This is a genomic window from Lutibacter sp. HS1-25, assembly GCF_004121075.1.
In the GTDB taxonomy this organism is placed as follows: domain Bacteria; phylum Bacteroidota; class Bacteroidia; order Flavobacteriales; family Flavobacteriaceae; genus Lutibacter.
The window spans coordinates 1-57,671 of the sequence record NZ_RHLN01000022.1 but is presented as its reverse complement, the minus strand read 5'-3'; the positions used below and the strand labels follow the sequence as shown (position 1 = coordinate 57,671).

Annotated in this window: 55 protein-coding genes (1 of these 55 running past the window's edge); 21 read left to right on the top strand and 34 right to left on the bottom strand. The window is 29.5% G+C overall.

The genetic code is table 11. The annotated features are described in order from the left end of the window. Positions 1-867 carry the 3' portion of an ATP-binding protein gene (locus EC396_RS09515; RefSeq protein WP_129366474.1) on the top strand. Its footprint begins 276 nt before the window's first position, so the window shows 867 of its 1,143 coding nt (coding positions 277-1,143); its start codon lies beyond the left edge, outside the window; it ends in the stop codon at positions 865-867. A 19-nt stretch (positions 868-886) separates the two neighbouring features. On the opposite strand, the gene EC396_RS09510 is transcribed toward EC396_RS09515, so the two are convergent. From EC396_RS09510 to EC396_RS09470, 9 genes are all read right to left on the bottom strand, one after another. Next, positions 887-2,668, bottom strand: coding sequence for a Na/Pi cotransporter family protein (locus EC396_RS09510; protein ID WP_129366473.1), 1,782 nt, complete (start codon positions 2,666-2,668; stop codon positions 887-889). Between the two features lie 93 nt (positions 2,669-2,761). Then, positions 2,762-3,409 (bottom strand): HAD family hydrolase, encoded by a 648-nt coding sequence (locus EC396_RS09505; protein ID WP_129366472.1) that lies wholly within the window; start codon positions 3,407-3,409, stop codon positions 2,762-2,764. 39 nt (positions 3,410-3,448) lie between these two features. Further along, on the bottom strand, positions 3,449-3,895 hold the full coding sequence (locus EC396_RS09500) for a YhcH/YjgK/YiaL family protein (protein WP_129366471.1): 447 nt from the start codon (positions 3,893-3,895) through the stop codon (positions 3,449-3,451). 81 nt (positions 3,896-3,976) lie between these two features. Further along, positions 3,977-5,653 (bottom strand): hypothetical protein, encoded by a 1,677-nt coding sequence (locus EC396_RS09495; RefSeq protein ID WP_129366470.1) that lies wholly within the window; start codon positions 5,651-5,653, stop codon positions 3,977-3,979. Between the two features lie 238 nt (positions 5,654-5,891). Then, positions 5,892-8,144 carry an inorganic phosphate transporter gene (locus tag EC396_RS09490; RefSeq protein WP_129366469.1) on the bottom strand — a complete coding sequence of 751 codons (2,253 nt, stop codon included), beginning with the start codon at positions 8,142-8,144 and terminating at the stop codon, positions 5,892-5,894. A 175-nt stretch (positions 8,145-8,319) separates the two neighbouring features. Next, on the bottom strand, positions 8,320-10,701 hold the full coding sequence (locus tag EC396_RS09485) for a ribonucleoside-diphosphate reductase subunit alpha (RefSeq protein ID WP_129366468.1): 2,382 nt from the start codon (positions 10,699-10,701) through the stop codon (positions 8,320-8,322). An 80-nt stretch (positions 10,702-10,781) separates the two neighbouring features. Next, complete coding sequence (locus EC396_RS09480) at positions 10,782-11,132, bottom strand: four helix bundle protein (RefSeq protein WP_129366467.1); 351 nt, start codon at positions 11,130-11,132, stop codon at positions 10,782-10,784. Positions 11,133-11,187: 55 nt separating this feature from the next. Then, positions 11,188-12,162 (bottom strand): ribonucleotide-diphosphate reductase subunit beta, encoded by a 975-nt coding sequence (locus EC396_RS09475; protein ID WP_129366466.1) that lies wholly within the window; start codon positions 12,160-12,162, stop codon positions 11,188-11,190. A 311-nt stretch (positions 12,163-12,473) separates the two neighbouring features. After that, a complete protein-coding gene (locus tag EC396_RS09470) occupies positions 12,474-13,040 on the bottom strand; it encodes a DUF3109 family protein (RefSeq protein WP_129366465.1) in 567 nt (188 codons plus the stop codon). Positions 13,041-13,127: 87 nt separating this feature from the next. On the opposite strand from EC396_RS09470, the gene EC396_RS09465 reads away from it, so the two are divergent. Next, positions 13,128-13,712, top strand: coding sequence for a MarC family protein (locus EC396_RS09465; protein WP_129366464.1), 585 nt, complete (start codon positions 13,128-13,130; stop codon positions 13,710-13,712). Between the two features lie 11 nt (positions 13,713-13,723). Then, positions 13,724-14,338 carry an FAD-dependent oxidoreductase gene (locus EC396_RS09460; protein ID WP_129366463.1) on the top strand — a complete coding sequence of 205 codons (615 nt, stop codon included), beginning with the start codon at positions 13,724-13,726 and terminating at the stop codon, positions 14,336-14,338. A 44-nt stretch (positions 14,339-14,382) separates the two neighbouring features. Here EC396_RS09460 and EC396_RS17860 read toward each other — a convergent pair whose 3' ends face one another. From EC396_RS17860 to dinB, 6 genes are all read right to left on the bottom strand, one after another. Continuing rightward, positions 14,383-14,559 carry a hypothetical protein gene (locus EC396_RS17860; RefSeq protein WP_164975235.1) on the bottom strand — a complete coding sequence of 59 codons (177 nt, stop codon included), beginning with the start codon at positions 14,557-14,559 and terminating at the stop codon, positions 14,383-14,385. Positions 14,560-14,610: 51 nt separating this feature from the next. Next, a complete protein-coding gene (locus tag EC396_RS09455) occupies positions 14,611-15,048 on the bottom strand; it encodes a hypothetical protein (RefSeq protein WP_129366462.1) in 438 nt (145 codons plus the stop codon). Beyond that, positions 15,041-15,595, bottom strand: a complete 555-nt coding sequence (locus EC396_RS09450; RefSeq protein WP_129366461.1) for a SprT-like domain-containing protein — start codon at positions 15,593-15,595, stop codon at positions 15,041-15,043. The genes EC396_RS09455 and EC396_RS09450 overlap by 8 nt, the downstream gene beginning before the upstream one ends. A gap of 129 nt (positions 15,596-15,724) precedes the next feature. Continuing rightward, positions 15,725-16,279 carry a hypothetical protein gene (locus tag EC396_RS09445; protein WP_129366460.1) on the bottom strand — a complete coding sequence of 185 codons (555 nt, stop codon included), beginning with the start codon at positions 16,277-16,279 and terminating at the stop codon, positions 15,725-15,727. Further along, positions 16,194-16,493: a hypothetical protein gene (locus EC396_RS09440; protein ID WP_129366459.1), complete on the bottom strand. Its 300-nt coding sequence runs from the start codon at positions 16,491-16,493 to the stop codon at positions 16,194-16,196. The genes EC396_RS09445 and EC396_RS09440 overlap by 86 nt, the downstream gene beginning before the upstream one ends. 136 nt (positions 16,494-16,629) lie before the next feature. Further along, positions 16,630-17,724, bottom strand: coding sequence for a DNA polymerase IV (gene dinB, locus EC396_RS09435; RefSeq protein ID WP_129366458.1), 1,095 nt, complete (start codon positions 17,722-17,724; stop codon positions 16,630-16,632). Positions 17,725-17,865: 141 nt separating this feature from the next. Between dinB and EC396_RS09430 the strand changes: the two genes are divergently transcribed. After that, positions 17,866-18,270, top strand: a complete 405-nt coding sequence (locus tag EC396_RS09430; RefSeq protein ID WP_129366457.1) for a hypothetical protein — start codon at positions 17,866-17,868, stop codon at positions 18,268-18,270. A 68-nt stretch (positions 18,271-18,338) separates the two neighbouring features. Here the strand turns inward: EC396_RS09430 and gdhA are convergent, their stop codons facing one another. Both gdhA and EC396_RS09420 read right to left on the bottom strand, forming a co-directional pair. Further along, positions 18,339-19,676, bottom strand: coding sequence for an NADP-specific glutamate dehydrogenase (gene gdhA, locus EC396_RS09425; protein ID WP_129366456.1), 1,338 nt, complete (start codon positions 19,674-19,676; stop codon positions 18,339-18,341). A gap of 176 nt (positions 19,677-19,852) precedes the next feature. Continuing rightward, a complete protein-coding gene (locus EC396_RS09420) occupies positions 19,853-22,882 on the bottom strand; it encodes a PEP/pyruvate-binding domain-containing protein (protein WP_129366455.1) in 3,030 nt (1,009 codons plus the stop codon). A 207-nt stretch (positions 22,883-23,089) separates the two neighbouring features. Between EC396_RS09420 and pheS the strand changes: the two genes are divergently transcribed. The 3 genes from pheS to EC396_RS09405 all read left to right on the top strand — a co-directional run bounded on the left by pheS (position 23,090) and on the right by EC396_RS09405 (position 25,110). Next, positions 23,090-24,109 carry a phenylalanine--tRNA ligase subunit alpha gene (pheS, locus tag EC396_RS09415; RefSeq protein WP_129366454.1) on the top strand — a complete coding sequence of 340 codons (1,020 nt, stop codon included), beginning with the start codon at positions 23,090-23,092 and terminating at the stop codon, positions 24,107-24,109. 95 nt (positions 24,110-24,204) lie between these two features. After that, the gene (locus tag EC396_RS09410) at positions 24,205-24,630 is read left to right on the top strand and encodes an HIT family protein (RefSeq protein WP_129366453.1); all 426 of its coding nucleotides are present in this window, start codon (positions 24,205-24,207) and stop codon (positions 24,628-24,630) included. A gap of 78 nt (positions 24,631-24,708) precedes the next feature. Then, the gene (locus EC396_RS09405; protein WP_129366452.1) at positions 24,709-25,110 is read left to right on the top strand and encodes a hypothetical protein; all 402 of its coding nucleotides are present in this window, start codon (positions 24,709-24,711) and stop codon (positions 25,108-25,110) included. Between the two features lie 2 nt (positions 25,111-25,112). Here the strand turns inward: EC396_RS09405 and EC396_RS09400 are convergent, their stop codons facing one another. After that, positions 25,113-29,210 (bottom strand): PAS domain S-box protein, encoded by a 4,098-nt coding sequence (locus EC396_RS09400; protein ID WP_129366451.1) that lies wholly within the window; start codon positions 29,208-29,210, stop codon positions 25,113-25,115. Positions 29,211-29,457: 247 nt separating this feature from the next. On the opposite strand from EC396_RS09400, the gene EC396_RS09395 reads away from it, so the two are divergent. Then, on the top strand, positions 29,458-30,513 hold the full coding sequence (locus tag EC396_RS09395) for a lactonase family protein (RefSeq protein ID WP_129366450.1): 1,056 nt from the start codon (positions 29,458-29,460) through the stop codon (positions 30,511-30,513). A gap of 61 nt (positions 30,514-30,574) precedes the next feature. Here the strand turns inward: EC396_RS09395 and hemG are convergent, their stop codons facing one another. From hemG to EC396_RS09380, 3 genes are all read right to left on the bottom strand, one after another. After that, positions 30,575-31,102: a menaquinone-dependent protoporphyrinogen IX dehydrogenase gene (gene hemG / locus EC396_RS09390; RefSeq protein WP_129366449.1), complete on the bottom strand. Its 528-nt coding sequence runs from the start codon at positions 31,100-31,102 to the stop codon at positions 30,575-30,577. A gap of 302 nt (positions 31,103-31,404) precedes the next feature. Further along, positions 31,405-31,596, bottom strand: a complete 192-nt coding sequence (locus tag EC396_RS09385; RefSeq protein WP_129366448.1) for a cold-shock protein — start codon at positions 31,594-31,596, stop codon at positions 31,405-31,407. 94 nt (positions 31,597-31,690) lie between these two features. Continuing rightward, on the bottom strand, positions 31,691-32,686 hold the full coding sequence (locus EC396_RS09380; RefSeq protein ID WP_129366447.1) for an NAD(P)H-dependent glycerol-3-phosphate dehydrogenase: 996 nt from the start codon (positions 32,684-32,686) through the stop codon (positions 31,691-31,693). A gap of 206 nt (positions 32,687-32,892) precedes the next feature. On the opposite strand from EC396_RS09380, the gene EC396_RS09375 reads away from it, so the two are divergent. From EC396_RS09375 to dut, 4 genes are all read left to right on the top strand, one after another. After that, entirely contained in the window at positions 32,893-33,399 is a 507-nt protein-coding gene (locus EC396_RS09375; RefSeq protein WP_129366446.1) for a hypothetical protein, read from the top strand. Positions 33,400-33,539: 140 nt separating this feature from the next. Next, complete coding sequence (locus tag EC396_RS09370; protein WP_129366445.1) at positions 33,540-34,994, top strand: polysaccharide biosynthesis C-terminal domain-containing protein; 1,455 nt, start codon at positions 33,540-33,542, stop codon at positions 34,992-34,994. Position 34,995: 1 nt separating this feature from the next. Next, a complete protein-coding gene (locus EC396_RS09365) occupies positions 34,996-35,838 on the top strand; it encodes an alpha/beta hydrolase (RefSeq protein WP_129366444.1) in 843 nt (280 codons plus the stop codon). Positions 35,839-35,845: 7 nt separating this feature from the next. Further along, complete coding sequence (dut, locus tag EC396_RS09360) at positions 35,846-36,277, top strand: dUTP diphosphatase (protein ID WP_129366443.1); 432 nt, start codon at positions 35,846-35,848, stop codon at positions 36,275-36,277. 535 nt (positions 36,278-36,812) lie between these two features. Here the strand turns inward: dut and EC396_RS09355 are convergent. From EC396_RS09355 to EC396_RS09305, 11 genes are all read right to left on the bottom strand, one after another. After that, a complete protein-coding gene (locus tag EC396_RS09355; RefSeq protein ID WP_129366442.1) occupies positions 36,813-37,754 on the bottom strand; it encodes an ABC transporter ATP-binding protein in 942 nt (313 codons plus the stop codon). Further along, entirely contained in the window at positions 37,755-38,714 is a 960-nt protein-coding gene (locus EC396_RS09350; RefSeq protein WP_129366441.1) for a succinylglutamate desuccinylase/aspartoacylase family protein, read from the bottom strand. Then, the gene (gene rimK, locus EC396_RS09345) at positions 38,704-39,579 is read right to left on the bottom strand and encodes a 30S ribosomal protein S6--L-glutamate ligase (protein ID WP_129366440.1); all 876 of its coding nucleotides are present in this window, start codon (positions 39,577-39,579) and stop codon (positions 38,704-38,706) included. The genes EC396_RS09350 and rimK overlap by 11 nt, the downstream gene beginning before the upstream one ends. Continuing rightward, positions 39,576-40,025 (bottom strand): RimK/LysX family protein, encoded by a 450-nt coding sequence (locus EC396_RS09340; RefSeq protein ID WP_240665677.1) that lies wholly within the window; start codon positions 40,023-40,025, stop codon positions 39,576-39,578. The genes rimK and EC396_RS09340 overlap by 4 nt, the downstream gene beginning before the upstream one ends. Before the next feature lie 196 nt (positions 40,026-40,221). After that, a complete protein-coding gene (locus EC396_RS09335; RefSeq protein ID WP_129366439.1) occupies positions 40,222-40,644 on the bottom strand; it encodes a hypothetical protein in 423 nt (140 codons plus the stop codon). A gap of 3 nt (positions 40,645-40,647) precedes the next feature. Next, entirely contained in the window at positions 40,648-41,658 is a 1,011-nt protein-coding gene (gene recA / locus EC396_RS09330) for a recombinase RecA (RefSeq protein WP_129366438.1), read from the bottom strand. A 242-nt stretch (positions 41,659-41,900) separates the two neighbouring features. After that, complete coding sequence (locus EC396_RS09325) at positions 41,901-42,692, bottom strand: carbonic anhydrase (RefSeq protein ID WP_129366437.1); 792 nt, start codon at positions 42,690-42,692, stop codon at positions 41,901-41,903. 66 nt (positions 42,693-42,758) lie between these two features. Then, on the bottom strand, positions 42,759-43,454 hold the full coding sequence (locus EC396_RS09320; RefSeq protein ID WP_129366436.1) for an ABC transporter ATP-binding protein: 696 nt from the start codon (positions 43,452-43,454) through the stop codon (positions 42,759-42,761). 49 nt (positions 43,455-43,503) lie between these two features. Continuing rightward, positions 43,504-44,973 (bottom strand): DUF5687 family protein, encoded by a 1,470-nt coding sequence (locus tag EC396_RS09315; RefSeq protein WP_129366435.1) that lies wholly within the window; start codon positions 44,971-44,973, stop codon positions 43,504-43,506. Between the two features lie 218 nt (positions 44,974-45,191). Further along, positions 45,192-45,851, bottom strand: coding sequence for a hypothetical protein (locus tag EC396_RS09310; RefSeq protein WP_129366434.1), 660 nt, complete (start codon positions 45,849-45,851; stop codon positions 45,192-45,194). Positions 45,852-45,876: 25 nt separating this feature from the next. Next, entirely contained in the window at positions 45,877-46,209 is a 333-nt protein-coding gene (locus tag EC396_RS09305; RefSeq protein ID WP_129366433.1) for a PadR family transcriptional regulator, read from the bottom strand. A gap of 161 nt (positions 46,210-46,370) precedes the next feature. Between EC396_RS09305 and EC396_RS09300 the strand changes: the two genes are divergently transcribed. The 4 genes from EC396_RS09300 (at position 46,371) to EC396_RS09285 (ending at position 49,661) form a co-directional block, all read left to right on the top strand. Then, complete coding sequence (locus EC396_RS09300) at positions 46,371-47,426, top strand: ferredoxin--NADP reductase (protein WP_129366432.1); 1,056 nt, start codon at positions 46,371-46,373, stop codon at positions 47,424-47,426. Positions 47,427-47,460: 34 nt separating this feature from the next. Then, entirely contained in the window at positions 47,461-48,138 is a 678-nt protein-coding gene (locus EC396_RS09295; RefSeq protein WP_129366431.1) for a LysE family translocator, read from the top strand. 37 nt (positions 48,139-48,175) lie between these two features. After that, on the top strand, positions 48,176-48,955 hold the full coding sequence (locus EC396_RS09290) for a dTDP-glucose 4,6-dehydratase (protein WP_129366430.1): 780 nt from the start codon (positions 48,176-48,178) through the stop codon (positions 48,953-48,955). Positions 48,956-49,091: 136 nt separating this feature from the next. Beyond that, on the top strand, positions 49,092-49,661 hold the full coding sequence (locus EC396_RS09285; RefSeq protein ID WP_129366429.1) for a heme-binding beta-barrel domain-containing protein: 570 nt from the start codon (positions 49,092-49,094) through the stop codon (positions 49,659-49,661). Between the two features lie 14 nt (positions 49,662-49,675). Here EC396_RS09285 and EC396_RS09280 read toward each other — a convergent pair whose 3' ends face one another. Continuing rightward, a complete protein-coding gene (locus tag EC396_RS09280; protein ID WP_129366428.1) occupies positions 49,676-51,130 on the bottom strand; it encodes an ATP-binding protein in 1,455 nt (484 codons plus the stop codon). Positions 51,131-51,203: 73 nt separating this feature from the next. Then, positions 51,204-51,659 carry a 3-oxoacyl-ACP synthase gene (locus tag EC396_RS09275; RefSeq protein WP_129366427.1) on the bottom strand — a complete coding sequence of 152 codons (456 nt, stop codon included), beginning with the start codon at positions 51,657-51,659 and terminating at the stop codon, positions 51,204-51,206. Positions 51,660-51,722: 63 nt separating this feature from the next. Here EC396_RS09275 and EC396_RS09270 point away from each other — a divergent pair, with 63 nt between their 5' ends. The 5 genes from EC396_RS09270 to EC396_RS09250 all read left to right on the top strand — a co-directional run bounded on the left by EC396_RS09270 (position 51,723) and on the right by EC396_RS09250 (position 56,121). Next, positions 51,723-52,652, top strand: a complete 930-nt coding sequence (locus EC396_RS09270) for a TIGR01212 family radical SAM protein (protein WP_129366426.1) — start codon at positions 51,723-51,725, stop codon at positions 52,650-52,652. A 65-nt stretch (positions 52,653-52,717) separates the two neighbouring features. Next, a complete protein-coding gene (locus EC396_RS09265; RefSeq protein ID WP_129366425.1) occupies positions 52,718-53,452 on the top strand; it encodes a sulfite exporter TauE/SafE family protein in 735 nt (244 codons plus the stop codon). Between the two features lie 132 nt (positions 53,453-53,584). Continuing rightward, positions 53,585-54,148, top strand: coding sequence for a TetR/AcrR family transcriptional regulator (locus EC396_RS09260; protein WP_129366424.1), 564 nt, complete (start codon positions 53,585-53,587; stop codon positions 54,146-54,148). 61 nt (positions 54,149-54,209) lie between these two features. Then, on the top strand, positions 54,210-54,998 hold the full coding sequence (locus tag EC396_RS09255) for an SDR family oxidoreductase (protein ID WP_129366423.1): 789 nt from the start codon (positions 54,210-54,212) through the stop codon (positions 54,996-54,998). After that, positions 54,991-56,121, top strand: coding sequence for an MBL fold metallo-hydrolase (locus EC396_RS09250; RefSeq protein WP_164975234.1), 1,131 nt, complete (start codon positions 54,991-54,993; stop codon positions 56,119-56,121). The genes EC396_RS09255 and EC396_RS09250 overlap by 8 nt, the downstream gene beginning before the upstream one ends. The last annotated feature ends 1,550 nt before the right edge of the window (positions 56,122-57,671 follow it).

The window sequence follows — 57,671 nt, the reverse complement described above, 5'->3', positions numbered from 1 at the left end:
CAGTACGAAAACATTTCTTTTCCCACACTTCAAAGGCATAAAGTAATAGGGCTTATAACCATTGAACCCATAAACAGTGTAACATCTCTTAAAAAAGGAATTTGGAAATATGTAAAAGGCAAAGTTTTTTTTAGAAGAGGCAGCAATTCAATGTCTACTTTGGGCAAATATGAATTGAAAAGTACAAACAAAGATTTGGTTGAAGCCTTAGAAAAAAATGCAAGCAATAATATTGAAATGACCTTAGATGGTGTTTTTGATTTTATGAAACAACACAAAGCTGAATACCACCCAACTTACAAGGTTTTTAACGAGCAGTTTGTATTGTGCTGGGCAGGAAAAAAGAAAAAAGTTGGTGGTAAAATATTTTATTCAAGGGTAGATATTGAATTGATTAACGAGCAAGTACGTTTATTTTATTCTTCTTTAGATGAAGTTAAAATTGAATTCAACAATAATTCATTTAGAATAACCGAATATGTTTTTTTAAAAATTAAAGAACACTTTGATTATTATCCGCTCGAAAAAACAGTTTTTCATTTTAAAGAAAACGGAAAGCTAGATATTGCCACAGAATTTTTATTTCAACCCCCAAAATTTGACAAATACATATTACACCACGTTTTTAACAATTGCAATGTAATACTTGATAAATTAAAAAAGAAAGCACCATTGACTGAAATTGAACGCATTGATTTACAAGAATTACCAACCAATTATATGATTTGTGCTTTAAATGAAATTCCGAATTCTTATAACAAATTGTTGGAAACCAAAATATATTTAAAAGAATTAGACGATAAATCTACCTACATTAAATACAAAGAAGCTATTAGAGTACTTCGAAAAGTAAAACACAATCAATAAAAAATTTACAAATTGTTTATTATTTAACAGTTGTTTCTTTTAAAAACCCATTATTTTCAAAAAGGTCATCTTTGTTTTCGTACAAAATTTCAGCAACATCAATTAACAATTTAACAAGGTCATTTACGTTAAAATAGTCGTTAAATAACGATGAAGCCATTTCGGCAGTAATTAAATTTTTACGAATTAACTTGTCTATTACATTGTTATTTTTTTTAACATTTTCCTTCGCTTCCTTTTTTAATTCGGCCAATTTATGTGCATACTTTTCGTCATCTTGGGTTCTAAATAAGTAAATAACACGAAGCACTTTAACCACCATTTTTCTAAAAGCATCATACTCTGCAATTAAATATTTATTGTCCTGATTTAAAGCAAAAGTTACATTTTTATTAAGCTCTTTAACGTCTTTTACAATTTCAACCATTTTACGATTGGCAATTTTGATATCGGTAATTTTATTGTTCAATTTTTCGTTAAGATCCTGACTTTTTTGGGCTGTTGAAGCATATTTTAAAATTTCGCTATAAATAGATTTTACTTTTTTATAATACAATTCTTCAACATCAATTTCCATAGCTTCATGAGACTTTGCAATTACTTTTTTAATTTTTTGATCAGATTTTATATCATCTCTATGAATATGCAAACCGTGGGTAACAATTTCAAAAATAGTATGTTTGTAAAGGTGCTTCGTTTCTTCAGTTAAAGCATAAATTGTAGCACTTGGAAACTTTAAAACAGCTTCGTTTAAAAACTTTGGTTTATCAATATCTGTTTGCTCTTTTTCTTTAAAAAATTTAATTAAAAGCACTTCTAATTTTTTGATAAAAGGAATCATTAACAGCACTCCAAAAACATTAAATACTGTATGAAACAAAGCCAATTTTAAGGTATAATCTGTTTGTGAAATTCCAAAAACAGTTGACAAATAATTTACAACATTGCCAATGTATTTTAAAAATACAATGGCAAAAATAGCAGTGGTTAAATTAAAAATAACGTGCGCTGCTGCCAATCTTTTTCCTGCAATATTAGAACCTATTGCCCCTAAAATTGCAGTTATAGTAGTACCAATATTAGCCCCAATTGCAAGGGCTAAAGCATTTTCATATTCAATTTGACCTGCAGCCAAAGCTGTAAGCACCAAAGCCATAGTTGCAGCACTAGATTGTAAAATGGTGGTTAAAACAATTCCCAAACCCGTATAAACAAGTATCCCTAAAAAACCTGGTATTGCATACTTGGTTAAGTCAATACTTTCACTAAAAACATCAAATCCGTCTTTCATAAAGAAAATACCTAGGAAAAAGAATCCTAAACCAGCCAATACATTTCCAAGGCCTTTTAAAGCTTCCTTTTTTTGAAATGAAAAAATGAGTCCAAATACCAACATAGGCATTGCCAAAGTAGCAATGTTAATTTTTAACCCAAAAGCTGCGACCAACCATGAGGTTGCGGTTGAACCTATATTTGCTCCAAAAATCAATCCTATACCGCCCGATAAGCTTATTAAACCTGCACTAATAAACGAAATGGTAATAACCGAAACTAGCGAGCTTGAGTTTAAAATTGCCGTTACAATAGCGCCAACGGTAATACTTTTATATAATTTGTTTGTTACTTTTTTTAGAATATTTCTTAAAAACCCTTTTGTAAAAACCTTAAAACCTTGCTCAAGCAAAATCATACCAAATAACAAAATGGCGATCCCTGCTGCAATGGTTTTAAAATTTGGATTTAGCAATAGCGCATAGCCTAGTAGCACCAAAAAAAGGATAAACGAAATTTTTCTAAACATAGTCTTTAAATTAGATACTCGTAAACTTACATATAAATGGTAAAATAAAAAAGCTCCTTAAAAAAGGAGCTTTTAAGCAAATTATTTTAAGAATTATAAAATTTGAATCAAATCTGAAGGATTGCTCAATAGATATTTTGCACCATTTGAAATCAATTCTTCTTTTGAACCAAAGCCCCATAATACACCAACTGCAAACATATTTGCATTGGTTGCTGTTTGCATATCAATTCCAGAATCTCCTATGTAAATTATTTCTTCAGGTTTTATGTTTAAGTCTTTACTTATTTCTATAGCACCAAAAGGATTTGGTTTTTTAAGTGCTTCAATAGTTAAACCCCTTACAGGATCAAAATAATTAGGCAGTAAAGAAGCTATAATTTTTTTTGTAAACTCATCAGACTTATTTGACAATACACTTAGTTTAAAATTGCGTGCAATTAGGTTGTCAAGCAATGCTACAATTCCTTCATATGGTTTTGTTTTACAAGTACAATTATCGCGATATACTTCAATCATTTTATTGAAACAAGTATCAATATGTTTTTCGTTATTGTTATTTATTGGTAGTGCTTTACTTACAAGACTTCTAATTCCGCTACCTATAAAATTTATATATGCTTCATAACTATGCGTAGGGTAATTATAGCTTTCAAGAACCACATTCATAGAATCTGCAATGTCTTGAAGCGAATTAACCAGTGTGCCATCTAAATCAAATATAACTGCTTTAAACTTCATTTTTTTATTTTTTTATTAATATAAGCAACAAGTAGTTTTTTATACCTTAATTTTTATTACTACTTTTTTTACTTTAGAAACCTGATTTAAACATATTCCTGGCATATGTAAATCGTGTGGAAAAAATATCATAAACATTCCAGCGTCAAACCTAACAAAATCTGAATCTATTTCATAGAAATCACAATCATTGTCTGTATTAACCTCAACAGGTACTTCATTTGTCAATGTTTTAAGTCCTACATATTCGGTTCCAGATATCATATATTGAAGATCAATATATTTATGATGTCCTTCAATTTTACTTTCGCTTTTGTCTTTGGTTTCGTATTCCATTACAATTGCAAAAATTTCATCACTGTCAATTTCATATTTTCCTAAATCAGTTTGTGATAAATCTGTGTTTTTGATATAATCAAAGGCTTTTTCAATTTTTGCACTTAAACATTTGTAGATTTCCTGATTTTCAATGCTATCTTTTATCATTGTATTTTAATTATTATTAATGGGTTTATATATGGTTTTTGCAACTGTAAAATTACAGATTTTACATAGGTGGCAAGTTGTTTATTGTAAATTATCAACTATTATTTCTTTTAACAAAATTGTATTGTCATTTACATCTCTAATTTTTAAATAGTATTCACCAATAGGTAAACGCAAATCTATTTGCTTACTTGTTATGTTTATTATTTTATTTAAAATAGGAACACTCGCTGATTTATATTTGGCGTATTCTTCTTTATAAAAAACAGACACTAAGATTTCTTCATTTAAATAGGTATTCAATTCCTTTTCAACTATTGAAAAATCTGCCATTGTTTCTTCATCAAAAACCGCATCAAGGCTTGAGTTGATATCATTAATTAAAAGATAATCTACGTTGGTATTTAATTTTTTATCACCTTCAAACAAATCAATATTAAATAATGCCAATTCGCTTTTAGCATTGCCAAATAAATGGGTTTGATCTACTGTAAGTGGATTTATACCCGTAAACTCTTTAAAATAGGAAGCCATTCTTCTACCTCTTCCTGAACTATCTTCATAAATATGATCAAGACCTGCGTAAACAACTATTTTTGCATTGGAATCATTATCCAATATCTTTTTAATATTGTTAGCTTGAACAACTTCTCGATCTCCTACACCTTCATATTCGTAACCAATTAATTTATAACCCAAACGCAATGCTTCCCGAATATAGTTCCCAAAATAAGGCTCTCTTGTATAATAACCAGTATTTTTAGTTGGGTAGTTTTTAGCACCTTCTATTTTGGTATTTTTATCACTAATTAATAAGGAATCTTGACCTTGTGAAAGTGCTTCAATGGCTAAATAGGTATAGCCATTTTCTTTTAGTGGGGCTAATAACTTGGTTGCTAAAATTCGGTGATTTGGATACCAATGATTTTCATTCAACATAAAAATCTGCTCATTTTTTGATAGCTCTTTTAACTTTTGAATTACAGCACTTTCACCCAACGTAATACCCTCTTCAATAGCCATTAAGCTGTCTATTTTTGGTTGAAAATAAGCCCTTCTTTTAACTTCAAAATCGTCTAAAAGTGCTTTTAGTTCTTTGTTTGAAGCATCATGAGAAAGTACTGTGGCGAGGTATTGAAATTTATCCCAATCGGATCTATCGGTTGATTTGATAGGTGCTGTCTCAAACTTATTTTTAACAAGAAGATAGTTATCAATATCCTTGTGTTCATTAAAAATATTAGCATAAGTCAATTGAGATTTTGCTAATGTATCGAACCTTACATTACTAATAATATTTTCTGCATCTAATATTAAAGGCACATTTGTTTTTTGAGTTTTAACTGATTTTAAGTAGAGAAAAACATTTTTATTGTCTAAACTTTTTTTTATTAGAATACGGTTTTTAAGTGTATCTTTTAACAAAACAGTTGTTTTTACGCTATCAGTAATCTGCTTATTTTGGGTGTTATAAAAAAGAAGTAAGTCATAATAAGGAGAAATATAAGTTGTACCATATACTAATAAATCCTTGCACTTTAATTCTTTTATCCCACGAATTTTCATTTTTATCTCTTTTCTTTTTATCGGATGATACTTTATATCTCCAAATAATTCAGTAGAAATATTCAACGTGTCGTTTATAAAAGTAGCACCGTTAAAATAATTATATTTTACATAAGGGTTTACTGATTTACAAGATGTTAAAAAAATAAATAATGCAAATGTTACAAACAAGTACATTACACTGTTTTGCATTTTGGTCATAATTGAGGTTGAATTAATAAATCTTTTTCATTAAATATTTGCTAAAAGATAGCGTAGCTGTGTTTTTAAGATGCAATTTTTTGAAGTTTAAATTTAGTATTTTTTTACTAAACAAAAACGCCAAATTATTGAATTTAATAATTTGGCGTTTTTACTTAATTTATGAATACTGCCTAACGACCTATCAACTACAATAAACTGCAACTGAATACCGTACACTTAATAGGCATTATTTTTTACTATCATTAATCTGAAATTCTTGATACAATTGTAACAAACTCATTAAAGCTGCAATTAAATCTTTGGTTTCCAGTAAAATTCCAAAATACAAGGTTGAATTTTTAGGACTAGATTCTTCGGTTCTAACGCGTGCAATTTGCTTGTCTATAGATTCTGAAACATGGTCAAAAATCTCTTGTTTAGCATCTATAATTTCATTTAAATTACTAAAATTTCTATCGGTAAAATCCTTTTCAATTTGACCAAATAATTTTTTTAATTTTTCATTAATTTCTTTTAAATCGCTTATAGAAGAAGCTTTTAAATTTTTGTGATTGTTATTAACGTGTTTGTAACTTGTGGTAGAAATATACTCAATAGATTGTGTAATATCTTGCAAATAACCCAACACTAAAATATAAAATCTACTTGCTTTAACAGAAGCTTCGTCGAGCGATTTGATAAAGTAAAAAACATCTTCTTTTAGTTCATTTACTTCAACATTTAATTTTTTAACGTGTTTGTCTGTTTTAGATAATTTATTTAAATCGTGTGCTGCTAAATCTTCTACCACATTGGTAAATAATTTGTTTACACGCTTTACAACTTCAGCAATATGATCAGAACTTTCAGTAATAACTTCATTAATAGTTATTAATTCAGCACGTTCCATATAACGTTTTTCTTTTTTCTCTTTCGCTTTTTTGGTATGTCTAACCGAACTTCTTCCTAATAAAAACAATACAAGTATCAATAAAATTGCAACCGAAACAATGCCACCTAAATAAATAATATAAGCAAAAACAGCTGCCACTACAAAAGCAGATAATGCGGTTAAAAACCAGCCTCCAATTACATTAAAAACACCAGCAACTCTATAAACGGCGCTTTCTCTTCCCCAAGCTCTATCGGCTAATGAGGTACCCATAGCAACCATAAATGTAACATAGGTTGTTGATAAGGGTAATTTTAATGAAGTACCTATAGAAATTAAAATACCAGCAACAAATAAATTTACCGATGCACGTACCATATCAAAAGCAGGCAGTTCGTACGATTTGTCTTTTGGAAGACTTACAACTGGTTTTTGAAATTTAGTATCTACCCATTTTAAAGTGCTTGATGGAATTATTTTTGAAACACCATCACTTACCAAAATAGCACCTCTTACAACGGTTCTAGACACTACATTTGGTTGAAATTTCTCGTGCCCATCACCTTGCCTAGATAAATTAATACCTGTTTCTATAACCGATTTTGCTTTTTTTGAAAACCACAATGTTACCACCATAATCATTCCTGCAATAAATAACAACCACGGATTTGAAGGTACTTTTTGCGCCAAAACACCCATAGAAAATTCGCTGGCAGCAACTCCAGAAATGGTCCATTCTTGATATGAATTCCAGGCTGCAATTAGTACACCTACAAAATTTACCAAATCGTTTCCTGCAAAAGCCATTGCCAATGAAAAAGTACCAATTACAATAATAACTTTTAAAATATTTACTTTAAACAACGCAATTAAAACTTGCGATAAAAGGGTCCAAAAAACAAAACCATAAATTATAATTTCATAAGTTCTGCCTTCAATTAAATGTTTTATACTTCCATAAAAAGGGGTTCCTTTTAGTCCTTTTACAAAAATAAAATACGTAATTGCAGTAATGGCAAAACCACCAAATAAAGCATTTACGTAACTTTTTCGTTTTTCAAAATGAAAAGAATAGATTAACCTTGATATAAATTGAACCAATGCTCCTATGGTAAAAGCGATAAAAACAGAGAGTAAAATACCCGAAATAATTAACAAGGCTTTTTCTGAATTGATGTATTTTCCTAAACTTGCTAATGTTTCGCTATCGTTATTTGAAATTTTAATCAGCGCCATTGCAACGGCTGCTCCTAACAATTCAAATACAATAGAAACCGTTGTTGAAGTTGGCATTCCTAAGGAGTTAAAAATATCTAATAACAAGATATCTGTTATCATAACTGCCATAAAAATGTACATGATTTCATCGAAATAAAATTCACTTGGATTGAAAATTCCTTTTCTGGCAACTTCCATCATTCCACTTGATGTTATAGCGCCAATAGCAACACCCGCACTGGCTATAATCAAAATCCATTTTATTGGAATTGCCTTTGAACCTATTGCCGAATTTAAAAAGTTTACCGCATCATTACTAACTCCTACTACCAAATCAATAATTGCTAAAACTGTTAAAGCAACAAGCATTAAAATGTAAATATCTCCCATAATTTTATTTATTAAATTCCCAAAAACAGCCTTTTTTTTAGTTAATGATTGGTCATGTTTTTAGAATTAATAGCCCCAAAAATACGAATAAATATAAGACTTTCTCCTAAAAAAAGAGTCCTAACATTGATTTAACAATGCTAGGACTCTTTTCTCGGGTCGATTTAAGTATTCCTTACGAACCACACATCTCGCAATCGTCTGGATTATTTTGCGAAGCGATTAGCATGGCTTTTAACGCTTCTGGAGTTAAAGGTGCATCTTCAATTTTCTTTTCTTTAGAAACTGTAAATTGAATTGCATTTACCGCACTTTTTGTTCTTAAATAATACATTCCTGTTTTTAAACCGCTTTTCCAAGCGTAAAAATGCATAGAGGTTAATTTAGCATAATTGGCGTCTTGCATAAACAAGTTTAACGATTGTGATTGATCTATAAAATATCCACGTTGGCGCGACATATCTATAATATCTTTCATACTCATTTCCCACACTGTTTTATACAAATCTTTTAATTCCTGCGGAATAATATCTATGTGTTGAATAGAACCGTTGGCACGCATAATGCTTTCTTTCATTTCGTTGTTCCATAAATTCAATTCAACCAAATCTTCTAATAAATGTTTGTTAACTACAATAAATTCGCCACTTAATACTCTACGTGTATAAATGTTAGAGGTATAAGGTTCAAAAGCTTCATTATTTCCTAAAATTTGTGAGGTGGATGCTGTTGGCATTGGCGCTACTAATAATGAATTTCTTACCCCATTTTTTACAACTTCTTTGCGCAAAGAACTCCAATCCCAACGTCCACTTAAATCGTCTTCTGAAACACCCCACATATTAAACTGAAATTCGCCCTGAGACATTGGCGAGCCTTTAAATGTTGAATATGGTTCTTTTGCTTTTGCCATTTCCATTGATGAAGTTACCGCCGCAAAATAAATAGTTTCAAATATTTCTTGGTTTAACTTTTTAGCTTCATCACTGGTAAAAGGCATACGCAACATAATAAAAGCATCAGCCAAACCTTGAATTCCCAAACCAATTGGCCTGTGACGCAAGTTTGAATTTTCAGCTTCTTTTACCGGATAATAATTACGATCAATTACCGTATCTAAATTTCGGGTTATTTTTTTAGTTACTTTAAATAGTTTTTTATGGTTGAAAAACTTCTTACCATCTTTATTTTCTTCAACAAACATAGGAATGGCAATAGATGCCAAGTTACAAACAGCCACCTCGTCTTTGGCTGTGTATTCCATAATTTCGGTACACAAGTTTGATGAGCGAATGGTTCCTAAATTTTTTTGATTTGATTTGCGATTGGCAGCATCTTTATACAACATATAAGGATTTCCTGTTTCAATTTGCGCCTCTAAAATCTTTTCCCACAACTCACGTGCTTTGATGGTTTTTCTTCCTTTTCCTGCCTTTTCATAACTTGTATAAAGTGCTTCAAATTCTTCACCATAAACATTGTATAAATTTGGACATTCATTAGGACACATCAAAGTCCAGTCTCCATTTTCTTCCACACGTTTCATAAACAAATCTGAAATCCACATAGCGTAAAACAAATCACGCGCACGCATTTCTTCAGCACCTGTGTTTTTACGCAAGTCTAAAAAGTTAAAAACATCGGCGTGCCAAGGTTCCATATAAATGGCAAAAGAACCTTTGCGTTTTCCTCCACCTTGATCTACATAACGTGCAGTATCATTATACACTTTTAGCATTGGAATAATTCCGTTTGAAGTACCGTTTGTACCCCTAATATAAGAACCCGTTGCACGTACATTGTGAATAGACAAACCAATACCACCAGCCGATTGCGAAATTTTTGCAGTTTGTTTTAAAGTATCATAAATCCCGTCTATGCTATCTTCCTGAATTTGCAATAAAAAGCATGAAGACATTTGAGGTTTTGGTGTACCCGAATTGAATAAAGTTGGTGTGGCGTGTGTAAATATTTTTTTAGACATTAATTCGTACGTCTCAATAGCTTCTTCAATATCATTTAAATGAATACCAATGGCAACACGCATTAACATATGCTGCGGACGCTCGGCAATTTCACCATTTAATTTCAACAAGTACGAACGCTCTAAGGTTTTAAATCCAAAATAATCGTATCCAAAATCGCGGTTATAAATTATGGTTGAATCTAATGTTGCAGCATTTTCCATAATGACTTTATAAACCTCATCAGATAACAATGGTGCTTTTTGACCCGTACGCGGATTTATATAATTGTATAAATCCGTCATTACATCACTAAAAGTTTTTTTGGTATTTTTATGCAAGTTAGAAACAGCAATACGTGCGGCAAGCTTTGCATAATCTGGATGCTGAACAGTCATAGTTGCAGCAGTTTCAGCGGCTAAATTATCCAACTCAGACGTTGTAACACCATCATACAAACCTTCAATTACACGCATAGCAACCTTTACTGGATCTACCAATTGATTAAGGCCATAACACATTTTTCTTACCCTGGATGTGATTTTATCAAACATCACAGGCTCTTTTCTTCCGTCTCTTTTTAGTACAAACATAAGTTAATTTACGATTTTAGATTTATGATTTACGATTGGGGCACATCGCTATAAATTTCTGATTCTCTCTATTTTTTGATTTAAGATCTACTTCTCAATGTATTAATCGAAGCAACAATAATTGAAACTAATTCATTCGCTTCTTTTATTAAATTTTTAATTTGATTTTGATTTTCAGAATTAATTGCTTCAAACAATTCTAAAAAATACATACTTTCATCAGCTTCTTCTTCAACAATTTTTAGCTTATTAATAAAATCTGCTGTTGATTTTGCCCTACAAGCAGCTCTATAATTTGCACCAACCGAACTTGAACATCTTATTAATTGTCTACAATAAGCATCGTATTCTCTTGTTTTTGGGAATCTTGAACATAGATTCCAACAATCTAATGCAAACTGTTTAGTTCGTTTTTTTAAAATCTTTTCCATAAAAATACTTGTAGTTATTTCTAATTCGTAAATCTTAAATCAGAAATCGTACATCTTAAAAATCTGCATCAAAGCTAATTTCTCCTGTTCCTGTGCCGCTTTTTACACCCGCTTTTTGGTATTCAGAAACACGTTTTTCGAAGAAATTTGTTTTACCTTCTAATGAAATCATTTCCATAAAATCGAACGGATTTGAAACGTTGTAAACTGAATCACAACCAAATTCCATTAACAATCTGTCGGTAACAAATTCTAAATATTGTGTCATTAATTTTGCATTCATACCAATTAAACTTACTGGTAATGACTCTGTTATAAATTTACGCTCAATATCTAAAGCATCCACAATAATTTCAGTAATACGTGCTTTTGGCACTTTATTTACAATGTGATTGTTGTGTAAATGCACTGCAAAATCGCAATGTAAACCTTCATCACGAGAAATTAATTCGTTAGAAAATGTTAAACCTGGTAACAATCCGCGTTTTTTCATCCAAAAAATAGCACAAAAACTTCCTGAAAAGAAAATACCTTCAACAGCTGCAAAAGCAATTAAACGCTCTGCAAAACTTGGACTTTCAATCCATTTTAAAGCCCAATCAGCCTTTAATTTAATGGCCGGAAAAACTTCAATAGCTTTAAATAATTCGTTTTTTTCAACTTCATTTTTTACATAAGTATCAATTAACAATGAGTACACTTCAGAATGAATGTTTTCCATCATTATTTGAAAACCGTAGAAGAATTTAGCTTCAGAATACTGAACTTCACTCACAAAATTTTCGGCTAAATTTTCATTCACAATACCATCAGAAGCAGCAAAAAATGCTAAAATATGTTTTATAAAATAACGCTCTTCATCGTTTAATTTTTTCTCCCAATCAATTACATCTTGATGCAAATCAATTTCTTCAGCAGTCCAAATACTTGCTTCTTGTTTTTTATACCACTCCCAAATATCTTGGTGTTGAATAGGGAAAATAACAAATCGATCTTTATTTTCTTGTAAAATAGGTTCTATAAACGACATTAATTGCGAGTTTTTTTAGTTAGTTTTTCGTAAAATTTTGGTTGAAACGAGAAAAACAAAGATTGAAAAAAATTGGAGATAAAAAAAGGTCACTTATTCACAATTGCCTATAAGTTCTTAACATTTTTTCGAATCCTAAACAAACGATTAATTAGTCTTAAATATTGAATTTCAACACATTACAAATGTTAAAAATTGCTCGCAAGTTGGTTTTATTGCGTATTTTTGCAGCAACTTAAAATCAAAAAAAAGCACAAAATATGGTGCTTTTAATATTAAAATTTTTAAAAAAAGATTTAAAATCCTTTGGTTTATTTTTTATAATTTTCAGCTACAGTTTCTAATTCTGCATACCAATTTTTACCAAATTTGCGAATTAAAGCTTCTTTTACAAATTTATAAACTGGTACTTGTAATTCTTTTCCCAAAGCACAAGCATCGTCACAAATTGGCCATTTATGGTAATTTACTGCTGAAAATTCGCTGTAATCCATAATTCGCACAGGATATAAATGACAAGAAATTGGTTTTTTCCACTTTATTTTTCCTTGGTTGTAAGCTTCTTCAATACCACATTTCGCCGTATTTTTTTCATCAAAAATCACATAAGCACAATCTTTTTCGTCAATTAAAGTGGTTTCGTATTCACCTTCATTGGTTACAAAAAGTCCTTGATCTTCAATAGCCGCAATACCTTCGGGTCTTAAAAATGGTTTTACAAGTGGATAAATATCCAACAATATTTGAAGTTCGTTTTCTTCTAATGGAGCTCCTGCTTCTCCATCAATACAGCATTTACCTTTACAGGCATTTAAATTACAGACAAATTCCTTTTCTATAATATCTTCTGAAACTATGGTTTTTCCTAATTGAAACATGCAGCAAAATTAAACTATTTTATAGTACTTTTGATAAAAAATAATTAACGTTTGGTTAAATTTACAATCGGTTAAAAAAAACTTCAAATGGAAATAAATTTTAAAGAAATTGTAACTGCTGTAATGATCCTTTTTGCAGTAATTGATATTATTGGAAACATTCCTATTATTATTGATTTACGTACAAAAGTTGGCCATATCCATTCAGAAAAAGCATCTATTATTGCTGGTTTAATTATGATTGCTTTTTTATTTTTAGGAAAAAGTATTTTAAATTTAATTGGTATTGATGTAAATTCTTTTGCTGTTGCAGGTGCTTTTATCCTGTTTTTTTTGGCTTTGGAAATGATTTTAGGAATTTCGTTGTATAAGGAAGAGGAAACCAGCCCAATGACAGCTTCTGTTTTTCCATTGGCATTTCCATTAATTGCCGGACCAGGAAGTTTAACAACTATTTTATCACTAAGAGCTGAGTATGCAACTATTAACATTGTAATTGCCATTGTTATAAACATGGTTTTTATGTACATAGTTTTAAGAACATCTTCAAAAATTGAACACATTCTTGGTAAAACAGGTATCAATATTTTAAGAAAAGTATTTGGTGTTATATTGTTGGCAATTGCCGTTAAATTATTTGCATCAAATATTCAGGGATTGTTTCATAAATAATTTTAAAAAAAATGAATTCTTTTAACACATTAATTATTGGAGGCAGCGCAGCAGGTTTGTCTTGCGCTTTAATTTTGGGGTCAGCTATTATAAAACCGTTTGCAAAAGATAAAAAAGTAGGAATTATTACACATCAAAAAGCTTCTGCTTTGCAAAATGCCGAATTAAACAATGTATTGGGTTTTAAAAAAGGAACCAAAGGCGCTGATATTTTAACTGAAGGCGTTGCACAATTAACCGAACTTTATCCGCATATTGTACAAATACCCAATGAAATGGTGGTTGAAATTCAGCAAAATGAAAACAATATTACTGTTATTAGCAATAAAAATACCTATACCTCTAAAAATATTGTAATTGCTACAACGCCATCCAACTTATTTAACATTAAAGGTTTGATGCAATTTGTACAACCACACACATCAATGCCTGTTGAAAAGGAAAAAATAATGCTTAAAAATACCAATCACAAAGTAACCGAAGGCATTTATGTTGCCGGTGTAATTGCAGGTTGGAGAAGTCAGTTTGCCATTGCTGCCGGAAGTGGCGCTGCTGTTGCTACCGATATTTTAACCGAATGGAATAACGGAAATCACGCCATGGTGCACGATGTTGTTGTGGGGTAAATTACAAATGTTGATTGATTTAAGAAAGACTTCACTTTCTTAAATCAAAACTCCAGTTTCAGTTGTACTTTAATTGGTTTTTCTGGTTTTTGTTTTGAATGAATATTCAAATTTGTGACTGAAATTCCTAACAAACGAACGGAGTTTAAAACAGCAACATAAGTACAAGTTTTATAATTTGTACTTATGTTGCTGTTTTTTACATATGTTGTTGTTTGCATTTTAACCTAAGATTCTTGTTGATTTTTTTCACTTTATAAAGTGAATTTTGGTTAATTGATTATGTAACCTCCAGATATATCTTGCATTATTCTCACTGGGATAATTTCAATTTGTTTACTTGTTTCATTTTTAATTATAAGAAACATATTAACTTTTTTAGGATTATTCTTATCACTTTCAAAAGGTTCGCTGTAAAATTTTTCAAACAACTCTTCTGTTGAAATTATATTTAATTTATTTAAGAACCCTATATTTTTAGTTTTTGAAGGAATATCGTCTTTTTTTAAAAAAAGGATTGTTTTATCTCCATCACAAACAACAAAAAACATTTTTTTATAAGAATCTTTAACATTAGTGCAATTTGAAAAATCACTATCAAAAATGACATACATTTCAGTTCTTTTTTGATTTAAATAAACTGCTGTTAAAACAACAATAATCAATAAAACAGAGGCTAAAATATATTTAAACCGTTTAATTTTATTCACAAATTTTTTCATTAGTTCTTGCTATTGTTTTAATTTGTTCTAATAATGTATAATCAATAGTCGGTAAATCATAAACACCTTGAGACGCTAAAATTACATAATCATCAAAATATGGAAAAATTGTAGGGTCATAATTATATAAAACAGTTGCCATTCTATTAATAAATCTATCTTCCATAATATTATGACCATAATCTACTAAGTTATTCAATTCAAGATACTTTTGATACAATTCTTCAAATGTTCCATTTGAATTATAAAAGTGTTTTTTTAATGAAGCATGTGCAATCTCATGTATAATTATCGCTGCATATTCAATTGAGGACAAAGTATTTAAAAGTTTAGAGTTAATATGAATTTCATATTGATTTGGATTAATTTTATCCCAATATGTATTCCCACCAACATTAATAAGCAAATTATCTGACATTATAAATGTAAGATCATCATCACCAATATTTCCTTCACCAAATTCAATAAAAAGCTCTGTTATTAAATTATGAGTATTTCCTATTCCAGACTTAATAAGATTTTCATAAGCACACAATGCTTTACCAGTAAGTTCATTAATAATTTTATCAGGTTTAGGAATACAACCTCCATCAGGACCTGGAATATACCCAGAACCACAACCATTGTTTTCTGGACTAGTTCCCCCACTTCCTCCTTGTCCACTTTAATCATCAGGATTTGAATCAGCATAATTTGGGGGATTTATACCTCCTGTTCCAGAGGCATAGCAAGTTACTATTCCCATTGCTTTAAAAGTACCATCACTTTGCCATTCACCATAAAGAAGACAAGTATATTCTGTATTTTTATCGTAATCTTTTCTTAAAATTTTATTCTCATTATTGAGCTGTACTAACTTACTTAATTTAAATTTATTTCTTTCAACAATAATATTCTTATTATCTATCACAGTGATTAATCCGTCAAAATTTTTAGGCATCTTAAAATAATTTAATTCAGAAGACCTGTTATTAAAACCTTTTAAACTATTAAATTGTAAAATATTAACAATAAAACTTTCGTATTCACCAACGTCTTTTTTTGAAGGTATCAATAACAATTTATTAAATGTTTTTAACTCTTGATAATCTTTATGACCAACATTTATATCCTCATTTAGTATTAAAGGAACTTCAATAGCTACATTTCCATTTTTTTTTTGATACAAAAGCATATTCCCAATCAATTGTCTTGGTAACTTCCAGCATATTAAACTCATTCAATTCACTATTTTGCTCAAACCATAGTTTTGCTTTATTAATTTCATTAGCATCTTTGCCTGATTTTTTTTTGGATAACTCTTCTTTAGAAATTTCTGTACTTGAACTTTCTAAAGGAAATTCATTTTCTTTTTGGCAATTCCATAGCATTAGCGAAATACCTATTAAAAGTATTCCTGTTTTAAAATAATTTTTCATTTGTCTCTTTTTCATATTTTTAAATTTACAATTTAACCACAATACTACAACATATCTATAAATCAATTTTACGGTAAAACCGTAAAATAAGTAAGGTTACATCATACCTAATTAGGTAAATTAAAAAACAAAAAAATAGTGATTTCGCAAATCAAAACTCCAGTTTCAGTTGTACTTTAATTGGTTTTTCTGGTTTTTGTTTTGAATGAATATTTAAATTTGTGACTGAAATACCTAACAATCGCACGGAGTTTAATATTTTTTCCTGATATAATAATTCTTTGGCTGTTTCTAACAATATTCCTTTTTCTTTTACAAAATAGGGCAAGGTTTTACTGCGTGTTTGAAGTGTGAAATCGCTGTATTTTATTTTTAAAGTAATGGTTTTTCCTGCTACTTTTGAAGCGATTAATCGTTTTTCCAATTCTTCTGAAATTTTTTCCAACTTCTGAAGCATAAACACTTCCGAAGTTAAATTTTGCACAAAAGTATGCTCAGCTGCAACCGATTTTCTTTTTCTGTTTGGTTTTACTTCGCTGTGCAAATTTCCTCTAACAATATGGTAATAATGACTGCCTGAATTTTTAAAATGTTCAATTAAAAAAGCTTCCGTTTTTTGTTTTAAATCGCTTCCTTTAAAAATACCCAAATTGTACATTTTAATGGTTGTTACTTTTCCTATTCCATAAAATTTTTCAATAGGCAAATCTTCTAAAAATGCAATTACTTCTTCTGGCGGAATGGTTTTTTGTCCGTTTGGTTTGTTAATATCCGACGCAATTTTAGCCACAAATTTACTGTTTGAAATACCTGCGGAAGCATTCAAATGCAATTCATCAAAAATGCGTTGTCTAATTTCTTTGGCTATTAAACTTGCTGAAGGATTTCCTTTTTTATTTTCTGTTACATCCAAATAAGCTTCATCTAAAGACAAAGGTTCAACCAAATTGGTATATTCATTAAAAATGGCTCTGATTTTTTTTGAAATCTCTTTGTAACGTTCAAATCTAGGCTTTACAAAAATTAAGTGCGGACAATTCTTTTTTGCCAACACACCACTCATTGCCGATCGTACGCCAAATTTACGAGCTTCGTAACTGGCTGCTGCAATTACACCTCGCTCTTCACCTCCACCAACAGCAATAGGTTTCCCTCTTAAATCAGGGTTATCTAATTGCTCTACAGAAGCGTAAAATGCGTCCATATCAATGTGAATAATTTTTTTATTTGGAATGCCTTCAAACATAATTCAAATATAAATCAATATCTGTTATTTAAAATACAAACTACTTTACTCTTAGTCAATTAACATTATTTTAAACTATAACTACTTCAAAATTTCAATAATAGTTGTATTTTGCGACCTTAATAACTAAAAAATCATTTTATGAAAAAATCACTTTCAATTTTATCAATTGTCTTTTTTATTGGTTTTACAAGCATGGTATCTGCGCAAACAATGCCAACTATGCCTACAAAAATAAAAGTACCAAGTGTAAGCGATGCAAGCATTACACAAATGCAAACTTTGTTTGAAACACCAGATGTGCAAACAAAAGTAAAAGAGCAATTATTGGGTAATAAGGATTTACGTGATACCACAATAAATTTTTTAAAAAACAATCCTGAAACCACAAAACAAATTACAAGTGCAATTGCAAAAAATCCTACTGCAAAAAACAAAGTAATGGAATACATTTTAAAAAATCCAGAGTTGACAAAAACAGCAATGAATTTTATTAAAAACAATCCTGAAATTTTGAAAAAAGTAATGGGTTTAATTGGAATGTAATTTCTAACAAAAGATCATAAAAAAAGGGCTGCAAATTTGCAGCCCTTTTTTATTAAATCTATATTACTTTACACAATTCCTAAATCCATCATAGCATCGGCTACTTTTATAAATCCGGCAATATTTGCACCTTTTACATAGTTTACATAACCATCATCTTGCGTACCATACTTTACACAAGCATTGTGAATTAAGTGCATAATTTGGTGTAATTTAGCATCAACCTCATCTTTTGTCCAGTTTAATTTCATAGCGTTTTGCGACATTTCCAAACCAGAAACTGCTACTCCACCAGCATTTACAGCTTTACCAGGAGCATATAATATTTTTGCATTGTGAAACACATCAATAGCTTCAGGCGTACAACCCATATTAGAAACTTCAGAAACATACTTGGTTCCATTTGCTACTAATTTTTTAGCATCTTCTTCATTCAATTCATTTTGAATGGCACAAGGCATCGCAATATCACATTTTACACCCCAAGGTTTTTCACCTGGATAAAATTTTGCCTCTGGAAACTCATCAACATAAGGCGCAACAACATCGTTATTTGAAGCTCTTAAAAACAACAAGTAATCAATTTTATCAGCATCCAATCCTTTTTCGTCATAAACATAACCATCAGGACCCGAAATGGTAACTACTTTACCACCCAGTTCGGTAATTTTTAAAGCACTACCCCAAGTTACATTTCCAAAGCCAGATAAGGCAACAATTTTACCTTCAAAAGTATCGCCTTTGGTTTCTAACATTTCTTTGGTAAAATACGTTCCTCCAAAACCTGTAGCCTCTGGTCTAATTAAGCTTCCTCCCCAATTTAAACCTTTACCAGTAAATACACCCGAATTTTCTTGTTGTAATTTTTTATACATTCCATACATAAATCCAATTTCTCTACTTCCAGTTCCAATATCACCAGCAGGTACATCGGTATTTGGACCAATAAAACGCCACAATTCTAACATAAAAGCTTGGCAAAAACGCATAATTTCAGCATCCGATTTTCCTTTTGGGTTAAAATCTGAACCACCTTTTCCACCGCCCATTGGCAAAGTAGTTAAGGCATTTTTAAAAGTTTGTTCAAACCCTAAAAATTTTAAAATACTTAAATTTACACTTGGGTGTAAACGTATACCGCCTTTGTATGGACCAATTGCGTTGTTAAATTGTACTCTATGACCCAAATTTACTTGAACATTTCCGGCATCATCAACCCAAGAAATTCTAAATGTTAAAATACGATCTGGTTCTACTAAACGTTCTATAATTTTAGCAGATTCGTATTGCGGATTTTCATTATAAATGGTCTCTATAGATTCTAAAACTTCATGAACAGCTTGTAGATATTCTTTCTCTCCAGGATGTTTTGTTTCTAAATTTGTTAATATTTCTTTTACATTCATTGCGGTATAAATTAGTTGTTATTAATTTAGTGTTACACAAAATTACTATTATTAAAATTGATTATCAATTAATTTTAAGTGTATATTTTTAATATTTGATAATATTTTATCTATATTTTATTAAATTCAGATTTTAACCTGCTTTTAAGCACTCAATTTTATATATTAAGCAATTACTACAGATATCCATTAGACGTATATTTATCAAAAGATTCTTCCTCAAAATTTAGATTCTTAACTTCAAAACCTTCTTTAAAAATAGCTGCTTTTCTATTTTTACCCTCAATAATTACCGTAATTGGATTTTTAAAACGCACGTGTCTTAAAAAGGTATCTTCATAAACTGCTTCTTGTTGGTTAAGATATTCAACATCAAAAAAACCATCATTTATAAAAGGATTTATGGTTAAATACCCAACTTTAAAAGATGTTAAATTTTGAAAAAAGTGTGTTCCTTGACTTGGATCAATTCTAAAATTATCTAAACCAGATTCGACAATTATTTTTGCTGATGAAATTTGAGGCCAAATAACAGGAATCCCCAACCAAGGATCGCTTGAACCCCATCTGCCAGGTCCAACCAAAATGTACTTTTTATTTTGAGCAATAAATTTTTTATTTATGGCTTCTACCGCCACTGCAATTTGCCTTGTATTTGCAGAATTAAATGTATCTGGTTTTACATAAACAAAATCATATAAATCATCATATTTACCGTTACCCAAAGCCGATTCTGAATAAATAATAGTTTTTGAAATATCCAGATTTTCGGGTAATTCTTCAACAGATTCAACACTTTCAACAATTGGTCTAATTTGTAAAAAACTAAATTCTTTTCTTTTACCCTCGGGCACATCTAATTTTACAGCAAATTCAATTTCAATAGGATTACTCATTTCTTTTTGTCCTATTTTTAATAAACTTTTTAAAATATCAGCAAGCGGAAAAGTATCATATTTTAATACATTGTCGAAAGAAATTACCCGAATTCCGTTGTGCATAACACCTGGTCTAATGGAGTTATTTTGCAAATCGTAGGTAGAAGCTACAAATTTTAGTGATCCGTGATTTTCAGCTTTTCGAACGGTAATTTTCTTTTTGTTGATAGATTGATTGGTTGAAACCGAGTAACTATTTGGATCAACATCTAATCCGTAAAAATACTGTTGTGTATCACGCTGCGTTGTTCCAGGATTAGACAATTGCAATATTTTTTTAGGATGATAAGGCGAAAAACGCAATGTTTGTCCGCCCCCAACAATCATTTCACCCAAGCCCAAAGCAATATTTGCAATACCTTCTTTTGGCAACTCATTGCCTATAGGGTAAAAATTGATAGATCTGGCAACACCCGATATATTTGGATAATAAACATCTTGATATTGTTTACCTACAACTTCTTGCAAAATTACAGCCATTTTACTTTCTTCAATACTATGTGCTGTAGTTTTTAAATACATTTTACTAGCCGAAAAAAAGGCCGAAGCCATAACAGATTTTACGGCATTACAAACCATTACTAACAATTGCTTTGGTTCTGTTTGAGGCAACATATAGGTGGCAAAAATACCTGCAAATGGTTGGTATAAAGAATCTTCTAATACACTTGACGACCTTACCGCTATGGGTGATTTATTGACTTTTAAAAAGGCTTCAATATCATCAACTACCCAAGTTGGTAATGGTTTGGTAATAAATTGATTTAAAATTTCATCGTCGTTATCGCAATTTGCTACAAAATGTATCAGTTTGTGGGTATCCATAAATTCATCAAAAACATCGGTACTTAAAACCACTGTTTTTGGAATTGAAATTAAAACATCGTCGAATTTTTTAAATAATTTATTACGTTTTAAAAACGAATCTATAAAGGCCAAACCCCTACCTTTACCACCTAAAGCACCATCACCAATACGTGCAAAACCTAAATATTCGTCGTATTTATTTTTGTTGAATTTTGAAATAACACCTCTAGACCTAAAAACACGATACAATTTTATGGCATTTACCAAAAAAGTACGCGCCTCATTGGCATCTAAAAAATCGTCATATTCTACATTGCTAAATAAATTTGCCAACGGAAAAAGCGCTCTGGATTTTAACCATTTTGAATATTCACTGCGCTTGGCATGATACATAATTGAATCATTAGAAATGCTATTTAATGCTTTTTGAAAAGCAGTTAAATCTTTTGCCGTTGCTACCACTTTCATTTGAACAGGATCCCAAAACTCGAACTCTCCAAATGAAAAATAACGGTTGATATAGTTTTTTAACTCTTCTTCTAAAGTTTTAGAATGTTTGTATAAAAATTTCCCTTTTAATTCTGAAGCAAATTGTTCATTATTTTCATCTGAAGACTGAATTAAAACAGGAAAATAACGCTCAAATGTTCTAATATATTTTAACAATTCAAACCCGGCTTTTGGGTCTCTTTTGCCACCTTTAAAATAAGAAACATCTGAAATTACGCCCAACAAATTATCTTTATAAGTATCAAACAACAACTTACCTTCTTCAAAATTGGTGGCCAACAAAATTTTTGGTCGCCCACGCATCAACATCATTTTTCTATGCTCATTTAAACCTTCTGACATAAAAGAATCTGATTGTTTCAGCATAATTTTATAAATTATGGGTAAATATCTTGAGTAAAAACGCAAAGAATCTTCAACCAATAAAATGGCTTTTACCCCCGTTTTATTGATATCATTTTCGGCATTCATGCTATCTTCAGTTAACTTGATAATGGCTAAAAAAATATCAACATTACCGTTCCAATGAAATACAAAATCTATAAAACTGGCATTTGTTCTTTCTAACTTTAAACGCAACTCTGCGGAATAATGACTTAACGCAGCAATAGGCACATCGGGAAAAGATTCTTTAATTAATTTTGAAGTTTCAAAAGCTTTATTACTACCAATATCGAGCCAAGTAATAACCAAGTCTATCTTGTCTGAAGCCAAAATTTCAATGGCTCTTTTAGGTGAATTTGCGTGAATAAAACTAGGAGGATATCTTAAATTTAATGAGGTGTATTCGTAAAAAATACGTTCATCAATTCTACCATCTTCCTCTAACATATAAAAATCGTAGTTAGAACAAACAATTAGTACCTTGTTAATTCTGTTTTGCATCAATTCACTGAACCTAAAATCTTCAAATTCGTAAGTTCTTAAATCGGGTAGTAACTTTTTTGTCATTTCAATAGTTTATAAAAAACAATCTTAAAGGTAATTACAACATATTTTAATACCTTCTAAAACGTTTTAGTAGGGCTAATTTAATCAAAATTATATCAACTTTCATTGGTGTAAAACTATTTAAATAAAAGTAGATTCATCATTCAACTTCAAAATGAGTTATTAACAATAAAATTGTGTAAATTTGCAGCCTAATTTTATAGAAAAATGTTAGATAAAGTAAAAGAACTGATTGGTGAAGTAAGCGCATTTAACGCTACTACCAAGGATGAAATTGAAACTTTTAGAATTAAGTTTTTAAGCAAAAAAGGATTGTTAAACGATTTGTTTGATGAATTTAAAAACGTAGCTCCAGCCGAAAGAAAAGAGTTTGGACAAGCTTTAAATACTTTAAAAAATTTAGCACAAGATAAAGTTAACCAGCTAAAAGACACCCTTGAAAATGCCAACGAGCAAAAAGGTGGTTATGGCGATTTAACGCGTCCGGCTGAGCCAATTGAATTGGGCTCTCGTCATCCTATATCATTGGTGAGAAATAAAATTATTGATGTTTTTTCACGCATTGGATTTACCGTTTCTGAAGGTCCAGAAATTGAAGACGATTGGCATAATTTTACAGCATTAAACTTGCCAGAATACCATCCAGCACGTGATATGCAAGACACCTTTTTTATTGAAACAAATCCAGATATTTTATTAAGAACCCACACATCTAGCGTGCAAGTTCGTTATATGGAAAATAACAAACCACCTATTAGAACTATTTCTCCGGGTCGTGTTTTTAGAAATGAAGATATTTCAGCACGTGCGCATTGTATTTTTCACCAGGTTGAAGGTTTATACATTGATACCGATGTTTCTTTTGCCGATTTAAAACAAACCTTGTTGTATTTTACCAAAGAAATGTTTGGTAAATCTAAGATTCGTTTACGTCCATCATATTTCCCGTTTACAGAGCCAAGTGCCGAAGTAGATATTTACTGGGGATTGGAAACTGAAACAGATTATAAAATTACAAAAGGTACTGGTTGGTTAGAAATTATGGGCTGCGGTATGGTTGATCCTAATGTTTTAAAAAATACCAATATTGACCCAGAAGTTTACTCGGGTTACGCCTTTGGAATGGGTATTGAACGTATTGCAATGTTGTTATACCAAATTCCGGATATTAGAATGTTTTACGAAAACGACGTTCGCTTTTTAGAGCAATTTAAATCGGTTTTGTAATTAGTGATGTGTGAGAAGTGATGCGTGAACAATTGTATTTTTGTATTGATTTCTTATCCCTAAGTACTTTTTAATCGAAAAATAAAAAATAAAAAATGGCTACACCAATTTCAACATGTTTGTATTGTCAAAACAATGAAACATTGCACAGTTTAATGATTAAAATTTGTGATTTAAAAGTATCGCAATTATTTTTATTTAAAGAGCAATCGCACTTAGGTCGTTGCAATGTTGTTTATAAAGATCACACTATTGAATTTCACGAATTAAGTGACGAACAACGCAATTTATTTATGGAAGATGTTGCAACTGTTGGAAAAGCTATTGCAAAGGCATTTAACCCAGCTAAAATTAACTATGGTGCTTATGCAGATACTATTTCGCATTTACATATGCACGTGGTTCCAAAATACGTAGACGGCTATGGTTTTGGTGGTGTTTTTGAAATGAACCCACAAAAAGTAACCCTTTCTGATGCCGAATATGCTGAAGTTGTAGAAAAGATAAAATTGGCTTTATAAGCCCACCAATCCCAAAGGGAGAAAAGCAATATTAAATTATTGGTTTCTTTCTCTTTGGGAAGAATTAATTATGGCAAAATGAAAAAAGACATAGAAATTCCTGAAGTTATCGACGTTTTTATGGCTGTTGTTAAAGAATACAATGAAGATTTTCAGTGTGAAGATTGGAATGCTTATTTGGTAAACAACAAAGAAGTTGATTTAGAAATGGTATTGATTGTTTCTAAAGGTTATGATGAAGACAAAATGATTGAAACTTCATTAATGCGTCATAAAATTGAAAAACTTCCCGCAAAATCATTTGCAAAAGTTGAGTTACTTACTGAAGATGTTTTAAAACTTTCCAACTTTTTTAATGTTACTTTTTTTGAAGGAAATACCATGTACGACAAAAAATATTTATTTGAAAAAGGAACCATTAAAGAAGGTAATTTGAGAATGATTACTCTTTTAAATAAACGTGGTGTATTGGTTAAATAGACCTATTTAGCTACTTTTTCTTGTAATAAATAGTTATTTAAAACGGTTTTTAATTTATTTAAATCAATTGGTTTGGTTATAAAATCATTGCAACCCGCATTTAACGCTTTTTCTTTATCTTCTCTGGTTGAGTAGGCTGTTTGAGCTACTATTGGTAAATTAGGGAAATCTTTCTTTATATTTTTTGTTGCCTCAAGCCCATTCATTACAGGCATATTGATATCCATTAGAACAAAATCAACAGCATTATTTTTACACATTTCAATAGCTTCTACGCCATTTTTAGCATGCAATATTTCACAAGCAATGTCTACTTTCTCGGTTAACAATATTTCAATAAACAAAAAATTAACTTCCTCATCCTCAACAACTAAAATGGTATTTTTTTCTTTAGATGGTTTATTCACATCATTTAATTTTAAAGATTTATTTATAGGCTTATAGGGTATAGTAACTTTAAAAGTTGAACCTTCCCATTTTTTTGACTGTACTGAAATTGCACCTCCTAACAATTCAGTATTTTCTTTGGCTATGGATAAGCCCAATCCAAGACCGCCAACATTTTGCTCAAGATTTTTTTCTTCTTGTGAAAATCTGTCAAAAATAATTCCTTGTTTTTCAGGATATATTCCAATACCAGTATCTTTTACAAAAATTTCTATGTTAGTACCTACTAATTCATAACCAAACCTTATTTCGCCAATATTGGTAAATTTTAAGGCGTTTTCTAACAAGTTACTTATTATTTTATTTAATTTGGATTTATCGGTTAAAATGGTACTTTCATCATCTGACATTGTTTTTGTAACGTACAAAGGAATTCTATTTTCTTTTGCTTTTATATCAAAAATTGAGAAGAGTTCAAGTAATAAATCGTTTAAACAAACTGGTTTTTCAATTACTTTTACCTGACGTGTTCCCAATCTAGAAATTTCCAAAATATCATCAATAACACGCAATAATTGTTGTCCGCTATTATGAATAATATTTATAAAATAACTTTTCTTAGATGCTGAAAGCTCAGGATCATTTAAAAGCTCTGAAAAGCCTAAAATGCCGTTCATAGGAGTTCTAATTTCATGAGACATATTGTTTAAAAACTCCGTTTTTAACCTATTACTTTCTTCTGCTTTTTCTTTAGCTTGCAGTAATTCTACCGTTTGCTCTTCAAGTTTTAAAATTGCTTTTTTTCGCACTGTAATGTTTCTATGCGAACCAAAAAGTCTAATTGCTTTTCCTTCTTCATTTAACAAAGCTTCTGCTCTGGCTAAAATCCAAATATAATCCCCATTTTTATGTAACAATCTAAATTCAGAAAGGTATTGACCTTTAGGATTTTTTAAATATTCCTCTAAATAATTGATTACTTTTTCATAATCTTCAGGGTGTAATAAGTTTTGCCAAGAAGCAACAGTACTTTCTAATTCATGAGGCTCATATCCTAATTGGCGTTTGTAATACTTAGAATAATAAATTTTGTTGGTAATTAAATCCCAATCAAAAATACCTAAACCAGTAGCGTTATTAACCAATCTATATCTTTGATCACTTTTTTCAGCTTTTTCTTTTGCTAATTTTAATTCGTTTTCAGCCTTTTTATTCTCAGTAATATCAACAATAGATACAATTGCTTTACCGTAATTATCTATTTCAGAATTTATAATTACAGAAATAATACCACCATCTATTCTTTTAAATTCTGATTCACTTATAAAATCTGTTTCGTTTGAATAAACTGCTATAATTTCTTTTCTAAGTTCTTCAATTCCTTTTTCGGTATGCGCCTGTCTTAAATGATTGATAAGATCTTCTATATAACGTGCTCCAAAAAGATTTAATGCGCTTTTATTTGCGCTTTTTAATTTAATTTTTGCTAGGCATTGCTTAAAAAAGTCGTGATTTTTTATAAAGTATTCCTCTAAATCTTCAGGTTTAATACCTTTTAATGTAATGTATTTTTTTACTTCTGAAAGGTCTGCTTCAATTAAAGCAACTGGACTTTTTTCAAATAAGTTTCTATACTTATTTTCACTGGTTTCTAATAATTTATTATTTTTTGAAAGCTCTTGGGTAATTTTAAGCAGTTCAATATTTTTAGTTTCTAATTTTTTATGGGCTTCTTTTATATATGAAATATCCGTTATTAAGGCAAAAGAACCTATTATTTCATTTTTTTTATTATACAGTGGTGAAGGTTTAATTAAGCAGTTAATTAAATTTCCATTACTATTTATTAAATCTATTTCGTAGCTAGATGAGATTCCTTTTTTTCTTTTTGCTAGCTCGCTTTTAAAAATTTGTGCACCTTGTTTGTTTACAAAATTAAAAACGGATTTATTAATAATTTCCGATTCTTTGACACCCAAAATTTCACAAAGCTTATCATTTACATTTATGGTTTTAGCATCTTTGTTGATAATCCAAAAACCTTCATTGGCTGTTTTTAAAATTTGACTTAAATAATCTTCCTTTTCTTTTATGGTATTATAAGCATTTTTTAAATTAGTGTCAGCCTTTTTTCTTTCAGTAATATCCTCTTTAATTGCTAGGTAATTAACAATTACGCCAAATTTATTTTTAATGGGGGTTATGGTTGCATTTTCCCAAAAATGTCTGCCTTTTTTGGTTTTATTTTCAAATTCACCTTTCCAAATGTTTCCACTTGATATGGTAGCCCACATATTTTTATAATATTCTTTTGACTGATTTCCTGAACTTAAGATATTTGGATTTTTACCAATAACTTCTTTTGAAGTATAACCTGTTAATTGAGTAAATTTTGGATTTACATACTCAATTTCAGCATTTAAATTGGTAATTACTACAACATTTTCACTTTGCTCTACAGCTGTAGATAGTTTTATGTTATCGGCTTCTCTAGTTTTTCTTTCTGAAATATCTCTAGCCAACCCTATAATTAAAGATTGCCCATTAAATTTAGTGTGCCTAACTCTAAGTTCAACATTAAAAACAGTACCATCTTTGCGTTTGTGTTTGGTTTCAACAGTTACTGAATTTTCTAAAGGTAAGTTGCTCCAAAATAGCTGATGATCTTTTAATTTGAGCGATTCAACATCTAAATCTACAACGTTCATTTTAATTAATTCATCTTTACTATATAAGGTTTGATCGGATGATTTTTCATTTACATTTAAAATATTTCCTTTTAAATCAGATACATATAGCGCGTCACCAGCTTGTTCTATTAATGTTTTAAATTGGGTATTACTTTCATTTAATTCTTTTTCAACAGCTTTTTTTTGAGTTAAATCTCTTAAAGCTGCTACTCTTCTTTTGCCATTTCTATACGTTACATTTTTTGCTTCAATTTCAACAGGAAACACATCCCCGTTTTTTTTAACCCCTTCAACTTCATAGGGTGCGGAATAAGCTGTTTTAGATTTTTGGGAAATTAATTTTTGATATTTTTTTGGAAACAAAAGGCTGATTACATTTTTACCTAAAAGCTCCTTTTTTTTGTAACCAAACATTTGTTTAAACGATTTATTAAAATCAAATGCAATGCCATTTTCATGAACCAAAATTCCTTCAAAAGTTAAATTGGCCAATTCTTTAATTTCAACTTCATTTTGTTTATTTAATTTTTTGAAAATTAAATTTTCAAGTACTTTTTCAACTTTAATAGCTACAATTTTAATAATTACTTCAATTATATCTATATCTTTAAAAGGCTTGTTATCCATTAAAACAATAAGTCCAATTTTCTCATTGTTTGAACCCCATAAAGGATATCCACCATAACTATTTATCTCATTTTCTATTAAAAAAGTATTTTGTGGAAATTTAGCTTGAATGTTTGATGAAAAATTACAGAACCCCTTTTTATTAACATTTTTACAAGGCGTATTTTTTAAATTTAATGGAACATCGTTTATAAATATTCCATTTTTATAATAAGAAACGGCATTGGCTGAATCAGGATCTTCTAAAGAAATACTTTTAATTAAAACATGATTGATCTCTAATAATTCAGCTAAAAATTTAGAAATATCATTTAAAAGGTCAACGCCTGAAGATTTAGAGCTATTTGAAGCTATAAATTCTAACGTTTTTTCTAAACAGTTTTGTAGTTTGGTCATTTTTGGGCGTGGGTTAAATTGACTTCGTAAAAAACATTGGGTGACTTTATGAATATAAAAAAATAAATACCAAATCTAAACTTTAAAATAAAAACATCGAATGATATTTGTCATTGTAATCTTTTCTCATATTTAAATTAAACCCTTGATAACCTAAATAATAAGTTTGATTGTATTTATTTAAGAGCAATATGGTTGATTAATGTCAAATTAAGTATTTTAGCGTTTAAATAATAAAATCTAATATATGAAAACCTTTTTCTCATTTTTATTTATGCTTATTACACAATTGATTTCAGCTCAAAATATTCCTTTATACGTTGGCACCTATAATGGAGAAAATAGTGAAGGAATTTACTATTATGATTTTAACACAAAAACAGGCGAATTAACCAATCAAAAATTGGCTATTAAAACTACAAACCCATCTTTTATAGCTTATTCTGAAAACAGAAAATTTATTTATGCGGTTAGTGAAGCTTCAGACGGAAGTTTGGTTTCTGCTTATGCTGTAAATAAAAATGGTACACTTTCATTAATAAATAGCGCAACAACTAACGGAAAAGGTCCTTGCCACGTACAACTGAATAAAGCTGGTACAAAAGTAGTTGTTTCAAACTATGTTGGTGGCACAGTTTCATTACATACTGTTAAAAAAAATGGCAGTATTAACAACGCTTTTCAGGTAATGAACCACAATACAGACAGTGTAAAATCACATGCACATTCAGCTAAATTTTTAAATAACGATTTATTTGTAGCCGATTTAGGACGTGATTTTTTAGCACATTATGTAGAAAAAGACAATCAATTTGTTTTAAAGGAAAATTACACAATGGCAGCTGGTGCAGGTCCTCGTCATTTTGAAATTTCTAAAAATGGTGATTATATTTATGTGATAAACGAATTGAATTCAACGGTATCTGTACTTAAAAGCAATGGCAAAAACTATAGTAACATTCAAAATATTGGCACTTTAAGAGCCGATTACGAAGGTAAAAATGCTTGTGCTGATATTCATTTATCAAAAGATGAAGCGTTTTTATATGGCTCTAATAGAGGTGAAAACAGCATTGTTGTTTTTAAAAGAAATACAAAAAATGGTACTTTAGAAAAAATTCAAAATATTTCTGTTGAAGGTGATTGGCCTCGTAATTTTACTTTATCTCCTAATGGTGATTTTTTATTGGTTGCAAACCGAAGAAGTTCAAATATTAGTATTTATTATGTAGATAAAACTTCAGGAAAATTAACTTATAAAAATAGTATTGAAGCTCCAATACCTGTTTGTTTGTTGTTTTAGGTTTAAATTTTTTAGTGAAGCAGTTTTCACTAAAAGTTTAACTTCATTTTCTAAATATAGCTTACAACTCACAAAGTTGTTCACCAAAAGCATTTACTTGCTCCCAATTGGTGTATTCAATTTTTGTGTTTTTGTCTGTTGGACCCTTGGTCATCCACATAATAAACTGAATCATAATTCGGTCAAAAGTGTTGTATTTTTTATAGTCTAGCATACCCGCAAAAACTTCAACAATGGTAGGTTTCCAATCTATTTTTTTAAAAAATTTAACAACGTATGGGTTGGTATCTGCTTTGTTTTTTTCAGGTTTTCTGGCAACCAAATTCACCGAAAAAAAAGCAGTTTTAGTTTGTTCTAACTGTTGTTTATTGACTTTTATAAATTCAATTATTTTTTCGTTATGTACACCATACCGTATACTTGAGCCTATAACAAAAGCATCATAATTAGAAATTTCTCCTTTAAATTCATCAATTGAAAATACATCAATTATCAAATTATTTTTTTTGAATACAGTTTCAATCTCATTACAAATTTTGAATGTTTGGCCATCAACAGTAGCGTATATTAAAGCAGTTTTTTTGGTCATGATACTTATTTAAAATGAAGCAATTATGTACACATATACGCTCAAAGTTATAAAAAACACCAGTAATTATTTATGATATATATCAACAGGTGTTGACAATTAATAATGAAGAAGTAAAAATGAATAATTAGTTGAATCTTTTTTGTTTTCAATAAAAAACAATATATCCATCAATGAAATAATTAGACTATTATTATTGTTAATTAAAGTCTCCCTTAGAAGGATTTAGGTGAAATAAAGCACAAAAAAAAGCGCATCTAATAAGATGCGCCCACTCTTTAAAAAGTCTTGAAATAATATATTTATATTACTCTTACGTTTACTGCGTTTAAACCTTTTTTACCATCTTTTAGTTCAAACTCAACTTCATCTCCTTCTCTGATTTCATCAACCAATCCAGAAATGTGTACGAAATACTCTGTTTTTGAACCATCTTCAATAACAAATCCAAAACCTTTAGATTCGTTAAAAAATTTTACTGTACCTTTTTTCATTTTAAAAAATAATATATTAAACAACAAATGTAGTCTTTTTAACTTTTACCTGTGTTTTTTTATCAAATTTATTTTAAAAATTGAAAATAATATACTAATCCAACCTTTCAGTTAGTTTTTTAAAAATTGATTTTGGGTTTTTATTTTGGTACAAAATATCGTAAACAGCATCAATAATTGGTGTTTTTACTTTATTATCTTTCTTAAGTAAATAGGCGCTTTTAGCGGCATAATAACCCTCTGCAACCATACTCATTTCCATCATAGCACTTTTTACGGTATATCCTTTACCAATCATATTTCCAAACATTCTGTTTCTACTAAAAGTAGAGTAACCAGTTACCAATAAATCACCCAAATAGGCCGAGTTATTGATATTTCGCTTCATTTTGTGCCTACTTTTTATAAAGCGTTTCATCTCTCGAATGGCATTAGACATTAAAACCGACTGAAAATTATCTCCATAACCTAAACCATGTGCAATACCTGCTGCAATTGCGTAAATGTTTTTAAGCATAGCAGCATATTCAGTACCAATAATATCGTCGGATGTTTTGGTTTTTATATAATCACTAGATATGTATTTGCTTAATAAATTGGCTTTTTCAGTATCCTGACAAGCAATAGTTAAATAAGACAAACGCTCCATTGCAACTTCTTCAGCATGGCAAGGACCTGTAATTACACCAATGTTTTCAATAGGAATATTTAACTTTTCATTAAAATGCTGACCAACAATTAAACCAGTTTCAGGAATAATACCTTTGATGGCTGAAAACACAATTTTATGTGTATAATCGTGGGTAATTTTATCTAATTCTTCTTTTAAAAAAGCCGAAGGAATTGCAAAAATTAAAATATCAGCATAGTCAACCATTTCATTGATATTGCTCGATAAAAATAATTTTTTTATATCGAACTCGGCTGAACTTAAATAATTAGGGTTGTGCTCGTTTTCTTTAATATACTCAATAGCAGATTCATTGCGCATATACCATCCTACTTCATCTAAGTTTTCGCACAACATTTTCACAATTGCTGTAGCCCAACTTCCTCCTCCAAAAACGGCGATTTTAGGATTTTCACTCATTTTAATTGTAATTTAAAGGGGTAAATGTAAATAAATTGATGGATTTGACTCTTAAAATTTAGTTATAATATTTTATATGTTCCATAAATCTTAACTTAAGGGTAATTAAAGTGTCTTAATTACAGTGATAAATTTTTATAATTTAAGTCAATTGCTTTTAAATATTATCTTTACTAAAATACTAACTAAATTAAACACTACTTTTTATGAAAAAAACCTTAACTATTTTAGCAATTTTAATTTCATTTTCATTTGGTTTACAAGCCCAAAATACTTCAAAAAAAATTAGACCACATAAAGTTTGGATAACACTTATGGATCAATCAAAAGTAAAAGGCGTTTTATATTCAGCTGATGATGAGTCAATTAAAATTTCAGAAAACAATTCGCTAGATATTTCAAATTTAACAACAGTAAGCGGCGAGCAAATTAATACCCTAAAAATTAGAAGAAAAGGTAAAATTGGAAAAAGCATTTGGATTGGAGCTGTTTCTGGTGTTGGTACAGGTGTTATACTTGGATTGGCTACCGAATCTGATGGTTGGGAAGGCGTTGTTGCAACAGGTGCAGGATTTACGCTGGGAGTTGTAGGTACTGGAATTGGCGCTGGAGTTGGTGCAATTAAAAAAAGAATAAATATAAATGGAAACATGGATACTTATAAAACGTATTCAAATGAAATTCAATCTTATTCATTGGTTATTAAGAAATAAATAAAATCACTTCAAAATAAAATCCTTTTTGCGCAATTTTAGCTGTAATTATTTAAAAAATATTGCAATAAACAATATTTAGCAAGAGTCCATTTATAAATGAATACTTTTGTACTTTTATACGATTAACTTTTTAACATTTGAGCGCACTAAAAAAATTTTTAAAAGACACTGTAATTTACGGAATTGCAGCTGTATTACCGCGTGTAATTAACTTTTTGCTGGTACGTGTACATACCGATGCTTTGGCGGCAGAAAGCTATGCCGTTAATAGCGATTTTTATATTTGGACAGCACTTTTTGCAGTTGCACTATCTTTTGGTATGGAAACTGCTTTTTTTAGATTTTACAATACCGAAAAAAATAAAGATGCCATTGTTTCTACTTCGTTTGTAACTTCCATAGTTACTGTTGTTTTATTTGTAGTTATAATAGCCTTATTTTTTGATTTTTTCGAACAGTTTTTTGATTTTCAAAACAATCCGCTTCGATTAAAATTATTTGTTGGTATTTTAGCTTTAGACACTATTTCTATGATTCCGTTCGCCTATTTAAGAGTTGCAAACCGACCTGTAAAATACGCTGCCATAAAACTTTTAAATGTAGGTATTATTGTATTAATCAACCTTTTGTGTTTAAAATTTATTCCTAATTTTTTAGATGAAGGAATAAATTTACCAACTTTTATTACTTCTAATTACAATCAAATAGATAAAGTAAACTACATTTTTATTGCTAACATAGTTGGTAGCGCAATTTCATTTGCATTGGTTTTACCTTTTATATTAAAATTTAAGTTTAAATATGATTTTGCACTTCTAAAAAGAATACTGATTTACAGTTGGCCTATTATGGTTGCAGGATTGGCTTATGTGATTAATGAAAATTTAGATAAATTTTTAATTAAAAGAATGATTGGCGATGCTGAAATGGGTATTTATAGTGCTTGTTACAAATTAGCCATATTTATGAATTTGTACATTTTAGCTTTTAGATTGGGCGCTGAACCTTTCTTTTTTAACAATGCTTCTAAAAAAAATGCCAAAGAAACTTATGCCAAAATAATGAACTATTTTGTAATTATTGGCGCCTTATTTTTAATTGGTATTGTGGCTTATATAGATATTTTAAAATACTTTATAAATCCAAATTATTGGGGCGCTTTGTCTATTGTACCCATCATACTTTTGGCAAATTTATTTTTGGGTATTTATTACAATTTAGGAATCTGGTACAAATTAACCGATAAAACTATTTACGGTATGTACTTTTCTATTGTTGGCGCTTTAATTACCATTGGTTTAAATATTTGGTTGATTCCTACAATTGGAATTATGGCTTCAGCTTATGCTACTTTAATAGCTTACGGAAGTATGGCTATTATATCTTATTTAATTGGAAAAAAATATTATACTGTACCTTATAATTTAAATAAAATAACTGTTTATTTATTGGCTTCTATTGCCATTTGTATTTTATCTTTTGTTTATTTTAGAGGTAATTTTTGGATTTCAACCTTGTTAATTTTAGCCTTTGCAGCTATTATTTATTATAACGAAAAAGATGAATTGATAGCGATTGTAAAGAAAAAATAAAATGAAAAAATTAAGCGTTTTTATTCTAGTTTTCCTTATTTCTTTTGTGCTTTTTTCACAAGAAAATAAAACGCTAAAATCTACCGCTGCAAAAAATGTTTCTATTGTTAATAAAGAATTTTTAATTCCTAATTTAAACAAGAAAAGTCATAAAATTTGGGTTTATTTACCGCCAAATTATAATGAATCTTCAAAAAATTTTCCGGTAATTTATATGCATGATGGTCAAAATTTATTTGATGCAAAAACGGCTTACATAGGCGAATGGGAAGTTGATGAAACTTTAAATGATTTGTTTAAAAAAACCAACAAAGGTTTTATTGTTGTTGGTATTGAAAATGCAGGCGAAGAACGCATCAACCAATATACTCCTTGGTCTCACAAGAAATACGGTGGCGGAAAAGGTGCAATTTATATAGATTTTATTGTAAATACTTTAAAACCTTATATAGATGCAACTTATAGAACCAAACCACAACAAAAATACACTGGTTTAATAGGAAGCTCGTTAGGCGGATTGATTTCTTATTACGGTGCATTAAAATATCCCAAAACCTTTGGAAAAATAGGTGTACTTTCTGCATCGTTTTGGTTTTCTTCAGAAGTTGAAAATTTCACCAAAAATTATGGGAAAATTGAAAATGTGAAATTATTTTTATTGGTTGGTAAAAACGAAGGTGAAGCTGTTGTAAATGACACCCAAAAAATAGAAAAATTACTACTTGAAACTGGCTTTAAATCTAAAAATTTAAATACAAAAATAAACCCTGAAGGCAAACACAATGAAGCCTTTTGGAAAAGTGAATTTCAAGAAATTATTAAATGGCTTTATAATATAAAATAAGTAAAAAATGAACATACAAATTATCAACAAATCAAAACACGAATTACCAAGTTATGAAACCATTGCTTCTGCAGGAATGGATTTACGCGCAAATATTAACGAACCAATTACTTTAAAACCTTTAGAGCGTACCATTGTAAAAACTGGTTTGTTTATTGCCTTGCCTGTAGGTGCTGAAGCTCAGGTTCGTCCGCGTAGTGGTTTGGCTGCAAAAAATGGCATTACTGTTTTAAATGCTCCTGGAACTGTTGATGCTGATTACAGAGGCGAAATTGGAGTGATTTTAGTAAACTTATCTAACCAAGATTTTGTGATAAATGATGGTGAAAGAATTGCGCAATTGGTTATTGCAAAACACGAACGTGCCCAATGGGAAGTTGTAGAAGTTTTAAGCGAAACTGAACGTGGTGCTGGTGGATTTGGAAGTACTGGTAAATAATCTCAATTTTTTAGTTTGAAGTATTTGGTAATATTGTATCCATTGATAACACTCAATAATAAATCTATTAAATACTTTAAGTCTGTAACACTTATATCATAATAAAAAACCCAGTAAAAACTGTTAAACAAAGCATAAATAGCGTACGACATATAGTGTCGTGTATTGACTCGAATAAGCAATGTATCTTTGCTATGTACTAAAAAACAAAGTATAAGTTTTTCATAAATAAAGTTTGAGTTAAGTTAATTGTTTAATGCCCAACGTCTCATAATCGTTGGGCATTTTTTGTTCCTCCTAAATCTCTCTTTGGGAGATTTTAATTACTTTTTTTGTCATTCCGACAGCGGAGGAATCACATCTATTGCTCTAATTTTTATAAAACGTGTTTTGTTTGAATTAAAATCTCAATTGTCATGTCGAGCCTTTCGACTACGTTTAATACAACCCTCAAGGGATAATTGGAATATTGAGAATTAGCAATTAAAAATGAATTCTTTAATCTTTTAATAAAAAGAAAGTCCCCTTTGGGGATTTAGGGGATCTCTAAACTAACAACAAAGCCTTCTTGTAGTTTAGTGCTATGTTCAAAAAAGATAATTTCACCATTTAAATTGGCTTCAATTAAGTAAAAATCACCTTTAAAATAAGAAGTTATTACGGTTGCTTTTAACTCAGATTCTTCAACCAATTTTATTTGATTTGGATACAATAAAACCGATTTTTTAGATTTTGATTTCAGATTTATTTTATTGTTCGGAATTTCATTAATTTCATTAAAAAAAGAAGCTACATATTCACTTTTTGGGTGATTGTATAAATTTTCAGGGCTGTCTTTTGCTATTAATTCTCCGTTTCTAATCACCAAAATTTCATCGGCAAACGAAAGCGCATCAGTTGTGTCATGCGTTGCAACAATGCACAAAATATTTTTAGACTTTAAGTATCTAAATAAATCGCGGCGTAATTTGTTTTTTCTAAAATTATCAATGTGACTAAAAGGCTCATCGAGCAATAAAACTTCAGGTTCTTTGGCTATTACTTTTGCTAGTGCTACACGCTGTTTTTGACCACCACTTAGGTTTTTAACCTTCGTTTTTGCAAATTCAACCATATCAACAACTTCTAAAAGTTCTTTAATTCGGGCTTGCTTATTTGGGTCTAAACTAGAGATGTTTTTACCAATATTTTCTTCAACAGAAATAAAAGGCATTAAGTCAAAATCTTGAGGTAAATATTTCATAAATTCTTCACCCGGAATCAAATAAAAATTAGGACCTAGTAACTTTTTTTTATTCCAATAAACAGCCCCTTTTTCAATGTGAAGTAAACCATAAATAATTTCGAGCAAGGTACTTTTTCCACATCCACTTTCGCCAACAACAGCTATATAATTGCCTTTTTGGGCATTAAAACTAATGTTTTTAAGTACTTCAGTTGAAGTGTAACCAAAAGATATGTTAGCTACTTTTAACATTTATTCAAAACCAATATGAAACAAAGCATCACCTTGAATAACAACAGGAGAGTGATTTGAGTTTAAAATGTAACCTTCCTGAGGGTTTTTAAATACTTTTTCATATTCACCATAAGGATCGGAAATACTACCTAATTTTACGCCTTTTTCTACTTTTTGACCAGCACTTACATACGATCTATACATACCCGAATGTTTGGCTCTGATCCATTTTGAAGTTTTAATAACCTTTGGTGGATTTTCTGTTGAAGTATTTAAAATTTTGTGTGAAAAATTGCGCAATCCAAGATGATGAATCACATTAATGGCACCTTGAATACCCATTTTAGTAACTACTTTATCTAGGTTCAACGATTTTCCTCCTTCAAAAAGCAATACCTTTTTACCAAGTGCTACCATTGAATTTCTAAAAGTTTTTTCCTGACTTTTACTAAAAACAATGTAAGGTGCTCCAAAAACTTTAGCCAACTCTAACGTTTCATTATCTGTACCATTGATTCTAACCTGCGAAAAGTTAAATCGCTGTGCACCACCAGTATGATAATCTATGCAATAATCTACTTTTGGAATTACTTTTGTCATTAAATGATACGCAAATTTACTTGCCGAAGACCCAGTTGTTGAACCTGGAAACATTCTGTTTAAATCACGACCATCGGGAAATTCTCGGGTTTGATTTAAAAAACCAAATACATTTAACAACGGAATACAAATAATGGTTCCTATTTCGGGTTTGTGGTATCCGGCAGCAATAATTTGACGAACAATTTCAATACCATTTGTTTCATCGCCATGAATTCCACCAATAAGCAATAGGCATGGGCCAGGAGCATTTCCTCTTGAAACAATGATAGGGATATCAATTTTTGAACGCGTAGTTAAACGTGCAATATCCATGTTAATAGTAACTGTTTCTCCTAAACCTACTTTTTGATTTAGAATTTTAAAATCATTCGGCATGTCTTTCAATATAATGAATAATTTTTCCTGCAATATCAATACCTGTAGCAGCTTCAATACCTTCTAATCCAGGCGAAGAATTTACCTCTAAAATAAGGGGTCCACGAGCAGATTGCAATAAATCTACACCTGCAACACCTAATCCCATTACACGCGCGGCCTTTAAAGCAGCATTTTCTTCATCAATAGATAATTTGATAATTTCTGCTGTACCACCACGATGTAAATTTGAACGAAATTCACCTTCTTTCCCTTGTCGTTTCATAGCACCTACTACAGCCCCATCAACAACAAAAACACGAATATCTGCACCTTTTGCTTCTTTGATAAATTCTTGGGCAATTACACGTGCTTTTAGCCCGTTAAATGCTTCTAAAACAGATTCGGCTGCATTGTCGTTTTCAGCTAAAACCACACCCAAACCTTGTGTACCTTCTAATAATTTAATTACCAATGGCGTACCTCCTACACTATCAATAACGTCTCTTGTGTTTTTTGAGTAATTTGTAAAAACTGTTTTAGGCAAACCCAATCCAGCTCTTGAAAGTACTTGTAAGCTTCTTAATTTGTCTCTAGAACGCATGAGCGCTTGTGATTCTACAGCTGTAAAAACTTTCATCATTTCGAACTGACGAACAACTGCAGTGCCATAAAAAGTTACTGATGCTCCAACCCTAGGAATAACAGCGTCTATATCGGTTAATAATTCGTGTTTATAGCGTATGGCTGGTTTTTTCTTTTCAATTATAATATCACATTTTGTATGATCTACAACCAACATTTCGTGATTTCTTTGTTGCCCAGCTTCAATCAATCTTTTTGTAGAATATAGGTTTGGGTTTCTTGATAAAACAACAATTTTCATGTTTTTAATTTTGTTACAATATTATTAAAGGATAGGTTTTTTTTGGAAGAATCTACTATAAATTTTTTGGATAAAAATTTTCTTCCTAACAAAACTGGAAACCTCATTGAACCGCGTTCTGTTAAAGTAAGTTCTATGGTACGAATTTTATTAAAAAGGATAATTTCAGTTTTAATTACATATCTTTTTTGACTAACTCCGTTTGAACTTTTTACTTTTTTTTGTTTATAATCACTAAAAATCAATGTTTTTTTGTGATATTTTTCGTGTTTAGGATCTAAAAATAAACACTTTAATTGATTATTTTCTTCTTTTATGCTATGGCAGTGAATACTTGATGTATAAGCTCCAGTATCAACTTTAACATCAATTCCTTCTAAATTTAAATTAGGAAAATCTACAATATCGGTTCTACCAAGTAGTATTTTTATTGGGTTAGTTTTCAAAAAATAAAGTGTTGTTTACCAAAGTTAAAGAATTGTGTTTCAAATTAATAATAATTTGCAAATTTAGACTAATAAATATTAAAACTATAATGTTGTTATTTTTTTAGCAGACAAGCTAATATTTATGGTTATTATAAAAACAAAACGCCTTAACCATTGATTAAGACATTTTGTTTTATAATTTTAATTTTAGCTACTAAAATGTATTTTCTAAATTATTAAGCATGTTATTAATTTCAGTAGTATTAGATTTTAATTCTAGTATTTCAATTGCCCTTTTAACTGTACAACAATAATCAATATCTATAGATTTATTAGTTTTAAATTCTGTTTGTAAAATGTGTACAAACGCAGTATTCATAGGTTCATCAACAAGTTGCACAGATTTATGTTTCTTTTTAATTATTTGCTGTTTAATTTCAACAAGTTTTGATAAATCTTCCATTTGCAAATCAATTTTACAAAACCTTAAATCTACCAACACTTTATCAATAAATTCCCACTCAGGTTTCTGAACCATATCAATAACCTGTGCCTTATATTTGTCAATACAAAAAACGCCTTCGTACTTAACAATTAATAGGTTTAAATTAATAAAAGATTGATATTTAATAATCATTATTTAAGCTTCTTGACTATTGATAGCTTCTTTAATTTTAACTTCTAATTCTTCGGCTAATTCTGGATTGTCTTGAATTAATGCTTTAACAGCATCACGACCTTGACCTAATTTGGTTTCGCCATAACTAAACCAAGAACCGCTTTTTTTCACAATTCCAAATTCAACACCTAAATCTAATATTTCACCTGTTTTAGAAATACCTTTACCATACATAATATCAAATTCAGCAACCGCAAAAGGTGGAGCCACTTTATTTTTTACCACTTTTACTTTTGTACTGTTTCCAATTACTTTTTCACCATCTTTAATTTGAGCTTTTCTACGAATATCTAAACGAACCGATGCGTAAAATTTTAAAGCATTACCACCCGTTGTAGTTTCAGGGCTACCAAACATTACACCAATTTTATCACGCAACTGGTTGATAAATATAACTGTACAGTTTGTTTTATGAATGGTACCTGTTAATTTTCTTAGTGCTTGTGACATTAAACGTGCGTGTAATCCCATTTTAGAATCTCCCATTTCTCCTTCAATTTCACTTTTAGGAGTTAATGCAGCAACAGAATCAACCACCACAATATCAATAGCTCCAGAGCTTATTAAATTGTCAGCAATTTCTAAGGCTTGTTCACCATAATCTGGTTGAGAAATAATTAAATTATCAATATCAACACCCAAACTGGCTGCATAAAAACGGTCAAATGCGTGTTCTGCATCAATAAAAGCGGCAATTCCACCTGCTTTTTGAGCTTCAGCAATGGCATGCAATGTTAAGGTTGTTTTACCTGATGATTCTGGACCATAAATTTCAATAACTCTTCCGCGAGGATATCCACCAACACCTAAGGCCAAATCTAATCCTAATGATCCTGTTGAAATTGCCTCAATATCTGATATAGCAACATCACCCATTTTCATTACAGTTCCTTTTCCGTAGGCTTTATCTAATTTATCTAAAGTAAGCTGTAAGGCTTTTAATTTTGCTGATTTTTCTTTGTCTTCTGCCATAATCTTAAAAAATACATTAATTTATTAATGGCTAAAATATAAAAAACTATTGAGTATAGTTAGGCTTTGCAAATAATAATATCAACGAAATTAAAAGATTGATGATTGGTACTTTGAACAAAAATTTAAGTTAAAAATGTATTGTTTTTCAAAAATATTAATTAAAAAAATACCACATGTAATCTAACAAAAAAAGACCTTAACAAGGCCTTTTTTTGTGTTAGTATAAAATAATTAAAATTTTAATTAGCTGAATACAAGCTTATTACCCTGTCATTAATAGGTTGTTCTGTTCTATAATTATTTATAGGCATCAACGCTTGTAATATTTTAACTTGCTCTAAAGATACCGTTATTGGGTTTTTAAATACAAACCAACTTACATTTTCTGTACAAGGAGGTGTGGTTAAAGAACCGCTATAAGCAAAGTAACTTTTGTTTGAAGGAAGATTTAAATTGATGTCGAAATATTCGTTTATTTCTTTGGTTTCACCAGCTTTTACAGGTAAATATTGTTCTAAGAAAGTAAAAGGTTCGCTATTTTCACCTTCTTTAACTAAAATAGATAACACCGCAATTTCTTTATCCTTATTTAAATGTACCAAATGTATTTCTAAAGGATATCTTACGCCGTCTAAAGTATGTTCAGATCCTTCATGAAAATGAATTTGCTTTAAATCGTACTGTTCATTATTTAAATTGATAAAATCACCTTCTTCAAAATTGTACTGTATAGAATGCCCATTATTGGTAACTTCATGTATTTTAACTTTGTCTGAATAATGAATGTCTAACGGTTGCAATTCTGCATCAATTTTAGCATCAATTTCAATAATATTTATAGGTGATTGATGCATTCCATTACAATCTGAATTTGCTTCTATTTCATCCCAATGTTCAGGACCTGTTTCACCTTCATAAGTCCAATGTTTTTCTTGATGTTCTGAATGTGTTTCTTCAGTATTTTGTGATTTTTTTTCTTTACAAGAAATTGCTAAAATAGCAATTAACATGATAAATGATAATTGTTTCATAGGGTTAATTGTAGTTGTTTATTTTTTTATATTTTACAGTACAAATATAGTACGTTTTTGAAATAATTATACCGTAAAAAACAATTCTAGCTCTTTTAAGGTTTCTTCTGAAGTTTTTATATCTTTTACTACTTCACCTTTGTTTAAAACTACAATACGCTCGCAAACTTCTGTTACATGACCTAAATCATGGCTCGAAATTAACAATGTTGTATTTGTGCTTACAGTCAACTCTTTCAACATTTTTTTTAACCTAATTTGTGTTGTTGGATCTAGGTTTGCAAAAGGCTCGTCTAAAATAATAACTTCAGGGCTGCCAATTAATGTGGCAATAATGCCAACTTTTTTCTGATTTCCTTTTGATAAATCTCTTAAATATTTCTTTTTACCAATAATTTCATCATTAAAAATTTCTTCAAACTGAACTAAAAAAGCATCGATATCTGATTTTTTAAGACCACGTAATTCTCCAATAAAGTAAAAATATTCTTCCGCAGTTAAGTAGCCAATTAAAAAACTTTCATCAATAAAAGCTGCTGTAAAAGGTTTCCATTGTTCACTGGTATTTACCTGAATCTGGTTGTTTAAAATTTGTCCTGTTGAAGATTTTATTAAATCGAGTAATAAGTTAAAAAAAGTAGTTTTTCCGGCTCCGTTATTTCCTACCAAACCAAAAGCTTGTCCTTTCGGAATTTCTAAAGCTGCTATATCTAAAACGGTAACACCGCCATATTTTTTTGAAAGTTCTGTTACTTGTATCATTGTTGTATAAGTCTTAAAGTTGTAAAGTCTAAAGTTGTAAAGTCATTTCTTATTTTTCGTTATATGCTGCTAATGTTTTGTATTTTCCTTTTTGATAAAGTTGTTCTATTTTGTTTAAAAAGAAACCTTTAAATACAATTCCTAAAACACCGCTTAACCCTAAAATTATCAATCCTGCTTCAAAGCTTATAAATTTATAAGGCACATAAAACAACAACATTGGCAACACCATTTTAGGCAAAGCAATTAACATTTGAGTTGGATTAAATCCGTTGGTATTGCTAAAAGCTTTTGCTTTTACATTTAACTCAATTGGCACTCTGTTTAAAGCACCACCAAATAAGGTAATAAATGAGTTTAACCCAATATTAAACAAGGCTCCAGCGGCAATCATTCCGTAAATTTTCCATCCAAAATAAATGTAAGGTGTACTTAATACAAATGAAACTGCAACGGCAACCACCATTAAATACCATTTAGATTCTAAATATTTTTTATATGGAATGTTTTGACTCATTAACATTTTATAATATTCGCTATCCCACGAAGGTACCAATTGACCAAATGTTAATAAAAATCCGCCTGTTACAAATATGGAAGCAAAGGCTAAAAAGGCAGGCATATTTTTATACGTTTCTTGAGTGTAAAATATGAGTCCGTAAAATAAAAACAAAAAAGACATCATCATTACTTGTCGTGGTCTTGCGTTGCGGTAAATAAGTTTTACATCGTTTTTCAAAAAAACAGCCACACTTCCAAAACGATCCATCCAAGATAAATCTGTTGCGTTTACTTCTTTTATTTTTTTTGAAACAGCATCGTCTAAATAAAATTCCTTTTTAATAAAATTGAAATTAACTGCATACAACGCAACCATTAAAACTAGCGGAATGATACTTAAAATAGGATTGTTATACAAGGTGTTAAAAGCAACTCCAATGGGTGCTGATACTTTATAAATATTAAAAAATTCTAAGCCAATAAAAATCGCCAATACAGAAATTAATACATAAAAATAGGTGTTGCTTTTATTGATTAAAAAATTGATGAAATTATTGGAAAGTACTAAAAACAACAAGGCAAAAAACCAACAAACCACATTTAAAACTGGGTAACCTTGCACTAGCAATACAATGCTAAAAGGAACAAAAATAAATAAGGGTAAAAAATTAAAAAACGACAATGCCGTTTTTCCAAGTAAATAATTAATAATTGTACTGCGTTTTACAGGAACAATCATTAAAGGTTTTACGTTCATAACTGGAAGTTGTTGCATAAAAAAACGCAGCACCAAATCAAAAATAAACCAGAAAATTAAAAAGTTGTTTACTAAAATTATAGGATCGGTTTCGGGTATTGCTTTTTTAAGAATAAAAAACAAACCAGCCCCCACTAATAAAGCAATTCCTCCAAAATATAATACTGCTAAGGCCAACAGAATTTTAATACCAATTCCTTTTTGAAAATAGGATGAACGGGAAAATTGTTTCCATTCAAAATTTAAAAAATTTTTAATCATTTGAAAGTTGTTTTTTTATAGGTTGCAATTTTTATAAAATGTTACAAGTAAAATTAAACCAATTTATATTCTGGGTATTGATTTTTTAGAAGTTTATTCCTCTTTTACTTTCTAAACTTGTTGTAAAATAATCTGCCAATTCCATTTTAACATCATACCATTTTTATCACAAGCAACAATGTAATCATCTATTTGTTGTATTTGTTCGGGAGTTAGTTTCATTGTAATTGGTATTTTTCTATAGTTACAATATGATTCTTATAAAAATTAAAACCTTGATAAAAAGTCATAAATAACATAAAAAGGAAAATAGCGTAAAATGTTCCAAATTCTAAAAATGATTCGTTTATTATATTCGTAACCACTAAAATTAAAACTAAAATAGTAGGTGATACTTGAGTATTAAACAAAAAACTAAACGTTGTTTTTTGTTTTGTTTTTTTGATTAAAAAGTACCAATAACTAATAATACATACATAAACAAAAGATGTAGCAACTATAAAATAATTTAAACTTTCAACTACCATGTCTGAATTATTAAATACGAATTTTTTTAGCAAAGCAAAAATAACAACATATAAAATCATCAAACGATTTCCATTTTTATAATGTGGCTTGTAAATTTTTTTACATCTATCAATAAAAATTGATGGGCGAAAATAAATAGGACATAATAAAAATGAAAATGTAGGCGATAGATTTTCGTTCCACTTCAATTTTACTTTTTCAAAAGCCTCATCAAAAGAAACTTCATCCATTAAATTTTCAATATCTGTCAATATATGATCTAATACTTCAAAACGGATATCTAAATAATCAATTTTTTTATCGTTTAAATAATCTTCAATTTTCTGTATTTGTTGTTTGTTAAGTTTCATTTTTATAGCAATTTTAAAATGAGTGTTACGCTAATTTTGGGTTTACAATGCTTTGCATGGTTTTTATAAATTCTTCGAGTTCTGCCAACCTGTTTACGGTTTCTTTAGTGCCGGTTTCTGTTAGTTTGTAATATTTTCGCAAACGATTATCAACCATTGCAACTTCAACATCCAATAAACCTTCTGCTTCTAATTTATGAAGTGCAGGGTACAAAGCACCTTCGGTAATATTTAATTCGCCTTTGGTTATTTCTTTTACTTTTTGGGTAATTTCATAGCCGTACATTTTGTCTTTTTCTTCCAATAATTTTAATATGATGGTTTGTAAAGAGCCTTTATATAATTTTTGATTTCCCATGTTAGTAATTATTAAATTGTTGAAACATTTATTTTACAATGCTCACAATCAATTATTCAAATTTATACATAATTTTCTTATGCATAATTATTTTATGTATATTTTTTTAATAAAAATTGTATTTGATTTATTTACTTTTGTACTAAATAAAAAAATTCTATATGCCAAGATTCAAAAAATTGACTGTTAATGAAATAAAACATGAAACGTCAAAATCTGTTTCTATTGTTTTAGATATTCCTGCGGAATTTAAGGATGAATTCAATTTTATTGCTGGACAATACATAACAATAAGAATTACCATAGACGGAAAAGAATTAAGAAGATCTTATTCTATTTGTTCTTCGCCTCAAAACCACGAGTTTCGCATTGCAATAAAAGAAGTTGAAAATGGTGTTTTTTCTAACTATGCAACTAAAAAATTAAAGGTTGGAGACGTTTTAGAAGTTTCTCCTCCTGAAGGTAAATTTATTTTACAAACTGCCACTTCTCATCAAAAAAATTATGTTGCTTTTGCAGCTGGTAGCGGAATTACACCTGTTTTATCTATGATTAAATCGGTTTTGTTAAAAGAAACTCATAGTACATTTGTACTGGTTTACGGTAATAAAACGGCTGAAGATACTATGTTTATGACAGATATTGATGCCTTAAAAATTAGATATTCAGACCGATTTTTTATTCAATATGTTTTTAGCAAAAAAATTATGGACGATGCCATTTTAGGCAGAATAGACAAGTCTATTGTAAATTTAATTGTGAAAAATAAATTTAAAAATATTGATTTTGACGGTTACTTTTTATGTGGACCCGAAGCTATGATTGATACTGTTACTTCGACATTAAAAGAAAACAATGTACCGCTTAGTAAAATTCATTTCGAATTGTTTACTTCAACCTATACTTCTGGCGCTATTACTTCAAAAAATTTAGACGGAAACACCAATATTACAGTGATTTTAGACGATGAGGAAACTACTTTTGAAATGTCTAAAAAACAAATGATTTTAACAGCAGCTTTAGACGAAGGTTTAGACGCTCCATACTCTTGCCAAGGTGGTATTTGCAGTAGTTGTTTGGCGCGTGTTACTGAGGGTAGTGTTGTAATGGATAAAAACGCCATTTTATCTAAAGATGAACTTGAAGAAGGTTTAATTTTAACCTGCCAAGCGCATCCAACTACCGATAAATTAACTATAAATTTCGATGATGTTTAAAAATGTAGTATTTTCACGTTTCTAACATCAAACTATGTCTTTTATCGATTTTAAGCAAGCAATAATTGTAGGGTTTTTCTTATCTTTTATGATTGGCCCTGTTTTTTTTATGCTTATTCAAACCAGTATTATAAAAGGAGCCAGAGCCGCTATTGCATTTGATTTAGGTGTTATTTTAGGCGATTGTGCCTTTATTTTAATGGCTTATTTTGGAAGTAAAAGCTTGTTAGAAAGTATCAAAGACGACCCAAGATTGTTTTTTTTAGGTGGCTTTATTTTACTTGTGTATGGTTTTGTAACGTTTAGAGATAAACGTCAGAAAGCCATTGTACAAGACGAAACTTTGGTACTTATTGAAAAAACAAATTATGTAAAACTGTTTTTAAAAGGATTTTTACTCAACTTTATCAACGTTGGAGTTTTGGCATTTTGGCTAGGTATGATTGTAGTTATTGGCCCAAATTTAGAAATGGATTCTCAAAAAATATTCAACTACTTTTTAATTGTTTTATTAAGCTATTTTATAACAGATTTAGGAAAAATAGTTTTGGCAAAACAATTAAAAAAGAAATTAACACCTGCAGTTATTTACAAAGTAAAACGTGGAATGGGCATTGTTTTAATGGTATTTGGATTGGTGTTGATGCTGAAGGGTTTTATTCCAAAAGAAAATTTGGAAATTAACAACATGATTGAAAAATCTAGTAAATAGTTTTAACTGCCTAACAACCTAATTATTTTTCAAAAATATGAAGCAACAAATAAGTATTTTAGGCTGCGGTTGGCTGGGTGAACCATTGGCATGTTCTTTAATTGAAAAAGGATTTTTAGTTAAAGGTTCAACAACTTCTGAAGTTAAATTACCCATTTTGTCTTCAAAAAAAATACAAGCATTTTTATTAAATATTGAAAATATAACAACTACAGTTGAAGCATTTTTGACTGCTAAAATTCTGATTGTTAACATTCCATCTAAAAATGTAGAAGGCTTTAAAACCTTGGTTTCGTACATTGAAAAATCAGAAATTGAAAAAGTTATTTTTATCAGTTCAACGTCTGTTTACGAAATTTCAGAAGAAATAATTACAGAAAACACACCTGTAAAAAATTGCGATTTGGTTGAAATTGAAAATTTATTTAAACTGAATACAAATTTTAAAACTACCATAATTCGTTTTGCCGGATTGCTTGGTTATAACAGAAAACCAGGAAATTTTTTTAGAAATGGAAAAACAATTCCAAATCCGGAAGGTTTTGTAAATATGATACATCAAGACGATTGTATTTCAATAATTCAACAAATTATATTTCAAAATTGTTGGGGTGAAATTTTTAATGCCTGCACAGATACGCATCCAAAAAGACGTGATTTTTACCAAAAATCATTTTCAGATATTGGCTTAAAATTACCTGTTTTTAATGAAAATGACACAAAGGAGGTTAAAATTATCAGCAATCAAAAATTAAAAAATAAACTGAATTATACTTTTAAATATGCCAATTTATTGAATTTGCCTTTGGAAAATTAGTTTTTTTTACTGGTAATTAGATTTTTAAAACAACAACATTTTATTGATAAATATTAGTTAAAATCGACATTCTTTGATAAATATCATAAACAAATAGCATATTCTATATTATTTTTGATAAAATTTTTAAAAAATTATGAGCGAAATTGCAGAAATAAATTACGGACCTTTAAAAGCATTGGTTGGTGTTTGGCAAGGTGATAAAGGTATGGACATTGCACCTGAAAGTGATGGTACAGAAGAAAATCCTTATTATGAAACCATTACAATTACTGAAGGTGGTGATTTAACCAACGGAGAAGAACAAGTTTTATCTGTGGTACATTACAGACGTATTGTAAGCAGAAAATCGGATGACGGTGTGTTTCACGATGAAACTGGCTATTATATGTGGGATGCTGAAAATAATGTACTAATGCATTCATTAAACATACCAAGAGCGGTGAGTTTGTTGGCAGGTGCAGCTTTAACCACTGAAAATTATCAAAATGGCAATTTAAATTTTGAATTAAATGCTGGTATTGAAAATAAAGATTGGGGTATTGTGCAATCTCCTTTTATGAAAGCAAAAGCATTGACCAAAAGTTATAACCAAAAATTAGTAGTTGAAAACGGAAAATTAAAATACGAAGAAACAACTATGTTAAATATTTACGGACGAGAATTTGAACATACTGATATCAACGAATTGGTACTTCAAAAGTAAAATTAAATGTTTTTTTAATGAGAAATTGCCATTGGGATATTTAGTTTTTTCTCAACGGCATTTCTTCCAACAGTATAACAATATAGACTTGAAGGTGTAAAAACATAGGTAAGACCATCGTCTTCTTTTATGTCTTCAATATCTAATGTGGTTACTAATGTAGTTTCTAAATTATTTTTTTTGCAAAATGATTTAAGATTGGCTAATTTATTCAAACTCTTTACATAACGATTACTCCATTTTATTTCTACAGCCCAAATTGGTTTTTGTTTTTCAACAGATAATTTTACAATATCAACTTCTCCTCCATTCCAACGAGCATAATATGGAATAAAATTTGTGTTATGTCCCCATTGTGAAAAAATAGCAGTTTCAACCATATTACCAATAAAATCATCATTAATTTCAATAGGAGAAAATAAAGCCCCTCTTAAAGAAGGATTTGTTAAATATATTTTAAATGAAGTTGCTCTTTTAAATTTTTTAGAATTTTGATCAATTTTATTAATAACCTTAATTAAAAAAGCTACTTCTAAATACTCAATGTATTTTTTTATAGTATTCTTGGCTACTCCTGAATTAATTGAAAGTTGCTCATAAGTAAATTCATTTCCAGAATTATAGGCTATAGTTGTAAACAAGGAATTTAATTCTTGAACATCTTGAATTCCGTAAAGACTTGGTAAATCTCTTAAAAGAACTTTATCAACAATATCACTTCTTATATATCTGCCTGGATTAGATTGCATTTCTTCAGACAAAGAAAGCTCTGGATAACCACCAAAATTGATATAGTTTATAAAATGTCTATTTAATTCTTCAATATTATTAGTTTGAAAATAATTACCCTTAACCCCATTCCATTCTTTACTAGTTAAAGTAACCAAATGAGATAAATCCTTCAAATCTATATATTCATGAAAGGTCAATGGTGGAAGTATAAAATCAGTAAATCTTCCTGCTCCAGACTCATTACTTTTTAATTTTAATGCAGCAGCAGCTGAACCTGAAACAATAAATTTTATTTTATGATAACTATCTACCAATGTTTTTAAATGAACCTCCCATTGCTTTAAATATTGTATTTCATCAAATATAATATACAATTCCTCCGATAAATCCTGATTTGTAACTTCTAAAAAATTCAATAACAATTCGTCCAATGAAAGACCATTATAAATTGGATTTTCGATTGAAAAATAGCATATTTTTTTAGCAGATATACCGTTACTTATTAAATCTTGTACTAAATGAAATAGCATAACTGTTTTACCAACCCGTCTTGGTCCCATTAATACTACTGCTCTTTTAACCCGTTTTTCATATACCAAGGGTGAAAAGAGGTCAAAATAAAGACGTTTCTTCATTGATGCGTAATAGTCATCAATTTTATTTGATTTCCACCATGGGTTTTCAAATTCAATTTTATTTAATATTTGTTCTTTAGAAAATGCTCGAAGAATTGCCATTTAAAGTCAACTTATTGATTCTATTTACAAATATATAAAAATAAGATCAATTAATTGATCTTATTTAATTTTATCAGATAACAATCTGTATTTCAGCGCTATTAAAAGCAATAATATCGCCCTTTTTTTTACCTAACAGCTGTTTTCCTATGGGTGAACTGGTTGAAACCGCAAAATAATCTACAGCATCAACTGTTAATTTACCTGCACTTATGGCCAAATAATAATTGGCTTTATTGGTTATAATTAAACTACCCAAACACACTTTTTCTGAAATATTTTCAACTACAATTTTACTTAAAACAGATTTCATATCGTTAATTGTAGCTAATTGCTGACCTGCTTTTTCCATTTCCAATTGCAACATAGCGCGACCTGTTTCGTGCTTATCGCCAGCCGAACTTTTGGTTTCAGACAACAAATCTTTTTGATTAGATTCAATGGTGTTGGTAACCGTTTTAAGTCGCTCGTTTACATAAAACGTACAAGCTTTGTGCAAATGCAATTTTATTTGTTTAAAATCCTTCATAATTAAGTGTAAAAATACCCCAATATAACATCTTTTAATAATTTTATAAACTAATTTTGCCAAATGCAATTTTCAGGAAAACGTTATTTAGATTATTCATCATTTATCAAACTACAATTTGGTGAACGCGTTCAAAAAATAGCCCTCGACATTGGATTTTCTTGTCCAAACCGAGATGGTTCTAAAGGCTATGGCGGTTGTACTTATTGCAATAACAATACTTTTAATCCAGATTATTGTGAACCCGAAAAAAGCATTAAAGAACAATTAGAACACGGTATTCAATTTTTTTCAAAAAAGAAAGATTACAATCATTATTTAGCTTATTTTCAAGCATATACAAACACTTATGCTGCTATAAATTCGCTTAAAAAAATGTATCAGGATGCGTTAAATGTTCCAAATATTATTGGCTTGGTAATTGGTACGCGTCCCGATTGTATTTCAGATGAAGTAATTGATTATCTCTCATTTTTATCAAAAAAATATTTTATTGCTTTAGAATTTGGGGTTGAAAGTACCAATGAAAAAACACTGCTTTCAGTAAACAGATGTCACACTTTTGAAGAAACCAAAACCACTTTTGAAAAGTGTAAAAACAAAGGGTTTCACTTAGGAGCACACATTATTTTAGGCTTGCCTGGCGAATCAAAACAAGATTTATTACAACATGCTGTTGAAGTCTCTAAATTACCAATTGATACCTTAAAAATTCATCAGTTACAAATTGTAAAAAACTCGGTAATGGCAGCACAATACAATCGAAATCCTGAAAAATTTGATTTATTTACTGTAGAAAATTACATCGAATTTATTTCAGAATTTATTACCCATCTTAGACCAAATATTATTATTGAAAGATTTATTAGTGAAACACCAAGCGATTTGTTAATTGCACCTAAATGGGGTTTGAAAAATTTTGAAATAGTCGCAAAAATTGATAAATACTTAGCGCAACACAATTTATGGCAAGGCCAAAATTATTCATTATAAATCCCTAAAAAAATTGTAATTTTAAAGAACTGCATTCATTAAATTTTAATGTAGTTTAATTTAAAATGTTATTAGACCATCTAATTATATTTATTTTATTGGCATTACTCGCTGAAATATTGGGTACAATTGGCGGGTTTGGATCTTCTTTGTTTTTTGTTCCATTGGCAAGTTTTTTTCTAGATTTTCATTCTGTATTGGGTATTACTGCAATTTTTCATGTGTCAAGTAACATTACTAAAATTGCCTTTTTTAGAAAAGGATTCGATATAAAACTACTTATTTGGATAGGGATTCCAGCTGTAATTTTTGTAATTATTGGTGCTTATTTAAGTCAATTTATTCAATCAAATATTTTGGAAATATTGTTAGCTATTTTTCTGATTTTAACCAGTTTAACTTTTTTATTTTTCAAACATTTAGAAGTTACTCCAACTAAAAAAAATTCAGTTATTGGAGGATCATTTTCAGGTTTAGTTGCAGGATTAATTGGAACAGGAGGCGCAATTAGAGGGATCACTTTGGCTTCATTTAATTTAAAAATGGAAGTTTTTATTGCAACTTCAGCAATTATTGATTTGGGAATTGATTTAAGCAGAAGTGGTGTTTACTATTTAAATGGATATATTCATCCGCACGATTTGTATTTAATTTTGCCATTGTTAGCTGCTAGCATTTTAGGAACCTATATTGGTAAAAAAATATTGGAACGTATTTCTGAAGAAAAATTTAAATCAATGGTACTTATATTAATTTTTATAACTGGTATTGTTACGTTATTAAAAATAATTTTAGGGTAATTTTTCCATTTTTTTAGTTTAATAACCCAAAATTTAAACAAGCTCAATTTAGCTTAAAACTACTCCTATTTTAAATTTAATTTTGAATTAAAAAAAAAGTATTACTTTTGTTGACTGATTAGTCAATTAAAAATGGATAAAAGAGAACAATTATTAGCCGCTGCAACAAAACTATTTGTTGAAAGAGGTTTTCATGCAACACCTACTTCGGCAATTTCTAAAGAAGCTGGCGTAAGTGCAGGCATATTATTTCACTATTTTAAAACCAAAGATGATTTAATTACAGATTTGTATGTAGATCTTAAAAAAGAATATACCAATGTTATTTTAAAAGACATTGATAAATTAACATCTGATGTTAGTAAAATAAGATTAATTTGGTCAAATTCTTGGAATTGGGGACTTGAAAACCCTATAAAGTTTCAGTTTTTATTACAAGCTGATAATTCTATTTATTCTGAAAGCATCAAAAATCATCCTGAAATAATTGCAAAATACCATTTATTTGGAGAAATAATTCAAGGTTATATTGATAATAAAGTTATTACAAATATTGATATTTACTTTTTAATGCAGTCTATGTTTGCACTTATTACTTCAATAATTAAACATTTAACTTTAAATCCAGCATTAAAAAATGATCAGGCTTTTATTGAAAAAGCTTGGGAACTTTTTTATAATTATTTAAAACCTTAAAAAAATTATTTTGCTTTTTGAGTGAATAATCAATCAAATATAAACTAAAACTAAAAAAACAATGAATACTAAAACCGCATTAATTACTGGAGCATCTACCGGAATAGGTAAAGAATTTGCAAAAATACACGCTTCAAAAGGAGAAAACTTGGTTATTGTAGCAAGAAATGAAGAAAAATTATTTCAACTAAAAAACGAATTAGAACATCAGTATAAAATTGAAGTTATTGTAATTACCAAAGATTTATCGCAACCAAATGCTTCAAAAGAAATATACGAAAATGTAAAAAATTTAGGAATTGAAATAGATTACTTGATAAATAATGCTGGTTTTGGCGGACTGGGAAAATTTCACGAGAGAGCTTTGGAAGATGATTTGGCAATGATTAACCTAAATATTGTTGCGCTTACAATTTTAACACGTCTTTTTTTAACTGATTTTGTAAACAAAAATAGCGGAAAAATACTAAATGTATCATCTACTGCAAGTTTAATGCCCGGACCTTTACAAGCTGTTTATTTTGCAACAAAAGCCTATGTAACATCATTTAGCAACGCCATTGCTGAAGAATTACACGATACAAATGTAACTGTTACAGCCTTATTACCTGGCGCTACTGAAACCGAATTTGGACGCATTTCGGGTATGGAAAAAACAGCAATGTTTAAAAAAACTGCCTCAGCTTATTCGGTAGCTTTAGATGGTTATAATGGCATGATGGCTGGAAAAATAGATGTAATTTCTGGACTTACATTGTCGCAAAAAATTATGATGGCAGGCATACCTTTTAGTCCTAAAAAAATGATATTGAAACAAATTAGAAAAATGCAGGAGGTTAAAAATGCTTAAAAATATACTTAAAATTTTAAAAATAATGATGATTAGCGTACTGTCAATTGTGGGTGTTTTTACACTAGTTGGAGTGGTTTTTGTAAATGTAAGTCCAGAGTTTGGTGCTGGCGCAAAAGATCAAAGTTTAGAAAGAATTAGAAAATCGCCTAATTTTTTAAACGGAGCTTTTAAAAACAGTGAAAAAACTTTACAAAATACAGGTTTTAAATGGAGTACAATTCCGAAATTTTTTACAGATGATAACAATAAAACACCTTCTAAAAAATTACCTGTTGAAAAAATAACAAAAAAGTATTTTGAAAATAAACCAAATCAACCCAGAATTACTTGGTTTGGACATTCAACAACTTTTATTGAAATGGAAGGACTCAATATTTTTATTGATCCAATGCTGGGTAATGTTCCAGCACCTAGTCCTTTTTTAGGCTCTAAAAGATTTCAAAAAGAATTGCCAATAACCATAGATTCTTTACCAAATATTGATGTAGTACTAATTTCTCACGATCATTATGACCATTTAGATTATGGTTCCATTGTAAAATTAAAAGATAAAGTTTCAAAATTTTATGTGCCGTTAGGTATCAAAGCACATTTAACTTCTTGGGGTGTTGAAGCCAACAAAATAACTGAATTTGATTGGTGGGAAAACATAAATCACAAGGGTATTGAATTTATTTCAACGCCTGCACGTCATTTTTCAGGTCGTGGGCTTACCAATAGAAACAGTACTTTGTGGTCTTCGTGGGTATTAAAATCTAACAATTACAAGCTATTTTTTAGTGGCGATAGCGGTTATGGAAAACATTTTAAAGAAATTGGAAATAAATATGGTCCTTTTGATTTTGCAATGGTTGAATGCGGACAATACAATGAACAGTGGGCACAAATACACATGACTCCAGAGGAGACCATACAAGCCAGTATTGATGTGCAAAGCAATTTGACTATGCCAATACACTGGGGAGCCTTTAAATTGGCGCTACACAGCTGGGATGATCCAATTAAAAGAGCAACCAAAAAAGCCAATGAATTAAATGTTCAAATTACAACACCAAAAATTGGTGAACCTATTGTTTTAGGAACCAGTGATTTTCCTGTTGAAAAATGGTGGCTTCAGTAAAAAATTTAATTGTCAATACAAATTTATTATCAAAATTAATATTTTAAAAACCTTATTAATTTAGGCGTTTCCTTGCAGGTCGGGCTTTCCGCTATATCTTTTTTACAACTCCACTGCGTTGCATTGTAAAAAAGGATGCCGATGCTATCCCTAACGCATTTTTTACTTATATTTTAACTGTCTTATAATCCTAACTGGGTACTAAAATAAAATAATGCAAAAAAAAATGCCCAGCGTTATGAACCACTGGGCAAAGACAATTAACTCAAACTTTAATTTATGAAAACTTGTACTTAATCTCTAAGTACACTACAAAGATAAACCAGCAATATCAGTTTATACACGACAAGTACTGTCGTATCTGATTTATAGATTCTTTAACAATATTTGAGCTATTTTTTATTAAAGTTATTTAATTAAATATTTTACAAATTTTATTACCTGTTAAAATCTTTTTTAAAAACAAAATGCCCGGTGTTATGAATCACCAGGCATTGAACAATTAACTTAACTCAAACTTTAATTTTATGAAAAATTGATACTTTATTTCTTAGTACACTACAAAGATAAACCAGTTATTTGAGTTAATTCACGACATAAAATGTCGTGTTAGATTTATAGGTTTTTTAACGGTATTTAAGCTATTTTTTATTAAAGTTATTTAACTAAATATTTTACAAATTTTTCTCCCTGTTAAAATCTTTTTTAAAAACAAAATGCCCGGTGTTATGACTCACCAGGCATTAAACAATTAACTTAACTCAAACTTTAATTTTATGAAAAATTGATACTTTATTTCTTAGTACACTACAAAGATAAACCAGTTATTTGAGTTAATTCACGACATAAAATGTCGTGTTAGATTTATAGGTTTTTTAACGGTATTTAAGCTATTTTTTATTAAAGTTATTTAACTAAATATTTTACAAATTTTTCTCCCTGTTAAAATCTTTTTTAAAAACAAAATGCCCGGTGTTATGACTCACCAGGCATTAAACAATTAACTTAACTCAAACTTTAATTTTATGAAAAATTGATACTTTATTTCTTAGTACACTACAAAGATAAACCAGTTATTTGAGTTAATTCACGACATAAAATGTCGTGTTAGATTTATAGGTTTTTTAACGGTATTTAAGCTATTTTTTATTAAAGTTATTTAACTAAATATTTTACAAATTTTTCTCCCTGTTAAAATCTTTTTTAAAAACAAAATGCCCGGTGTTATGACTCACCAGGCATTAAACAATTAACTTAACTCAAACTTTAATTTTATGAAAAATTGATACTTTATTTCTTAGTACACTACAAAGATAAACCAGTTATTTGAGTTAATTCACGACATAAAATGTCGTGTTAGATTTATAGGTTTTTTAACGGTATTTAAGCTATTTTTTATTAAAGTTATTTAACTAAATATTTTACAAATTTTTCTCCCTGTTAAAATCTTTTTTAAAAACAAAATGCCCGGTGTTATGACTCACCAGGCATTAAACAATTAACTTAACTCAAACTTTAATTTTATGAAAAATTGATACTTTATTTCTTAG

Excerpts from the sequence above, each read along its gene's own strand:
- EC396_RS09510 (WP_129366473.1), bottom strand. The coding sequence starts at position 2,668 with ATGTTTAGAAAAATTTCGTTTATCCTTTTTTTGGTGCTACTAGGCTAT.
- EC396_RS09505 (WP_129366472.1), bottom strand. The coding sequence starts at position 3,409 with ATGAAGTTTAAAGCAGTTATATTTGATTTAGATGGCACACTGGTTAAT.
- EC396_RS09500 (WP_129366471.1), bottom strand. The coding sequence starts at position 3,895 with ATGATAAAAGATAGCATTGAAAATCAGGAAATCTACAAATGTTTAAGT.
- EC396_RS09495 (WP_129366470.1), bottom strand. The coding sequence starts at position 5,653 with ATGCAAAACAGTGTAATGTACTTGTTTGTAACATTTGCATTATTTATT.
- EC396_RS09490 (WP_129366469.1), bottom strand. The coding sequence starts at position 8,144 with ATGGGAGATATTTACATTTTAATGCTTGTTGCTTTAACAGTTTTAGCA.
- EC396_RS09485 (WP_129366468.1), bottom strand. The coding sequence starts at position 10,701 with ATGTTTGTACTAAAAAGAGACGGAAGAAAAGAGCCTGTGATGTTTGAT.
- EC396_RS09480 (WP_129366467.1), bottom strand. The coding sequence starts at position 11,132 with ATGGAAAAGATTTTAAAAAAACGAACTAAACAGTTTGCATTAGATTGT.
- EC396_RS09475 (WP_129366466.1), bottom strand. The coding sequence starts at position 12,162 with ATGTCGTTTATAGAACCTATTTTACAAGAAAATAAAGATCGATTTGTT.
- EC396_RS09470 (WP_129366465.1), bottom strand. The coding sequence starts at position 13,040 with ATGTTTCAATTAGGAAAAACCATAGTTTCAGAAGATATTATAGAAAAG.
- EC396_RS09465 (WP_129366464.1), top strand. The coding sequence starts at position 13,128 with ATGGAAATAAATTTTAAAGAAATTGTAACTGCTGTAATGATCCTTTTT.
- EC396_RS09460 (WP_129366463.1), top strand. The coding sequence starts at position 13,724 with ATGAATTCTTTTAACACATTAATTATTGGAGGCAGCGCAGCAGGTTTG.
- EC396_RS17860 (WP_164975235.1), bottom strand. The coding sequence starts at position 14,559 with ATGCAAACAACAACATATGTAAAAAACAGCAACATAAGTACAAATTAT.
- EC396_RS09445 (WP_129366460.1), bottom strand. The coding sequence starts at position 16,279 with ATGAGTTTAATATGCTGGAAGTTACCAAGACAATTGATTGGGAATATG.
- EC396_RS09440 (WP_129366459.1), bottom strand. The coding sequence starts at position 16,493 with ATGAAAAAGAGACAAATGAAAAATTATTTTAAAACAGGAATACTTTTA.
- dinB (WP_129366458.1), bottom strand. The coding sequence starts at position 17,724 with ATGTTTGAAGGCATTCCAAATAAAAAAATTATTCACATTGATATGGAC.
- EC396_RS09430 (WP_129366457.1), top strand. The coding sequence starts at position 17,866 with ATGAAAAAATCACTTTCAATTTTATCAATTGTCTTTTTTATTGGTTTT.
- gdhA (WP_129366456.1), bottom strand. The coding sequence starts at position 19,676 with ATGAATGTAAAAGAAATATTAACAAATTTAGAAACAAAACATCCTGGA.
- EC396_RS09420 (WP_129366455.1), bottom strand. The coding sequence starts at position 22,882 with ATGACAAAAAAGTTACTACCCGATTTAAGAACTTACGAATTTGAAGAT.
- pheS (WP_129366454.1), top strand. The coding sequence starts at position 23,090 with ATGTTAGATAAAGTAAAAGAACTGATTGGTGAAGTAAGCGCATTTAAC.
- EC396_RS09410 (WP_129366453.1), top strand. The coding sequence starts at position 24,205 with ATGGCTACACCAATTTCAACATGTTTGTATTGTCAAAACAATGAAACA.
- EC396_RS09405 (WP_129366452.1), top strand. The coding sequence starts at position 24,709 with ATGAAAAAAGACATAGAAATTCCTGAAGTTATCGACGTTTTTATGGCT.
- EC396_RS09400 (WP_129366451.1), bottom strand. The coding sequence starts at position 29,210 with ATGACCAAACTACAAAACTGTTTAGAAAAAACGTTAGAATTTATAGCT.
- EC396_RS09395 (WP_129366450.1), top strand. The coding sequence starts at position 29,458 with ATGAAAACCTTTTTCTCATTTTTATTTATGCTTATTACACAATTGATT.
- hemG (WP_129366449.1), bottom strand. The coding sequence starts at position 31,102 with ATGACCAAAAAAACTGCTTTAATATACGCTACTGTTGATGGCCAAACA.
- EC396_RS09385 (WP_129366448.1), bottom strand. The coding sequence starts at position 31,596 with ATGAAAAAAGGTACAGTAAAATTTTTTAACGAATCTAAAGGTTTTGGA.
- EC396_RS09380 (WP_129366447.1), bottom strand. The coding sequence starts at position 32,686 with ATGAGTGAAAATCCTAAAATCGCCGTTTTTGGAGGAGGAAGTTGGGCT.
- EC396_RS09375 (WP_129366446.1), top strand. The coding sequence starts at position 32,893 with ATGAAAAAAACCTTAACTATTTTAGCAATTTTAATTTCATTTTCATTT.
- EC396_RS09365 (WP_129366444.1), top strand. The coding sequence starts at position 34,996 with ATGAAAAAATTAAGCGTTTTTATTCTAGTTTTCCTTATTTCTTTTGTG.
- dut (WP_129366443.1), top strand. The coding sequence starts at position 35,846 with ATGAACATACAAATTATCAACAAATCAAAACACGAATTACCAAGTTAT.
- EC396_RS09355 (WP_129366442.1), bottom strand. The coding sequence starts at position 37,754 with ATGTTAAAAGTAGCTAACATATCTTTTGGTTACACTTCAACTGAAGTA.
- EC396_RS09350 (WP_129366441.1), bottom strand. The coding sequence starts at position 38,714 with ATGCCGAATGATTTTAAAATTCTAAATCAAAAAGTAGGTTTAGGAGAA.
- rimK (WP_129366440.1), bottom strand. The coding sequence starts at position 39,579 with ATGAAAATTGTTGTTTTATCAAGAAACCCAAACCTATATTCTACAAAA.
- EC396_RS09335 (WP_129366439.1), bottom strand. The coding sequence starts at position 40,644 with ATGATTATTAAATATCAATCTTTTATTAATTTAAACCTATTAATTGTT.
- recA (WP_129366438.1), bottom strand. The coding sequence starts at position 41,658 with ATGGCAGAAGACAAAGAAAAATCAGCAAAATTAAAAGCCTTACAGCTT.
- EC396_RS09325 (WP_129366437.1), bottom strand. The coding sequence starts at position 42,692 with ATGAAACAATTATCATTTATCATGTTAATTGCTATTTTAGCAATTTCT.
- EC396_RS09320 (WP_129366436.1), bottom strand. The coding sequence starts at position 43,454 with ATGATACAAGTAACAGAACTTTCAAAAAAATATGGCGGTGTTACCGTT.
- EC396_RS09315 (WP_129366435.1), bottom strand. The coding sequence starts at position 44,973 with ATGATTAAAAATTTTTTAAATTTTGAATGGAAACAATTTTCCCGTTCA.
- EC396_RS09310 (WP_129366434.1), bottom strand. The coding sequence starts at position 45,851 with ATGAAACTTAACAAACAACAAATACAGAAAATTGAAGATTATTTAAAC.
- EC396_RS09305 (WP_129366433.1), bottom strand. The coding sequence starts at position 46,209 with ATGGGAAATCAAAAATTATATAAAGGCTCTTTACAAACCATCATATTA.
- EC396_RS09300 (WP_129366432.1), top strand. The coding sequence starts at position 46,371 with ATGCCAAGATTCAAAAAATTGACTGTTAATGAAATAAAACATGAAACG.
- EC396_RS09295 (WP_129366431.1), top strand. The coding sequence starts at position 47,461 with ATGTCTTTTATCGATTTTAAGCAAGCAATAATTGTAGGGTTTTTCTTA.
- EC396_RS09290 (WP_129366430.1), top strand. The coding sequence starts at position 48,176 with ATGAAGCAACAAATAAGTATTTTAGGCTGCGGTTGGCTGGGTGAACCA.
- EC396_RS09285 (WP_129366429.1), top strand. The coding sequence starts at position 49,092 with ATGAGCGAAATTGCAGAAATAAATTACGGACCTTTAAAAGCATTGGTT.
- EC396_RS09280 (WP_129366428.1), bottom strand. The coding sequence starts at position 51,130 with ATGGCAATTCTTCGAGCATTTTCTAAAGAACAAATATTAAATAAAATT.
- EC396_RS09275 (WP_129366427.1), bottom strand. The coding sequence starts at position 51,659 with ATGAAGGATTTTAAACAAATAAAATTGCATTTGCACAAAGCTTGTACG.
- EC396_RS09270 (WP_129366426.1), top strand. The coding sequence starts at position 51,723 with ATGCAATTTTCAGGAAAACGTTATTTAGATTATTCATCATTTATCAAA.
- EC396_RS09265 (WP_129366425.1), top strand. The coding sequence starts at position 52,718 with ATGTTATTAGACCATCTAATTATATTTATTTTATTGGCATTACTCGCT.
- EC396_RS09260 (WP_129366424.1), top strand. The coding sequence starts at position 53,585 with ATGGATAAAAGAGAACAATTATTAGCCGCTGCAACAAAACTATTTGTT.
- EC396_RS09255 (WP_129366423.1), top strand. The coding sequence starts at position 54,210 with ATGAATACTAAAACCGCATTAATTACTGGAGCATCTACCGGAATAGGT.
- EC396_RS09250 (WP_164975234.1), top strand. The coding sequence starts at position 54,991 with ATGCTTAAAAATATACTTAAAATTTTAAAAATAATGATGATTAGCGTA.